This window comes from Mesorhizobium sp. WSM4814, from assembly GCF_055811595.1.
In genome coordinates, this window is sequence record NZ_JBVVQT010000018.1 from 59389 (window position 1) to 116670 (window position 57282).

52 protein-coding genes and 3 pseudogenes (1 of these 55 only partly in view) are annotated in these 57282 nt (G+C 63.3%); 30 read left to right on the top strand and 25 right to left on the bottom strand.

What is annotated here, in order from left to right; translation table 11 throughout:
• The 5 genes and pseudogenes from AC0L2V_RS23505 to AC0L2V_RS23525 all read left to right on the top strand — a co-directional run.
• Nucleotides 1–201 (top strand): annotated as a pseudogene (locus AC0L2V_RS23505) (hypothetical protein); the annotation flags it as partial.
• 77 nt (nt 202–278) lie between these two features.
• Nucleotides 279–1496: a urate hydroxylase PuuD gene (locus AC0L2V_RS23510; RefSeq protein ID WP_473507813.1), complete on the top strand. Its 1218-nt coding sequence runs from the start codon at nt 279–281 to the stop codon at nt 1494–1496.
• Between the two features lie 2 nt (nt 1497–1498).
• Complete coding sequence (gene guaD, locus AC0L2V_RS23515; RefSeq protein ID WP_473507812.1) at nt 1499–2812, top strand: guanine deaminase; 1314 nt, start codon at nt 1499–1501, stop codon at nt 2810–2812.
• 74 nt (nt 2813–2886) lie between these two features.
• Nucleotides 2887–3390: a heme-degrading domain-containing protein gene (locus AC0L2V_RS23520; RefSeq protein ID WP_473507811.1), complete on the top strand. Its 504-nt coding sequence runs from the start codon at nt 2887–2889 to the stop codon at nt 3388–3390.
• Entirely contained in the window at nt 3387–4652 is a 1266-nt protein-coding gene (locus AC0L2V_RS23525; protein ID WP_473507810.1) for a glycerate kinase type-2 family protein, read from the top strand. The genes AC0L2V_RS23520 and AC0L2V_RS23525 overlap by 4 nt, the downstream gene beginning before the upstream one ends.
• Before the next feature lie 3 nt (nt 4653–4655).
• Here AC0L2V_RS23525 and AC0L2V_RS23530 read toward each other — a convergent pair whose 3' ends face one another.
• The 7 genes from AC0L2V_RS23530 to AC0L2V_RS23560 form a co-directional block, all read right to left on the bottom strand.
• Complete coding sequence (locus AC0L2V_RS23530) at nt 4656–5378, bottom strand: UdgX family uracil-DNA binding protein (RefSeq protein ID WP_473508065.1); 723 nt, start codon at nt 5376–5378, stop codon at nt 4656–4658.
• Nucleotides 5379–5464: 86 nt separating this feature from the next.
• Nucleotides 5465–6886, bottom strand: coding sequence for a glutamine synthetase family protein (locus AC0L2V_RS23535; RefSeq protein WP_473507809.1), 1422 nt, complete (start codon nt 6884–6886; stop codon nt 5465–5467).
• A 13-nt stretch (nt 6887–6899) separates the two neighbouring features.
• Complete coding sequence (locus AC0L2V_RS23540) at nt 6900–8282, bottom strand: aspartate aminotransferase family protein (RefSeq protein ID WP_473507808.1); 1383 nt, start codon at nt 8280–8282, stop codon at nt 6900–6902.
• 150 nt (nt 8283–8432) lie between these two features.
• Complete coding sequence (locus AC0L2V_RS23545; RefSeq protein ID WP_473476429.1) at nt 8433–9407, bottom strand: WD40 repeat domain-containing protein; 975 nt, start codon at nt 9405–9407, stop codon at nt 8433–8435.
• A 122-nt stretch (nt 9408–9529) separates the two neighbouring features.
• The gene (locus AC0L2V_RS23550; protein ID WP_473521340.1) at nt 9530–10057 is read right to left on the bottom strand and encodes a GNAT family N-acetyltransferase; all 528 of its coding nucleotides are present in this window, start codon (nt 10055–10057) and stop codon (nt 9530–9532) included.
• On the bottom strand, nt 10054–10332 hold the full coding sequence (locus tag AC0L2V_RS23555; protein ID WP_473495376.1) for a type II toxin-antitoxin system TacA family antitoxin: 279 nt from the start codon (nt 10330–10332) through the stop codon (nt 10054–10056). Before AC0L2V_RS23555 ends, AC0L2V_RS23550 begins: the two co-directional genes overlap by 4 nt.
• A 76-nt stretch (nt 10333–10408) precedes the next feature.
• Nucleotides 10409–11479: a CobW family GTP-binding protein gene (locus tag AC0L2V_RS23560; protein ID WP_473521341.1), complete on the bottom strand. Its 1071-nt coding sequence runs from the start codon at nt 11477–11479 to the stop codon at nt 10409–10411.
• 196 nt (nt 11480–11675) lie between these two features.
• Between AC0L2V_RS23560 and AC0L2V_RS23565 the strand changes: the two genes are divergently transcribed.
• Both AC0L2V_RS23565 and AC0L2V_RS23570 read left to right on the top strand, forming a co-directional pair.
• A complete protein-coding gene (locus AC0L2V_RS23565; protein ID WP_473521342.1) occupies nt 11676–12407 on the top strand; it encodes an intradiol ring-cleavage dioxygenase in 732 nt (243 codons plus the stop codon).
• A 218-nt stretch (nt 12408–12625) separates the two neighbouring features.
• Nucleotides 12626–13096 (top strand): MarR family winged helix-turn-helix transcriptional regulator, encoded by a 471-nt coding sequence (locus AC0L2V_RS23570; RefSeq protein ID WP_023796815.1) that lies wholly within the window; start codon nt 12626–12628, stop codon nt 13094–13096.
• A 16-nt stretch (nt 13097–13112) separates the two neighbouring features.
• Here AC0L2V_RS23570 and AC0L2V_RS23575 read toward each other — a convergent pair whose 3' ends face one another.
• Entirely contained in the window at nt 13113–13991 is an 879-nt protein-coding gene (locus AC0L2V_RS23575; protein ID WP_473521343.1) for an AraC family transcriptional regulator, read from the bottom strand.
• Between the two features lie 35 nt (nt 13992–14026).
• Between AC0L2V_RS23575 and AC0L2V_RS23580 the strand changes: the two genes are divergently transcribed.
• The 5 genes and pseudogenes from AC0L2V_RS23580 (at nt 14027) to AC0L2V_RS23600 (ending at nt 17198) form a co-directional block, all read left to right on the top strand.
• Nucleotides 14027–14434: a DUF2000 family protein gene (locus tag AC0L2V_RS23580; RefSeq protein WP_473476418.1), complete on the top strand. Its 408-nt coding sequence runs from the start codon at nt 14027–14029 to the stop codon at nt 14432–14434.
• A 37-nt stretch (nt 14435–14471) separates the two neighbouring features.
• Nucleotides 14472–14594 (top strand): annotated as a pseudogene (locus tag AC0L2V_RS23585) (EamA/RhaT family transporter); the annotation flags it as partial.
• A 123-nt stretch (nt 14595–14717) separates the two neighbouring features.
• Nucleotides 14718–15740 (top strand): LacI family DNA-binding transcriptional regulator, encoded by a 1023-nt coding sequence (locus tag AC0L2V_RS23590; protein WP_287072773.1) that lies wholly within the window; start codon nt 14718–14720, stop codon nt 15738–15740.
• Complete coding sequence (locus AC0L2V_RS23595; protein WP_473521344.1) at nt 15737–16720, top strand: 2-hydroxyacid dehydrogenase; 984 nt, start codon at nt 15737–15739, stop codon at nt 16718–16720. Before AC0L2V_RS23590 ends, AC0L2V_RS23595 begins: the two co-directional genes overlap by 4 nt.
• An 82-nt stretch (nt 16721–16802) precedes the next feature.
• The gene (locus tag AC0L2V_RS23600; RefSeq protein WP_473476415.1) at nt 16803–17198 is read left to right on the top strand and encodes a hypothetical protein; all 396 of its coding nucleotides are present in this window, start codon (nt 16803–16805) and stop codon (nt 17196–17198) included.
• Between the two features lie 17 nt (nt 17199–17215).
• Here the strand turns inward: AC0L2V_RS23600 and AC0L2V_RS23605 are convergent, their stop codons facing one another.
• Nucleotides 17216–17989 carry a gamma-glutamyl-gamma-aminobutyrate hydrolase family protein gene (locus AC0L2V_RS23605; protein WP_473521345.1) on the bottom strand — a complete coding sequence of 258 codons (774 nt, stop codon included), beginning with the start codon at nt 17987–17989 and terminating at the stop codon, nt 17216–17218.
• Between the two features lie 292 nt (nt 17990–18281).
• Here AC0L2V_RS23605 and AC0L2V_RS23610 point away from each other — a divergent pair, with 292 nt between their 5' ends.
• Complete coding sequence (locus tag AC0L2V_RS23610) at nt 18282–19391, top strand: TRAP transporter substrate-binding protein (protein ID WP_023796809.1); 1110 nt, start codon at nt 18282–18284, stop codon at nt 19389–19391.
• A 61-nt stretch (nt 19392–19452) separates the two neighbouring features.
• Here AC0L2V_RS23610 and AC0L2V_RS23615 read toward each other — a convergent pair whose 3' ends face one another.
• The 4 genes from AC0L2V_RS23615 to AC0L2V_RS23630 form a co-directional block, all read right to left on the bottom strand.
• On the bottom strand, nt 19453–20475 hold the full coding sequence (locus AC0L2V_RS23615; protein WP_473476408.1) for a zinc-dependent alcohol dehydrogenase family protein: 1023 nt from the start codon (nt 20473–20475) through the stop codon (nt 19453–19455).
• A 19-nt stretch (nt 20476–20494) separates the two neighbouring features.
• Nucleotides 20495–22267, bottom strand: coding sequence for a TRAP transporter large permease (locus AC0L2V_RS23620; RefSeq protein ID WP_473521346.1), 1773 nt, complete (start codon nt 22265–22267; stop codon nt 20495–20497).
• Nucleotides 22264–22848: a TRAP transporter small permease subunit gene (locus tag AC0L2V_RS23625; RefSeq protein ID WP_287239047.1), complete on the bottom strand. Its 585-nt coding sequence runs from the start codon at nt 22846–22848 to the stop codon at nt 22264–22266. Before AC0L2V_RS23625 ends, AC0L2V_RS23620 begins: the two co-directional genes overlap by 4 nt.
• Nucleotides 22849–23118: 270 nt before the next feature.
• Nucleotides 23119–24024 (bottom strand): branched-chain amino acid ABC transporter permease, encoded by a 906-nt coding sequence (locus AC0L2V_RS23630; protein WP_473521347.1) that lies wholly within the window; start codon nt 24022–24024, stop codon nt 23119–23121.
• A 100-nt stretch (nt 24025–24124) separates the two neighbouring features.
• Here AC0L2V_RS23630 and AC0L2V_RS23635 point away from each other — a divergent pair, with 100 nt between their 5' ends.
• The 10 genes from AC0L2V_RS23635 (at nt 24125) to AC0L2V_RS23680 (ending at nt 36201) form a co-directional block, all read left to right on the top strand.
• A complete protein-coding gene (locus AC0L2V_RS23635; RefSeq protein WP_473521348.1) occupies nt 24125–24733 on the top strand; it encodes a CGNR zinc finger domain-containing protein in 609 nt (202 codons plus the stop codon).
• On the top strand, nt 24726–25265 hold the full coding sequence (locus AC0L2V_RS23640; RefSeq protein ID WP_473521349.1) for a hypothetical protein: 540 nt from the start codon (nt 24726–24728) through the stop codon (nt 25263–25265). Before AC0L2V_RS23635 ends, AC0L2V_RS23640 begins: the two co-directional genes overlap by 8 nt.
• Before the next feature lie 220 nt (nt 25266–25485).
• Nucleotides 25486–28965, top strand: a complete 3480-nt coding sequence (locus AC0L2V_RS23645) for an indolepyruvate ferredoxin oxidoreductase family protein (RefSeq protein WP_473521350.1) — start codon at nt 25486–25488, stop codon at nt 28963–28965.
• 112 nt (nt 28966–29077) lie between these two features.
• A complete protein-coding gene (locus tag AC0L2V_RS23650; RefSeq protein WP_473521351.1) occupies nt 29078–31387 on the top strand; it encodes a putative bifunctional diguanylate cyclase/phosphodiesterase in 2310 nt (769 codons plus the stop codon).
• Nucleotides 31388–31541: 154 nt separating this feature from the next.
• Nucleotides 31542–32312 (top strand): N-acyl amino acid synthase FeeM domain-containing protein, encoded by a 771-nt coding sequence (locus tag AC0L2V_RS23655; protein WP_236473769.1) that lies wholly within the window; start codon nt 31542–31544, stop codon nt 32310–32312.
• A 128-nt stretch (nt 32313–32440) separates the two neighbouring features.
• Nucleotides 32441–32590 (top strand): DUF3096 domain-containing protein, encoded by a 150-nt coding sequence (locus AC0L2V_RS23660; protein ID WP_023796799.1) that lies wholly within the window; start codon nt 32441–32443, stop codon nt 32588–32590.
• A 199-nt stretch (nt 32591–32789) separates the two neighbouring features.
• Nucleotides 32790–33014, top strand: a complete 225-nt coding sequence (locus AC0L2V_RS23665; RefSeq protein ID WP_023796798.1) for an aa3-type cytochrome c oxidase subunit IV — start codon at nt 32790–32792, stop codon at nt 33012–33014.
• 86 nt (nt 33015–33100) lie between these two features.
• Nucleotides 33101–34372, top strand: a complete 1272-nt coding sequence (locus tag AC0L2V_RS23670) for a Re/Si-specific NAD(P)(+) transhydrogenase subunit alpha (protein ID WP_287363622.1) — start codon at nt 33101–33103, stop codon at nt 34370–34372.
• Complete coding sequence (locus AC0L2V_RS23675) at nt 34372–34797, top strand: NAD(P) transhydrogenase subunit alpha part 2 (RefSeq protein WP_029347614.1); 426 nt, start codon at nt 34372–34374, stop codon at nt 34795–34797. The genes AC0L2V_RS23670 and AC0L2V_RS23675 overlap by 1 nt, the downstream gene beginning before the upstream one ends.
• Nucleotides 34798–34803: 6 nt before the next feature.
• Nucleotides 34804–36201 carry an NAD(P)(+) transhydrogenase (Re/Si-specific) subunit beta gene (locus AC0L2V_RS23680; RefSeq protein WP_473521352.1) on the top strand — a complete coding sequence of 466 codons (1398 nt, stop codon included), beginning with the start codon at nt 34804–34806 and terminating at the stop codon, nt 36199–36201.
• A gap of 45 nt (nt 36202–36246) precedes the next feature.
• On the opposite strand, the gene AC0L2V_RS23685 is transcribed toward AC0L2V_RS23680, so the two are convergent.
• Entirely contained in the window at nt 36247–36666 is a 420-nt protein-coding gene (locus AC0L2V_RS23685) for a DUF1284 domain-containing protein (RefSeq protein WP_473521353.1), read from the bottom strand.
• Nucleotides 36663–37241, bottom strand: coding sequence for a biotin transporter BioY (locus AC0L2V_RS23690; RefSeq protein WP_287239064.1), 579 nt, complete (start codon nt 37239–37241; stop codon nt 36663–36665). The genes AC0L2V_RS23685 and AC0L2V_RS23690 overlap by 4 nt, the downstream gene beginning before the upstream one ends.
• A 350-nt stretch (nt 37242–37591) precedes the next feature.
• On the opposite strand from AC0L2V_RS23690, the gene AC0L2V_RS23695 reads away from it, so the two are divergent.
• From AC0L2V_RS23695 to AC0L2V_RS23705, 3 genes and pseudogenes are all read left to right on the top strand, one after another.
• Nucleotides 37592–39151: a hypothetical protein gene (locus tag AC0L2V_RS23695; RefSeq protein WP_473521354.1), complete on the top strand. Its 1560-nt coding sequence runs from the start codon at nt 37592–37594 to the stop codon at nt 39149–39151.
• 20 nt (nt 39152–39171) lie between these two features.
• A complete protein-coding gene (locus AC0L2V_RS23700; protein ID WP_473521355.1) occupies nt 39172–40827 on the top strand; it encodes an SDR family oxidoreductase in 1656 nt (551 codons plus the stop codon).
• Nucleotides 40828–40982 (top strand): annotated as a pseudogene (locus tag AC0L2V_RS23705) (S9 family peptidase); the annotation flags it as partial.
• A gap of 317 nt (nt 40983–41299) precedes the next feature.
• On the opposite strand, the gene AC0L2V_RS23710 reads toward AC0L2V_RS23705, so the two are convergent.
• Both AC0L2V_RS23710 and gyrB read right to left on the bottom strand, forming a co-directional pair.
• A complete protein-coding gene (locus tag AC0L2V_RS23710; RefSeq protein WP_473521356.1) occupies nt 41300–42217 on the bottom strand; it encodes a hypothetical protein in 918 nt (305 codons plus the stop codon).
• Between the two features lie 245 nt (nt 42218–42462).
• On the bottom strand, nt 42463–44934 hold the full coding sequence (gene gyrB / locus AC0L2V_RS23715; RefSeq protein ID WP_236377887.1) for a DNA topoisomerase (ATP-hydrolyzing) subunit B: 2472 nt from the start codon (nt 44932–44934) through the stop codon (nt 42463–42465).
• 311 nt (nt 44935–45245) lie between these two features.
• Here gyrB and AC0L2V_RS23720 point away from each other — a divergent pair, with 311 nt between their 5' ends.
• Nucleotides 45246–46616, top strand: a complete 1371-nt coding sequence (locus tag AC0L2V_RS23720; RefSeq protein WP_473521357.1) for a cytochrome P450 — start codon at nt 45246–45248, stop codon at nt 46614–46616.
• Nucleotides 46617–46629: 13 nt separating this feature from the next.
• Here the strand turns inward: AC0L2V_RS23720 and AC0L2V_RS23725 are convergent, their stop codons facing one another.
• The 7 genes from AC0L2V_RS23725 to AC0L2V_RS23755 all read right to left on the bottom strand — a co-directional run bounded on the left by AC0L2V_RS23725 (nt 46630) and on the right by AC0L2V_RS23755 (nt 52846).
• Complete coding sequence (locus tag AC0L2V_RS23725; protein ID WP_473521358.1) at nt 46630–47604, bottom strand: complex I NDUFA9 subunit family protein; 975 nt, start codon at nt 47602–47604, stop codon at nt 46630–46632.
• A gap of 117 nt (nt 47605–47721) precedes the next feature.
• On the bottom strand, nt 47722–48174 hold the full coding sequence (locus AC0L2V_RS23730; protein ID WP_473521359.1) for a DoxX family protein: 453 nt from the start codon (nt 48172–48174) through the stop codon (nt 47722–47724).
• 230 nt (nt 48175–48404) lie between these two features.
• Nucleotides 48405–49406 carry an Ldh family oxidoreductase gene (locus tag AC0L2V_RS23735; RefSeq protein WP_473495400.1) on the bottom strand — a complete coding sequence of 334 codons (1002 nt, stop codon included), beginning with the start codon at nt 49404–49406 and terminating at the stop codon, nt 48405–48407.
• 92 nt (nt 49407–49498) lie between these two features.
• Nucleotides 49499–50308, bottom strand: a complete 810-nt coding sequence (locus AC0L2V_RS23740; RefSeq protein ID WP_473521360.1) for an ABC transporter permease — start codon at nt 50306–50308, stop codon at nt 49499–49501.
• Nucleotides 50308–51030, bottom strand: a complete 723-nt coding sequence (locus AC0L2V_RS23745) for an ABC transporter permease (protein ID WP_473521361.1) — start codon at nt 51028–51030, stop codon at nt 50308–50310. The genes AC0L2V_RS23740 and AC0L2V_RS23745 overlap by 1 nt, the downstream gene beginning before the upstream one ends.
• 159 nt (nt 51031–51189) lie before the next feature.
• On the bottom strand, nt 51190–51984 hold the full coding sequence (locus tag AC0L2V_RS23750; RefSeq protein ID WP_473521362.1) for a transporter substrate-binding domain-containing protein: 795 nt from the start codon (nt 51982–51984) through the stop codon (nt 51190–51192).
• A gap of 49 nt (nt 51985–52033) precedes the next feature.
• A complete protein-coding gene (locus AC0L2V_RS23755; protein WP_036261459.1) occupies nt 52034–52846 on the bottom strand; it encodes an ABC transporter ATP-binding protein in 813 nt (270 codons plus the stop codon).
• 218 nt (nt 52847–53064) lie between these two features.
• Here AC0L2V_RS23755 and AC0L2V_RS23760 point away from each other — a divergent pair, with 218 nt between their 5' ends.
• The 3 genes from AC0L2V_RS23760 to AC0L2V_RS23770 all read left to right on the top strand — a co-directional run bounded on the left by AC0L2V_RS23760 (nt 53065) and on the right by AC0L2V_RS23770 (nt 56362).
• Nucleotides 53065–53913 (top strand): dimethylarginine dimethylaminohydrolase family protein, encoded by an 849-nt coding sequence (locus AC0L2V_RS23760; RefSeq protein ID WP_473521368.1) that lies wholly within the window; start codon nt 53065–53067, stop codon nt 53911–53913.
• The gene (locus AC0L2V_RS23765; protein WP_473521363.1) at nt 53910–55490 is read left to right on the top strand and encodes a 5-guanidino-2-oxopentanoate decarboxylase; all 1581 of its coding nucleotides are present in this window, start codon (nt 53910–53912) and stop codon (nt 55488–55490) included. Before AC0L2V_RS23760 ends, AC0L2V_RS23765 begins: the two co-directional genes overlap by 4 nt.
• Before the next feature lie 164 nt (nt 55491–55654).
• Nucleotides 55655–56362 (top strand): SDR family NAD(P)-dependent oxidoreductase, encoded by a 708-nt coding sequence (locus AC0L2V_RS23770; protein ID WP_027151506.1) that lies wholly within the window; start codon nt 55655–55657, stop codon nt 56360–56362.
• Nucleotides 56363–56511: 149 nt separating this feature from the next.
• Here the strand turns inward: AC0L2V_RS23770 and rpsA are convergent, their stop codons facing one another.
• Nucleotides 56512–57282, bottom strand: the 3' portion of a protein-coding gene (gene rpsA, locus AC0L2V_RS23775; protein WP_027151507.1) for a 30S ribosomal protein S1. The gene runs 927 nt beyond the window's last position; the window shows 771 of its 1698 coding nt (coding positions 928–1698); its start codon lies beyond the right edge, outside the window — the gene reads right to left on this strand; it ends in the stop codon at nt 56512–56514.

Genomic DNA, 57282 nt, shown 5'->3' on the forward strand with positions numbered 1-57282 from the left:
AATCGATTTTCGGAAAGGATCATGCACCAGATAAAGTTCTACAGCGTCCTTTGCGCGTCCAAGGGACGCGCGGCGCTAGTGCATGACCCCGAAAAATCGGAATCGATTTTCGGAAAGGATCATGCACCAGATAAAGTTCTACAGCGTCCTTTGCGCGTCCAAGGGACGCGCGGCGCTGTAGTATTTTCCATTTTTTTTTGAAAGTCATCGTGCCGCTCGGCCCTTTCCGTTTGCGCTCCAGTCCGTAAAGTCACCCAATCGGCAGGGACGACTTTTCAATGATCGATTTTGCGATTTTCTGGGACTGGCTGAGTTTCGCCGTGCGCTGGCTGCATGTCGTCACCAGCATAGCCTGGATCGGCTCGTCTTTCTATTTCGTCGCGCTCGATCTCGGCTTGCGCCAGCGTCCGGGTATGCCTGTCGGCGCCTTCGGCGAAGAATGGCAGGTGCATGGCGGCGGCTTCTACCACATCCAGAAATATCTCGTGGCGCCGACCGAAATGCCTGAGCACCTGACCTGGTTCAAATGGGAATCCTACGCTACCTGGCTGTCGGGCTTTGCCATGCTGTGCGTCGTCTACTATGCCGGCGCGGACCTCTTCCTGATCGATCCCAACGTGCTTGCCATGTCGGTGCCTACAGGCATCTTGCTGTCGCTGGCGACGATCGGCGTCGGCTGGGTGGTCTACGATCTCTTATGCCGTTCGCCGCTTGGCAGGAGCGACACCGGCCTGATGCTGGTGCTCTATGGCGTGCTGGTGTTCATCGCCTGGGGTCTTACCCATCTGTTCACCGGCCGCGCCGCTTTCCTGCATCTTGGCGCCATCACCGCGACGATCATGTCGGCCAATGTCTTCATGGTCATCATTCCGAACCAGAAGATCGTCGTCGCCGACCTGATCGCCGGCAGGAAGCCAGATCCGAAATACGGCAAGATCGCCAAGCAGCGCTCGCTGCACAACAATTACCTGACGCTGCCCGTTCTCTTCCTGATGCTGTCGAACCACTACCCGCTGGCGTTTGCTACCCAGTTCAACTGGGTGATCGCCTCGTTGGTTTTCATCATCGGCGTGCTGATCCGGCACTATTTCAACACCATGCATGCGCGCAAGGGCAACCCGACCTGGATCTGGCTGGCGGCCGCCGTCCTGTTCGTCGTCATCATCTGGCTGTCGACCGCGCCGAAAGTGCTGACCGGCGAAGTCAAGGCGTCCTCGACGGCACAGGTCTATATCGCCTCGGCGCATTTTCCCGCAGTGCGCGATACGGTGCTTGGCCGTTGCTCGATGTGCCATGCGCAGGAGCCGTCCTACGAGGGCATCTATCACGCGCCGAAAGGTGTGATGCTCGACACGGACGCCGGTATCGCCGGGCAGGCCCGCGAGATCTACCTGCAGGCCGGCCGCAGCCACGCGATGCCGCCCGCCAACGTCACCCATATCACCGACAAGGAGCGGGCGCTGCTGGTGGCATGGTTCGAGGAGGCGGGGAAATAGGCATGACCAGCACGCTCCTGCGCGGCCGCACGCTGTCCTTCCTGCGCTGGCCTGAGACCGTCGAAGACCATTCCGCCTGGCGCTACGAGGACGACGGCGGCCTGCTGCTTCGCAACGGCAGGATCGTTGCCGCGGGCGCCTATGCCGACGTCGAGAAAAAGGCTGATGAAGGCGCAAAAAAGATCGACCACCGCCCGCATTTGCTGCTGCCTGGTTTCATCGACGCGCATGCGCATTTTCCGCAGATGCAGGTTATCGCCTCCTACGGCGCCGAGCTGCTCGACTGGCTGAACACTTACACCTTTCCCGCGGAAACCAAATTCCAGAACGCCCAGCACGGCCGCCGCATCGCCAGGCTGTTCCTCGACGAGATGGTGCGCCACGGCACGACGACAGTCGCCGCCTATTGCTCGGTCCACAGGGAATCGGCCGAAGCGTTCTTCGCCGACTCGCATGACCGCAACATGCTCAACATCGCCGGCAAGGTGATGATGGATCGCAACGCGCCGGAGGGCGTGCTCGACACGCCGCAATCGGCCTATGACGACAGCAAGGCGCTGATTAAGGAGTGGCATGGCAAGGGGCGCCAGCACTATGCCATCACGCCGCGCTTCGCCATCACCTCCTCGCCCGAACAGTTGGAAATGGCGGGCGCGCTCTGCCGCGAATATCCTGATCTGCACATGCAGACGCATCTGTCGGAAAACCACGCCGAGATCGCCTTTACGCTGCAACTCTATCCGCAGGCACGCGACTATACCGATGTTTACGAGCGCTATGGGCTGCTCGGGCGCAAAAGCCTGTTCGGCCACTGCATCCATCTTTCGGAACGCGAGGCGGATGCGCTTTCGGACACGGGCTCGGTCGCCGTGTTCTGTCCGACCTCGAACCTGTTCCTCGGCTCGGGCCTGTTCGATTATCAGCGTTACCGCCGCCGCGAAAAACCACTCCGCATTGCCACCGCCACCGATATCGGCGGCGGCACCAATTACTCGATGCTGCGCACCATGGATGAGGGCTACAAGGTGATCGCGCTGAACGGCGAGAAGCTCAATCCGTTCCAGTCGTTCTGGCAGCTCACCCGCGGCAATGCCGAGGCGCTGTCGATCGTGGAAAGGATCGGCACGCTCGACCAAGGCAGCGATGCCGACATCGTCGTCCTCGATGCCCGCGCCACGCCGGCCATGCGGCTGCGGATGGAGACGGCGGACACGTTGGCGGAGGAGCTGTTTCTGCTGCAGACGCTGGGCGACGACCGCGCCGTGCGCGAGGTCTACGTCGCCGGGCGGGCGATGAAGACCGATATGGCGGTTTAGCTATCCCACACGTCCCGCTTGACCCAGCGGCAGCCATCGGTCAAAGGGTGCCGCGACGTTGATAGGGGAACGACATGGCCGTTGCAGACGATATCGCTCTGATCCAGAAACAGGAAGCCGAGCTTGTCTTCTCGGTCTTCGATGAAGCTATCGCCTTCAAGATCGGCTCGACGATCCGCGACCGGGCACTGGCCCAGAGCTTGCCGATCATCGTCGACATCAGGACCTTCGACCGGCCGCTGTTTTACGCGGCAATGCCGGGCTCGAACGCCTCCAATCCGGATTGGGCGCGGCGCAAGATCAACGTGGTGCAGCGGTTCCTGAAAAGCACCTACCGCATGGTGCTGGAGCAGCAGCGTCCCGACCGCAGCTTCAAGCCGGGCGAGGGGCTCGACATATCGGACTATGTGCTGGCCGGTGGTGGCTTTCCCATAACGGTCAAAGGTGCCGGCGTCATCGGTGTGATCGCGGTCTCGGGCCTGCCGGAGCGTGAGGATCACGGCGTCGTCGTCGATGCGCTGTGCAGCCACCTCGGCGTCGACGGGCGCGAGCTGGCACTGCCGCCGGAAGCAAAATGACCGCGCTCGATCCCAAATCCTTCCTCGCCGCCATCTTCAATGCCGCCGTTGCCGCCGCTGATCCGCAGAGGACGATCAGGGATCATCTGCCGGCAATGCCGAAGGGGCGCACCATCGTCATTGGTGCAGGAAAAGGCTCGGCGCAGATGGCGGCGGCTTTCGAAAAAGTGTGGGACGGGCCGATCGAAGGGCTGGTCGTCACCCGCTACGGCTATGGCGCGGCATGCCAGTGCATCGAGATCATCGAGGCGGCGCATCCGGTGCCGGATGCCGCAGGGCTCGAAGCGTCGCGCCGGCTGCTCGAAAAGGTGCAGGGGCTGACCGCGGACGATCTGGTCGTGGCGCTCATCTCCGGCGGTGGCTCGGCGCTGCTGCCGGCGCCCGCCGAAGGTTTGACGCTGGCCGACGAGATCGCCGTCAACGAGGCGCTGCTCGCCTGCGGCGCGCCGATCGCCGCCATGAACACCATCCGCAAGCATGTTTCCACCATCAAGGGCGGCAGGCTGGCGGCAGCTGCCTATCCGGCAAAGCTGGTGTCGCTGGTCGTCTCCGACATTCCCGGCGACAATCCGGCGCTGGTCGCTTCCGGCCCGACCGTTCCCGATTCCGGCAACCGCCAAGAGGCGCTGGCATCGATCGCCGGCTATGGCATGGAACTGCCGGCTGCCGTGATGGCGCATATCAATTCGCCGGCCGCCGATGCGCCGCGCGTCGATGATCCGCGTTTTTCGCGCAACGAAGTGCATCTGATCGCCTCGGCCGGCGTCTCGCTGGAAGCGGCTGCGGCCGAAGCCAGGCGCCATGGCATCGAGGCGGCCATCCTCTCCGATTCCATCGAGGGCGAAGCGCGCGAAGTTGGGGGTGTCCATGCGGCAATCGCCCGTGAAGTCGCGACGCGCAACCGGCCTTTCCCGAAGCCCGTGCTGATTCTATCAGGCGGCGAGACGACGGTGACGGTGCGGGCGAAGGGCAAGGGCGGTCGTAACACCGAGTTTCTGCTTGCCTTCGCCATCGGCATCAGCGGCATGGAGGGCGCCCATGCACTGGCCGCTGACACCGATGGCATCGACGGTTCGCAGGACAATGCCGGCGCCTTTGCCGACGGCTCGACGGTGTCGCGGATGCGGGCGGCAGGCGTCGATGCCAAGGCGATGCTTGCCGGCAACAATGCCTGGACGGCATTCAACGCCGTCGGCGATCTCTTCGTGCCCGGCCCGACCGGAACGAACGTCAATGATTTGAGGGCAATCCTGATCAGATAGGGGTCAGGCGGCCATCAGCTTTTTCACTGCCTTCATGTCCTGCAGGAACCGCTCGCGTTCGGCCTGCTTGTCCGCCGGCTCGCGAATACGCAGGATGAAGGACGGGTGGATGGTGACGAACACAGGCAAGCCATCGTCCCGCTCCACGACCGCGCCGCGCATCTTCATGATTGGCACGACCTTGCCGAGCAGCGACTGCGCCGCCGTTGCGCCGAGCGCCACCGCCAGATTGGGCTTGATCAGATCGAGCTCCCTGTCGAGCCACCAGCGGCAGGCCTGCACCTCGCCGGCATTCGGCTTCGAGTGGATGCGCCGCTTGCCGCGCGGCTCGAACTTGAAATGCTTGACCGCATTGGTGACATAGACTTTCAGCCGGTCGACGCCGGCATCGTCCAGGATGGCGTCGAAGACTTTTCCCGCCGGACCGACGAAAGGTTTGCCGGCCAGATCCTCCTGGTCGCCTGGCTGTTCACCGACGAAAACCACCTTGGCCTTGTCAGGCCCTTCGCCGAACACGGTCTGCGTTGCGTTGCGCCACAGCGGGCAGCGGCGACAGGCCTTCGCCACTTCGCTGAGTTCGGGAATGGTGCTTGCGCCATCGTCTTCTGCCGTCTCAGGCAATTCAGGCTTGGGCCAGCGTCTTGCCTGCACCTTGGCGTGGTTTGGAGAATTTGTCTGCATCCTGGCGATCATGGCTGATGCGGCCTTGCCCGCTGCTGCGATCAGATGCGGAATGAGCGAAGCCCCAGAAAGGTTCCTTCAAATAGCCGGGACCCGGCTTTCGCTGGGCGAATGACCGGCGATGCGATGCCTCACACCTCGTGCAGATAGAGATGATAATCCAGTTCGCTGACCGTGCGCGCTACCCGCAGATATTCGGATTGCTTGATCGCCACGAATGTTCGGTGCAGGTCTTCCCCCAGCGCCGCTTTGAGGAATGTCGAGGCCCTTGCCGCCTCGATCGCGGCGCGCCAGTCCACCGGCATGGTGGTGCGCGTGATTGCTGATTCGTAGCCATTGCCGGTGGTTTCGGGGCCTGGATCGAGGCCCTCATCGAGACCCTTGACGATGCCGGCCAGCACGGTTGCCGCCACCAGATAGGGGTTGGCGTCGACGCCCGACGGCCGGTGCTCGATGCGCCGGTTTTTCGCGTCGCCAGCCGGCACGCGCAATGCCACCGAGCGGTTGTTGACGCCCCAGGTCGGCGCCACCGGCGCATAGGATTGCGAAACGAAACGCCGCCATGAATTGGCGTGCGGTGCAAACACCAGCATCGATTCGGCCATGGTCTGGATGAGGCCGCCCAGTCCGCGCAGCAGCGGCAAGGACCAGGTCTCGCCGCTGGCTTCGGCAAAGACGTTGTCGCCGGCCTTGTCCTGCAGCGAGACATGGAAATGCATGCCGGAGCCGGCGTATTTCTCGATCGGCTTGGCCATGAAGCAGGCAGTGACGCCGTGGCGGCGCGCCTGCGCCCGCACCAGCCGTTTCAGCATGACGAGGTCGTCGGCGGCCCGCATCACGTCCTTGCGATAGTTAAGCGTCAGTTCGTACTGGCCGGGCGCATATTCGGAAATGACCGTCTCGGCCGGGATGCCTTGCACCCTGGCCGCGGCATAGATATCGGAAAACAGCGGCTCCATGCCGTGCAGATGGTCGACGGAATAGACCTCTGTCTTGGCCGAGCGGCGGCCGTCGAGCACCGCGTGCGCCGGCTGCACCTTGCCGTCGGCGTCGCGCTCGTTGGCAAGCAGGAAGAATTCGAGCTCGAAGGCGCCGGCCGGATGCAGGCCCTTGGCCGCCAGTATCTCCACCTGCCGGCCCAGCGCCAGGCGCGGGTCGGAGGACATCGGCTGGCCATCGAGATGGTACATCGCCATCAGCACCTGGCCGCGCGGCGGCTGTGTGCCGAACAGCGGCACCAGCGTGCCGGGGATCGGCCATGCCCGCAGGTCGCCGTCGCCCGTCGTCCAGATCAGTCCGGTCTCGTGCACGTCCTCGCCGGTGATGTCGAGGCCGAGGATCGAGATCGGCATATGCCTGCCGCCCTCGAAGATGCTCATCAACTCGTGCCGGCGCACGATCTTGCCACGCCCGACGCCATTGGCATCGGTCAGCACGATGTCGAACGCTTCGATCTCGGGATGGGCGTCGAGAAAGGTTTGCGCCTCGGCGGGCGTCGAGCCCGAAGGGGAGGCGATGATGGCGTTCAAAGTTTGCTTCTGCGCTTCTCTCATGTGCAAGCTTGTCTCATGCCGCGAGCCTTGCCGCAACCGCGCCAAAGGCCGTGATCAGGCGGTTCACCTGGGCAGCGCTGGTCGCCGGCGAGATCAGCATCATGTTGTGGAACGGCGCGATCAGCACGCCGCGATTGACCAGCGCAACATGCACAGCCGCTTCGAGCGCCGGTGCGTGCGCTGCTTCCGCCTCGCCGCCATTCCTCAGCGGGCCGGGTGCGCAGATGAACTCGACGCGGGCGCCGACTCGGGCAACATGCCAAGGCAGGCGGTAACGGTCGATGACGGCGGTCAGCCCGGCGTCGAGCTGCCGCGCCAGATGGTCCATATGGCTATAGTTCTCGTCGGTCATCACCTCTTCGAGCGTGGCGCGCATCGCCGCGAACTGCAGCGGATTGGCCGAGAGCGTCGTGCCCATGCCGGAATAGCCTGGTTCCTTGGTTCTGACATAGTCGGCGTAGCGGGTGGCGACGTCTTCGCTCATCCCCCACACACTGGCCGGCACACCGCCGGCGATCGACTTGCCGAGCACGAACAAGTCCGGCTCCAGGCCGTGTTTCCTGGTGTAGCCGCCGGGACCGGTCGAGATCGTGTGCGTCTCGTCGATCAGCAGCAGGCTGCCGGCAGCGCGGGTGAGACGCCGCAGCGCCTCGTGGAAGCCGGGGTCGGGCAGCACCATGCAGGAATTGGTCAGCACCGGCTCGGTGACGACACAGGCGATTTGCTGGTCCCGGAGTGCTGTCTCAAGCGCCGACAAATCGTTGAACTCGACGACATCGGTCGCCCGGGTCAGGTCGCGGAATTCGCCGGCCAGTCCCGGTCGGTTGGCCGGTTTGCCGTCGACCAGCCGCACCATCGTCTCATCGACCGAGCCGTGATAGCAGCCGTTGAAGACCAGGATCTTTTCCCGGCCGGTGATGGCGCGGGCGACGCGCAGCGCGAAGCGGTTGGCATCGGTCGCCGTTGTCGCGATCTGCCAGAACGGCAGGCCGAAGCGCTGTTGCAGCAACGGGCCGATAGCGACCGCATCTTCTGAAGGCAGCATGTAGGTCAGGCCGCGCCCGGCCTGCCTACGGATGGCGAGGGCGACCGGCGGCGGCGAGTGGCCGAACATCGAGCCGGTGTCGCCGAGGCAGAAATCGTCGAGCCGATTGCCGTCGATGTCAGTGATAGTGGCGCCTCTGGCGCTGTCGACCAGTAGCGGGAACGGCGTCGGCCAGTCGTTCATCCAGTGCATCGGCACGCCGCCGAAGAAGCCCGGCAGGCCGTTGCCGACCTTGGCTGCCGATTTCGGCCTTGCCTTGCGGAAGGCTTCTGCTTCGGTCTCACGCAGATCGGCGATGCGGGCAGGGCCGATGCCACTGATGGCCGTCTTTGAATGGTCGATTGTATGCATGAATGCCCTCAAATAGGGGGAGTAGGGGAGTAGGGCAGTAGGGCAGTAGGGCAGTAGGGCAGTAGGGCAGTAGGGCAGTAGGGCAGTAGGGGAATAGCTGCCTTACTCCCTTACTCCCTTACTCCCCTACTGCCCTACTCCCCTACGGCCCTAGGCCGAAATATCGATGACGCCGCAGTCGCCGGCGGCGCTGCCGAAGGCGACGCGGCGTTCTTGCTTGTCCCACATCATCGAGGTAATGGCGCCCTTGCCCGGTCGGCGCAGAAGCACCTCCTTGGCGTCGGCGAAACGCACCGCCATCACCATGCCGTCGTCATAGCCGACGGCGACGACATCCTGGCTTGGATGGCATGCGACCGAGGTCACCATGGCGTTGCCGCGCGTGCCGAGTTCCAGCGGCGCCTTGCCCATCGGCCCGTCCTTGCCCGAAAACGGCCAGACGATCGCCGCCGGGGCTCCGGAACTGGCCAGCCATTTTCCCTTGGGCGCCCACGACAGGCTTTTGACTTTGCCGGGATAGCCGCTCATCCGCATGTGCTTGCCGTCGGCGAGCTTCCAGCCATGCAGCGCGTTCTCCTGCATGGTGGTGACGAGGAAGGCGCCATCCGGCGAGAAGGTGATGCCGGTATGGGCGCCGGCCCATTCCAGCTCGACCGGCTTGCCGTTCGCCGCCGGGAAATGCAGCGTCGCGCCATTGTAGCGGGCGACGCCGAAGCGCATGCCCTTGGGCGAGAACGCCAGCCCCTCGACCGAACGCGGATGCAAGAATTCCTTGGTCTTGCCGTCGGCGAAACGCACGATCGCGATCTTGCCCGAGGCATAGGCGACAGCGCCTTGTGGTCCGGCGGCGACGCTGGTGATCCATTTCTTCCCGGCGTTGGCCAATTCTGTCGCATTGCCGCCGGCGGTAACGGAAAAAATCTTGCCGTCCTCGCCGCCGGTGATCAGCCGGTCGTTGGCCGCATCGTGGAAGGCGGCGAGCAGCCCGTCATTGGCCTGCGCCGTCTTGTGGCCATGGTCCAGCCGATGGATCGTGCCGTCGGCCAGCGCGAAATGCGGCACGTCGCCAAGGAAAACGGCGGCGATGCAATGTCCCTGGAGATCAAGCGGGGCGACTGTGGGCATGGCTATCGTGGTTCACGGCTGGACAAGATTGCAGGGGCGGCTTAGGCGGCTTACTCGACGTTTGCGGTTCCGGCAACCATGAGGATCTGCATCGAAACCACAATTGTGGCGACAGGCGATCGTCAAAGCAGTCCCTTGGCCCGCAGACCAGTTGCGAACGTGGCCAATGGCATCACCAAGGTCAAATCCTGGCCTTGGAGGCTCTCGGCACCATACCTGGCATACCACCGTGCTGCCCGCTCGTTCTTGGCGTCGATGATGAGCAGGATGCCGCCGCCCTCACCTGCAAGCCGCAGGCAGCGCAACGCGGCGACGGCTAGCAACTGACCTCCGAGCCCTTGCCCGGCGACGGCCCGGTCGGTTGCAAGCCGGCCAAGCTTGAAGCCGGAAACCTCGTGTCGCGCCAAGCCTTTCGTCATGGCGTCGGGCACTGCTTCATGAGCTACAGCGGAAGGGGCAATTGTATAGAAACCGAGGACCCGGTCCGAAGCCACGTTGTCGATTGCACAGAAGGTCTTGGCCGCGTTCTGATCGTGGCTCTGCCGTGCGAACCGCCGCAGAAAATCGTTCATCTGCGCATCACCGCAATCGAAAGAAGCCCGATCGTGCCGTTTCGCAATCGGCTCCTCGTGCCAGAACGGAAGCGTCACAGAGTATCCGGCAAGGCGGCAATCGCCGCTCGCAGCCTGGCATTGGGTTTCGGCGGGTTCTCAAGTAGGTCAAGGATGCGTGTGAAGTCGCGGTTGGAAACCCTCATCACCTCGGCAGCTTCGATCACGGCCTGCGCTTCGGGTACGATCTTGTCCAGGATGAAATCGGCCATGTCCTTGTGCGACAGCGCCGCAGCGCGGGCGATGATCGCCTTCTGCGCCGGTGGAATGCGCATCTGAAAACGTTCGGTTTTATTGTCGGCGGATCTGGACATGACCTGTCCTCTTTTGTGCCACTCACGTACACATGATATGTGTACACAAGGCAATAATCAATCCTTATTCGGTCCGTTACGCCTGGCAGGCATCAAAACTCTTCTTCAGCCGCTCGGCGTCGAGTTCGCGGCCGATGAAGACCAGCCGGCTCTCGTGCTTCTCGCCGTCCTTCCAGGCGCGCTGGTGGTCGCCCTCGATGATCATGTGCACGCCCTGAATGACGTAGCGCTCGTCATCGCCTTTAAGCGCGATGATCCCTTTCAGACGCAGGATGTTAGGGCCTTCCATCTGGGTGATCTTCTCGATCCAGGGGAAGAATTTTTTCGGGTCCATCTCGCCGCCCCGCAGAGACACCGACTGCACCGTCACGTCATGGATATCGGACGGGTGCGCGTGATCATGGTGATGATGCCCGTCATGATCGTGATGATCATGGTCATGATGGTCATGGTCATGATGGTCGTGGTCATGATGGTCGTGGTCGTCACGCGCCTCGAGGAAATGCGGATCGTTCTCCAGCGCCCGGGAAAGGTCGAAGGCGCCGCGGTCGAGCACCTCGGACAGCGCCAGGCCGGCGCGCGTGGTGCGATGGATCCGGGCCGCCGGGTTGATCGCGCGGATCGTCGCCTCGACCTTGCTCAGTTCCTCCGGCGTGACGAGATCGGTCTTGTTGAGCACGACGACATCGGCAAAGGCGATCTGGTCCTCGGCTTCGCGGGAATCCTTCAGCCGCAACGGCAGGTGCTTGGCGTCGACCAGCGCCACCACCGCGTCGAGCCTGGTCTTGGAGCGCACGTCGTCGTCCATGAAGAAGGTCTGCGCCACCGGCACCGGATCGGCGAGGCCGGTCGTCTCGATCACGATGGCGTCGAAGCGGCCTGGCCGGCGCATCAAGCCCTCGACGACGCGGATCAGGTCGCCGCGCACCGTGCAGCAGACGCAACCATTGTTCATCTCGTAGATTTCCTCGTCGGATTCCACGATCAACTCGTTGTCGATGCCGATCTCACCGAACTCATTGACGATGACGGCGTAGCGCTTGCCGTGGCTTTCCGAAAGGATGCGGTTTAGCAGCGTCGTCTTGCCGGCGCCAAGATAGCCGGTGAGAACGGTTACGGGGATTTGTATCGTCTGTGCATCGCTCATGTTGGGCCTCGAAAAGGATTGTTGGCTCCATATAGGATGCACGCCATGCTTTTGCACGTGGCAACCGATGGGCCAAACAGGTCGCCAACATTGCCGGGTTTTCCCAACATGCCGGGTTTTCATTGGCGTTGGCTGGTCTCACTGACTAGATAGGACCAAGCCAGCTTGCTCGACAGAAACCAAAAAGAGGCGCCGGATGTCCGACAAACCGTCCTCCTTGCCATTGAGCCGGCGCCAGGCGCTTGGCCTCATTGCCGTTAGCGCGGGCGGCGGTGTCTTTCTGCCGGGCATCGCGCTGGCGCAGCAGGCCTCGCCCTATGCCGGGCTTGCCCTGTTCGATAGCGGCGCCGGCGTCTGCGCGATCACACCGGAAGCGACCGAGGGCCCGTTCTATTTCGACCCGAAGCTCGAACGCGCCGGTATCACCGAAGGCAAAGCGGGCATTGCCCTCAATCTGCGGCTGCAGGTCATCGACGCAGGCTGCCGGCCGCTTGCCGGCGCGCGGGTCGATATCTGGCATTGCGACGCGCAAGGCCATTATTCAGGCTATCCGGGACAAGGCGACGGCCAGGATGTCGATACGTCAGGCCAGAGTTTTCTGCGCGGTTGGCAAAAGACCGATGACAGCGGCATCGTCTCGTTCGCCACCATCTATCCCGGCTGGTATCGCGGCCGCACCACCCACATCCATTTCAAAGTCTTCCCCAACGACAATTCGGTGATGACCGGCCAGCTGTTTTTCCCCGACGGCCTGAGCGAACAGATATTCACTACTGTCGCGCCCTACACCGACCGGTCCGGCAAGCGGGATACGTCGAACGCCAGGGACGGTATCGCGCGGCGCGCCGGGCCGCTTTCGCAGGCGGCGCTGCGCGAGGTGGCGGACGCCTACCAGGCCTTGATGATCGTCGCGGTGAGGGCTGATTGAGACCCGCATCGGTGCGGCGTTCCTGCCGAACGCGACCACCTGCGCTGAAAAGTCGTTTGTCATCTAACTGAAATAAACATCTGGCATTAGCCTCGGCGGACACCGCATTGCTTGCCGGCAAAGCTGTTTTGCAAAGCCGGATCTTTTTTGATCGTCCATTGCCAACCGGGCGGCTGCCTCTATGCTGTCCACACCGGTTCGGCCGAAGAGGGATAGCCATGGCCAAGGCGGACAAGACTGCGACAATGAGCCGGCTGCATTCGGCGGCGCGGCTGGCGCGTACGGCACTCGCCGCGCGGCTTTTGGCGCACGGCTTCTATGCCGGCCAGGACCAGATCATGCTGGCGCTCGACCGTGAGGACGGGCAGACGCCCGGCAATCTTGCCGGTCGCCTCGGTGTTCGCCCGCCGACCATCACCAAGACCATCAACCGGCTGCAGGCGCAAGGCTTTCTGGAAAAACGCGCTTCTTCCGCCGATGCCCGCCAGGCCCATATCTTTCTGACCGACACTGGCCGCGAAATCATTCATGCCATCGAGAAATCGGTGAAGAAGACCGAGAAGCAGGCGTTGAAGGGGCTCGATAAAAAGGACCAGAAGGCGCTGTTCAAGCTGCTCGCCCGCGTTGAGGCGAACCTCTCGAATGGAGAGATGGTTCTCGTCGATGATGAGATCGACGCCGACGAATGATCCGCGGCCGACGCCGTCAGGCAGCGGCTGCTGACGATCCATGGACCAATGCCGACCAGCGGCCCGGCGTGATTCCGAACGCCTTCTTGAAGTGCCTGCTGAAATGACTTTGGTCGTTGAAACCGGCCGCTATTGCGATCTCAGCCAATGACTGGCTCGCCTCTATCATTCGGCGTGCTCGCTGAAGCCGGCGCATCAAGAGAAAGCGGTGCGGACTGGTAAAGAAAGCGGCACGGAAATGCCGCGACAGGGCGTAGCGATCGAGCCCGGTGATCGCCTCCAGTTCCTCGGAACGGACGGTACGGAAAACATTTTCTTCCAGATAGTCGCGTGCCAGGCTGACAGCCCGCCACGCTGTCCTTGCGATCGGTTTCGCCGGCAGGCCTGAATGCCGTGCCAGGCTTTGCATCAATTGCGCAACGAAGTCGGCGACAAACAGATCATCCAGCTTCTGGTCCAACGGCCCCAGCGCCGAAAGCAGCCGCGTGCGGAAAACAGGATCCGTCACCACGGCATTCCTGACGAAAGGCAGCGACGCGCCTGGCTGATCGAGGCAGTCCAGCACGATCGACGGCTCCAGATAAAGCATCCTGTAACGCAAACCGTCTTCAGTGCCGGCGCCGCCATCGTGCAATTCGTCGGGATGGAGCACGATGATCTGGCCGGGCAGGCTGTGATGCGTAGCGCCGCGATACCGGAAGGTCTGGACGCCATGCAGCGTCACGCCGATGGCGTAGGTATCGTGACGATGGAGATCGAAGGCGCTGCCGTGGAACCGGGCCTCGATACGCTCCATTCCGACGCAATCGGGTGCCGAGATGACGCAGTTCTCAGCCGCGTCAACGCACAAACGTCCAAGACCCTGAAAGGCCTCGCCATCTAGATCGTGCGACATCGCTTCATTCACAAACCTCGAATGGCAAATGTCTCATGTTCGACACGAAATTTGCAATCGTGCTGCAGGACGATCTTCCCGTCTGGCAAAAGCTCAACGTCACCGCGTTCCTGACCAGCGGCATCGTCGCGCAGTATAGCGATATCATCGGCGAACCCTATCGCGACCGCGCCGGCAATATCTACAATCCGCTCTCGATCCAGCCGATCATCGTGCTTTCGGCCGATCGCTCGACGCTCAGTGCGATCCACCGGCGGGCGCTGGAGCGCGGTGTGAAGACCTCGCTCTACGTCGAGGAAATGTTTTCGACCGGCCACGACGCGGCGAACCGCGCCGTCTTTGCCGAATTCGCACCCGACGACGCCAAGGTCGTCGGCATCGCGCTGCGCGCTGAAAAGAAGCTTGTCGACAAGATCACCAAGGGTGCCCGAATGCATCCCTGATGCATATCGACACTGGTTCAACCTGTTGATGCTTGGTGTCCTCGGCGCTGCCGTCATCGTCGCCAGCGGCTTTTGTATCGCTCATCGCGAGCACCGGCTTCGCGTGCGCAACCGCGCTGCCATCGACGTCGAGGTGGAGGCGCTGGCAAAAAAACTTTGATTTGTTTCGGAAGGGTGGCATAAGGCCGCGTTTAAACTGTTTAGATCATGATTCCGAAAACGGGCATCCGGCTTTCGCTGGAGATCATGGATCAGCTCTAGATCGTCGGGGGAGCGCAAGGCGCTGGCACAGAAGATCAAGCTTTCGACGATCGCGGATGCGCTCGGTGTGTCCACGGCCACGGTCTCGCTGGCCCTGCGCGACAGCCCGCTGGTTGCTGGACTCACCCGCGACCGCATCAAGGAACATGCCCGCGCCATCGGCTATATCTACAATCGCCGCGCCGCCAGTCTGCGCACCTCGCGTTCGGGCATCGTCGGCGTCGTCGTCCACGATATCATGAATCCCTTCTTCGCCGAGATCCTGCGCTCGATCGAAAGCGAGCTCGACCGCAGCCGGCAGACCTTCATCCTGTCGAACCATTACGACCAGCTCGAAAAGCAGCGCACCTTCATAGACACGCTTTTGCAGCTTGGCGCCGACGGCGTCATCATGTCGCCGGCCATCGGCACGCCGCCCGAAGACATCTTCATGGCCGAGGAAAACGGTCTGCCGGCGGTGCTGATCGCACGCACCGTCGAAGGCGCTGACGTGCCGGTGTTTCGTGGCGACGATGCCTATGGCACCGGGCTAGCGACCAACCATCTGATCTCGCTCGGCCATAAACGCATCGCCATGATCGGCGGCACCGACCAGACCTCGACCGGCCGCGACCGCTACCAGGGCTATCTCAACGCCATGGAGGCGGCAGGGCTGGAGGTCAGACCGTCCTGGCGCATCCCCGGGCCGCGCACCAAACAGGCTGGCTTCGAGGCCGCCGGGCAGTTCCTGGCGCTGAAGGACAAGCCAACCGCGGCCTGCTGCTGGAACGACCTCGTCGCCATCGGCCTGATGAACGGCATTGCACGCGCTGGGCTGGTGCCGGGCATTGACATATCCGTGACCGGCTATGACGATCTCGAGGAAGCGGCGATCGCGACGCCGGCGCTGACCACCGTGTGGAATGGCCAGCGTGAAGTCGGTCGCCGCGCCGCCAGCGCGCTGCTCGACAAGCTCAATGGGCAGATGGTGCGACCATCGCAGGAACTGATCAAGCCGGAGCTGCATGTGCGCCAGTCAACCGGCAAACCAGTGGAACGTGCATGACGAAAGCCGAACAGCAGCAAGCAGTCGCCATTCTGGTGCCGGGCCAATTCAACGACCACGCGGTCGGCCGCATCGACCGGACGTTCAGCCGCGCCTGGATCGAACGGCCTGATGCGTCGCTGGTCACCGGCGAGATGCGCCGGACGGTGCGCGGCATTGCCGCCTTTGGCGGGATCAACGCAGCCCTCATCGACGCGCTGCCGAACCTCGAGATCATCGCCAATTTCGGCGTTGGCTATGATTCGGTCGATGCCCGTCACGCAGCGCAGCGCGGCGTCATGGTCACCAACACGCCGGATGTGCTGACCGAGGAGGTCGCCGATACGGCGATCGGGCTTTTGATCAACGCCGTCCGCGAGCTGCCGCGCGCCGAGACCTGGCTGCGCGACGGCAGTTGGGCACGCAACGGCAACTATCCGCTAAGCCGGCTGACCTTGCGCGGCCGTCGTGTCGGTATTTTCGGCATGGGCCGCATCGGTCTCGCCATTGCGCGCCGGCTGGAGGCCTTTGGGCTGCCGATCGCCTATCACAACCGACGCCAGGTCGAAGGTTTGCCCTACGAATACCACGGCACGCTGAAAGGCCTTGCCGAGGCGGTCGATACGCTGATCTCGGTGGCGCCCGGCGGCGCCTCGACGGAAAAGGCGGTCAACGCCGAGATCCTGTCGGCGCTCGGCCCGAATGGCGTCTTCGTCAACATCGGTCGCGGCAGCACGGTCGACGAGGCAGCTCTTGCCGCGGCGCTTGCCGGCGGCACCATCGCCGCTGCCGGGCTCGACGTCTTCGCTGACGAGCCGAACGTGCCGCCGGCGCTGCTCGCCGCCCCCAACACTTCACTTTTGCCGCATGTCGGCTCGGCTTCGGAACATACCCGCCGCGCCATGGCCGATCTGTGCGTCGACAATCTGATTTCCTGGTTTTCGAAAGGGAGGGCGTTGACGCCGGTGCCGGAAACGGAAAAGCTCAAGGCGCGCAGCTGAGCGGCACGCGTTCCTATTTGTTAACCACGGTTTAACGCTTTGAAATCATCTTTATCTATCGCCAAACACCCGGAGAACGCAGATGAAAGCACTTGCTGCATTGATAGCGGTGGTCGCGCTGTTCGGCAGCGTTCAGCTCTTTCACAGCGGCCGAGGCGAAGGCCGCACAGCCGATGAGTCAGCGCAGTCGCCCGGCGACTACCGGCTGGTGGCCAATGGCGACGAAGCGTCCTGCGCGGTCAAGCGCGGCACTGAGGTTGCGCATGGCCTGTCGTTGTTGACGGTCACTGCGAATTGCCACCGTGTCTTGCCCGGCATCGAGCGCGCGAAATTCTGGCGTGAGCAGGATGACGGCACGGTCACCTTCAGCGCGAACGGCATCGACCCGATCGTCACTTTCGGCGTCGCCGACGGCGACGGGTATGAATCCTACGCACCAGCCCTGCCGCTGCTGTCGCTGGCGGCCGGCAGCGATTGACGTTGACGTCCGACGAACTATTCCGCGGCGGCCCACGCGCCGGATTTCGCCGCGGCGTGCAGGCGCACCGCGTCGCCGAAGGCGCGGAATATCCTTGCTGAGACGCTGTCCGACTTGACCCAGTATTCGGGATGCCACTGGACGCCGACGGCGAAAGCGCGGGCGTCGCGCACCGAAGCCGCCTCGACCGTGCCGTCGCTGGCGACCGCCTCTATCTGCAGCTTCGGGCCGAGCCGGTCGATGGCCTGGCGGTGCACCGAATTGACCATGATGTCGCCTGCCCCGAACACGTCGGCGAGGCAGCTTCCGGGCTTGATCGAAATGGTCTGGCGGATGGCGAAGCGTTCGTCTTGATTGTCGCTCGCCGGTGCCCGATGGTCCAGCGATCCCTCGCGCTCCTGGATTTCTGTGGTCAGCGTGCCGCCCAGCGCCACATTCATCTCCTGGATGCCGCGGCAGATGGCGAGCAGCGGCACGCCGCGCTCCACTGCCTTGCGGATCAGCGGCAGCGTCGTGGCGTCGCGGGCAGGATCGTAGGGGCCGTTGGCTTCGCTGGCATCGCCGCCATAGAGCGAGGGATGAACATTGGACTTCGAGCCGGTGATCATGACGCCGTCGACCGATGACAGGAGCTCATCGAAATCGAGCCGGTCGCCGAAGGACGGCACCAGCACCGGGAACACGCCGGCCGCCGAAAGCGCCGCCTCCAGATATTGCTGCGGAGCGGCATGCCAGGTGTAGTTGTCGAACTGGCGGACATCGGTTGATATGGCGACTAGCGGCTGCTGCATTTTTTTGATCCGGGTCCATTCAGTGCAAGGATATGTTCTGCCTTTTAAAATAGGCGATCCGACGGCGCTTTGCCATGACAAGTTCGGCATCTCGCATGAGCCACGGAAAGGGCGTTAGACTTAAGTTGCAGGAGGCGTGTTCGCGCCCGCGTATTTCGCGAAAACGCCGCCGGCAAAACCGGCTCCCATGGCTGGACTCGACTTCTTGCCCGTGTATTGTTTGCCGCGAAGCCGATCCGGGGCACAGAGCATCTCCCGAACGTCGGTCTGTTGATCCAATAGGGAGGACTTCATGGATCGTCGATCATTCATCCGCAAGGCCGGCGTCACCAGTGTCGGCGCTGCGGCGGCTACGGCGGCGCTTGCCGCGCCGGCTATCGCCCAAACCAACCCGAAAGTGACATGGCGCCTGGCGTCGTCCTTCCCGAAGTCTCTCGATACGATCTATGGCGGCGCCGAGGTCTTTTCCAGGATGCTCTCGGAGGCGACCGACGGCAACTTCCAGGTGCAGGTCTTCGCTGCCGGTGAACTGGTGCCCGGCCTGCAGGCCGCGGACGCCACCACCGCCGGCACCGTCGAGGCCTGCCATACGGTGGCATATTATTATTGGGGCAAGGACCCGACATGGGCACTAGGTGCCGCGGTTCCGTTCTCGCTCAACGCGCGCGGCATCAATGCCTGGCATTACCACGGCGGCGGCATCGACCTGTTCAACGAGTTTCTCGCCACGCAGGGCCTTTTTGGCCTGCCTGGCGGCAATACGGGCGTGCAGATGGGCGGCTGGTTCCGCAAGGAGATCAACACCGTCGCCGACCTTTCGGGCCTCAAGATGCGCATCGGTGGCTTTGCCGGCAAAGTGGTGGAAAGGCTCGGCGTCGTGCCGCAGCAGATCGCCGGCGGCGACATCTATCCGGCGCTGGAAAAAGGCACCATCGACGCTGCCGAATGGGTCGGCCCTTATGACGATGAGAAGCTCGGCTTCTACAAGGTCGCGCCCAATTACTATTATCCCGGCTGGTGGGAAGGCGGGCCGACCGTCCATCTGATGTTCAACAAGGCGAAATACGAGGAGCTTTCGCCGGCCTACAAGGCGCTGGTGCGCACCGCCGCGCAGGCCGCCGACGCCAACATGCTGCAGAAATACGACTTTCTGAATCCGGCGGCCGTGAGGCGACTGGTGTCCGCGGGCGCCAAATTGCGCCCGTTCAGCCCGGAAATCCTGGCAGCCTGCTCCGAAAAGGCAAACGAGGTCTATGCCGAGATGGAAGCCTCGAACGCGCCGTTCAAGAAGATATGGGACTCGATCAAGGCGTTCCGCAAGGAGCACTATCTCTGGGCGCAGGTGGCCGAGTACAACTACGACACCTTCATGATGGTCCAGCAGCGCAGCGGCAAACTCTGACAACAGTTTCGGCGCCACGCGTTCTTCGGACGCGTGACGCCGAAGCGATTCTATTTTCTGATCAGCCCGGTACCACCAGCACCTTGACCTCGCCTGGCGCAGGCGGATTGGCGATCACCGCAGCCGCATCCTCAAGCGTCACCTGCCGGGAGATGAGCTTGTCGATCTCGATCGCACCCGAGGCGATGAGATCGGCAGCCCGGCGATGCGTAAACGGATTGAGGAACGACCCCAGCACCCTCAATTCCCGGAACAACAGGTCGAAAGGCTCGAATTCGGCCTTCATGCCTTGAGGCATCACGCCGACGACGACAACCGTGCCACCGGCCCTGGCGAGCCGCATCGATTGCTCGACCGTGTCCCTTACGCCGGCACATTCGAACACCACATCGACACCACCCGGCAGGAGGCCCGACGGACCGACGACCGTGTCGATGATGTCGCAAGCGGTTGGATCGACCGTCGCTGTTGCGCCCAATTCTTCTGCAAGGGCACGCCGCGAGGCCTGGCGCGTCGACAGGATGATTGTCGTCGCGCCGGCAAGCCTCGCCAGTTGCACGGTGAGCAGGCCGATCACGCCGCCGCCAAGCACGGCGACCGAGGAGCCGGGTCTGATCTGCGCCAGGTCCACGCCATGCAGGCAGCAGCCAAGCGGCTCGCAGAACGCGCCATGCGTCGGCCTCAGGTCTTTCGGGAGGAGGAAGGCCTGCTTGTGAGGCAGCACGACATATTCGGCGAAGCCGCCGTCGCGGCGGATTCCGACGGCAACCAGATTATGGCACAGATTGATGCGACCGGCGTGGCAGTGCGGACAGTGCCCGCAGGCGATGTTGGGATCGCCGGTGACGCGATCGCCGACCGAAAAGCCGGACACGGCGGTTCCAATCGCCTCGACGATCCCGGAGAATTCATGTCCGAGCGTCACCGGCGGCGTACAGGGAAATTCGCCATGGAAAAGATGCCGGTCAGTGCCGCAGACGCCGCATGCCTCGATCCGCACCAGGAGATCGTCCGGCCCGGCCACGGGCTTGTCGACCTCCCGAAGGGCGATGCTGCCGACGCCCTCCAGCCGCACCGCTTTCATGTCTGTAGAGCCTCCGGCGTCAATTGAAACTCGGTGGTTTGGAAAGATCGGGCGCTGGCGCTGCCGGCTTGGCAGCCGGCGTTTCACCGAAATTCGGCGGCTGCGACAGATCCGGTGCAGGCGCAGTCGGCGCCGTGCCGCCATCCGCAGGCGGAACGCCGAGCGGCGACAGGCTCGGCGTTTCCGGCACCTGGTAGTCGATCGTGCCCGGGTCCGCTGCCGTGCCCTTGTAGTGCATCACCATTTGCGGGAAGGCGATGGTCAAGCCGATCATGATGACCTGGATGCACACGAAGGGCACCGCCCCCCAATAGATCTGGCCGGTGGTTACCGGCGCGATCTTTTTGCCGGTGAGGCGATCGAGATAGGGCACCCGGGCGGCGACCGAACGCAGGTAGAACAGCGCGAAGCCGAAGGGCGGGTGCATGAAGCTGGTCTGCATGTTGACGCCGAGCAACACGCCGAACCAGATCAGGTCGATGCCGAGCTTGTCGGCGGCCGGCGCCAAAAGCGGCACGATGATGAAGGCGAGCTCGAAGAAATCGAGGAAGAAGGCGAGCAGGAAGACGAGGATGTTGACGCCGATCAGGAAGCCGATCTCGCCGCCCGGCAGCGATGTCAGGAGGTGTTCGACCCAGATATGGCCGTTGACGCCGTAGAAAGTGAGCGAGAACACGCGCGCGCCGATCAGGATGAACAGCACGAAGGACGACAGCCGCGTCGTCGACGCCAGCGCCTGCTTGATCACATCCAGCGACAGCCGCCCCTTCATCGCCGCCATGATCAGCGCGCCGACAGCGCCCATGGCGCCGCCTTCGGTCGGCGTGGCGATGCCGAGGAAGATGGTGCCTAGCACCAGGAAGATCAGCGCCAGTGGCGGGATCAGCACGATGATCACCTGCTGCGCCAGCCGCGACATCATGTTGATCTTCAGGCGCTGGTCGGCGATTGCCACGACATAGATGAGGATCACACCGATGGTGGCGCCGAGGATGTCGGCGTTTTGGCCCTGCGAGGGCGCCAGATAGCGATACGCCGCGTAGGAAACCACGACTGTCGCCAGCAGCGCGAACAGCAGCGACAGGACACCGTGGCCGAGGGTGCGGGCCTCCAGCGGCAGCGCCGGCATCGAGTTCGGCCGAATGATCGACATGATCACGATATACATCGTATAAAGGCCGGTCAGAACCATCCCCGGGATCAGCGCACCCGCATACATGTCGCCGACCGAGCGGCCGAGCTGGTCGGCCAGAACGATCAGCACCAGCGACGGCGGAATGATCTGGGCGAGCGTGCCCGACGCGGCGATGACGCCGGATGCCACACGGCGGTCATAGCCGTAGCGCAGCATGATCGGCAGCGAGATCAGGCCCATGGCGATGACGGAGGCAGCCACCACGCCCGTGGTGGCGGCAAGCAGCGCGCCGACGAAGATCACGGCATAGGCGAGGCCGCCGCGGATCGGTCCGAACAATTGGCCGATCGTGTCGAGAAGGTCCTCGGCCATGCCCGATCGTTCGAGCACGATGCCCATGAAAGTGAAGAACGGGATGGCCAGCAGCGTATCGTTCGACATTACCCGGCTGCCGTAGAAATTATCCGGCAGCGCGTGCAGCAGCGGCCAGGCGAGATTGATCGATCCGCCCGAATAGGGTGACAGCACAACACCGATGAAGAAGAACAGCAGGCCGTTGGCGGCGAGTGAGAAGGCGACCGGGTAGCCGATCAGCAGGAAGATGACCAGCGAGGCGAACATGATCGGCGCCATGTTCTGGGCGATGAACTCGATCACGAGCGCACCTCTTCGGCAAGCGCCTTGGCTTCGAGCTCGGCCTGTTCATGCACCGATATGAACGGTGTGGGATCGTCCATGTCGCCGCGCATGATGGCGATCTTCTTGATGATCTCCGAGATGCCCTGCAGCGCGAGCAGGAAAAAGCCGGCCAGCAGAATCGCCTTCGCCGGCCAGATGATCAGCCCGCCGGAATTGTTCGACATTTCGCCGCTGTGAAACGACAGTGACACATAGGGGACGAAATAGATCACCATCAGCGTCACGAACGGCATCAGGAAGAAGAGATGGCCGAAAAGGTCGATCCAGTGCTGCACGCGGCGCGAGAACATGCCGTAGACGATGTCGATGCGGATATGGTCGTTCTGCTTAAGCGTGTAGGCAGCGGCCAGCATGAAGGCGGCGCCGAACAAATACCACTGCAATTCCAGCCACGCGTTCGACGACATGTCGAACGTCTTTCGGATGACTGCATTGGCGGCACTGACCAGGATTGCCAGCAGGATCAGCCACGACACCCATTTGCCGATGAACTCGTTCACACGGTCAATCGTTCTGGATAGAGTGAGAAGCCCTGCCATACATTCCTCCCTTTACGCTTCGGCGAAAATCGGTGTCGATTTTCGGAAAGCACGATGCGTGACTCAAAGTATTAGCGACGCGCCGATTCCCGCTTGTTTTCCGCCGCTTCGATGTGGCCCAACGGTATGCCGTGCGTGGACCGGCGGGTCAACACAGGGCAGACCGAGTAAAACAATCTTGTGGCATGGGAAGGGGCGAAACAGCCGCGGGAGGATCATGCGCAAAAATCAAAGTGGCGTCTGCGGCTAGCGCTACCCAGGTTGGCGCAGTCAGACGATCTTGCTCTGGTCTCGCCCGGCGCCGATCAGCACCAGCATGGCGACGAGCAACAGATACATCCAGGCGTCGCGCCACTCGACCGGGAAGTAGCCGGCCCACAGCGATTCGGCCATGCCGAAAGCGGCAGCGCCAAGTGCTGCCCGCAACGGCGAGAGATAGCCGCCCACCGCCGTCACGAACAGGATTTTCAGCCCGTAGACCAGGCCGGAGCCAAAGCTGATGTTGCCATAGTAGAGGCCGGCGAGGACACCGGCCAGCGCCGCGCAAAGGCCGCCGGCGAGCACCGCGTGCCGAAACACCGCGCGCACGTCGACGCCGCACATGGCGGCGGCGTTGGGGTCGTCGGACACGGCGCGCCAGCGCCGGCCGAAACTCGAGCGGGCGAACGCCCAGGAGGCGAGCACAATGGTTGCCACGACGATCCCGCAGTCGAGCAATTGGATAAGCGTCAGGGTGGCATTGAAGTTGGCCCCGTTCGCAAAAATGATGGGCTGGGCCAGCATTGGCGGCAGCCACAAATCATGCGTGTCAGCGGCGATGCGGCTTGCCTCCGACAGCAGCAGCAATATGCCCAGCGTCGTCACCACGATCGCCTTGGGCGTGCGATCGGCCAGCGGCTCGAAGATGCTGCGCGACAGGACATGGCTGATCAGCCCCGCATACAGGAACGCCGCGACAATACCGAGCGCGACGGCCGCGAACAGGGTCAGCCACAGGGCCTGATAGCCGAAGGCCGCGGTGAGGATCATCGTCTGTCCGCAAAAGGCGAACAGCGCCCCATAGGCGAGGTTCGTCCGGTGCAGGATGCCGTTGGTCAGCACATAGCCGAAGGCGAGCAGGGCATAGAGCGCGCCGGAATGCAGCCCGTTCAGCACCTGCTGGAAGAAATAGAGCATGCCAATGTCCTTGGATCGCGGAGAACCGCGTCCGTGCGGAGCAGATTTGCATCGGCAATCTAACTTGTCAAACGCAGCTTATCGGTTAGAAATGGCGCCCATGACGGTTTCCTGGATCCCGCACCGCTTCACTGGCGGCCTTCTTGCGCTCGACACGGCGAACACCGTCGTGCTGCGCGGCGATCCCCGGAGAACCTTCGACCGGTTCAAGGATCCGGCAGAGATCGCCCGTTTCGCCGACGCGGCGAGCGTCTTTCGCGCCGCCGAGCTTGGCGGCAGGCGGCTCGAAGCGCCGTTCCCGGACAAGATCGCGCCGGTCGTGCTGGCGATCCGCGAGACGACCGACCGGCTGTTTCGTCGTGCGGTGTCGAAGGGCGCGGTCACTACAGGCGATCTGCCTGGCTTCCTGAAGGCCTGCGCCGACGGTCTCGCGGACGGCCGCACCGAGATCGGTGCGCCGGGACGGCCGTTCGGCGAGCCGGCGACGCCCATCGCCTTCGAGGCGGCACTGGCGGTTTCCGCACTGTCGCTGCTGCAGGCTGACACCGTCGCAAGGCTGAGGATCTGCCCCAATTGCAGCTGGTTGTTTCTCGACCGAAGCCGCAATTCCAGCCGTCGTTGGTGCGACATGGCGGTGTGCGGCAACCGCCAGAAGGCAAGTCGCCACTATCGCCGCCGAACGGCAGCCGAAGGGACCGCCAATGTCTAGGAAAATCCTGCGCCTGGCCGTTGTCGGCGCCATGCTCGTGGCAGCGGCAACGCTCGGCGCCTGCCGCGATACCGGCAAGGACGGCGAAGGCAGATTGTTCGAGATTTCCGGCAGGCTGGTCGTCTTCAATTATCGCCTCGCAAGGGCAACCTTTGTCGTCACGTTGAGGCCGCTGCAGCCTATGGACGAAGGACAGGTTGCCGTTGCCAGCTTCCAGAACCCAGCAGGCGGCGAGCCGCTGATCGTCGAACAGAAAATCTGGCCGAAGCTCGGCAAGGTGTCGCTGGAGAGCCCGGCGCTTTCCTGCATCGCTAAGGACAGGCCCTATGCGATATCGATCAGCATCAAGGATACCCAAGGTGCAGTCCTCCAGAAGATCGACACCACGCTGATGTCGACTCAGGACCAATCGGTCCTGCCCGACCGGCCGCTTGTCATCGATCAGCTCTATACGCCCAATCCAGAGCTTGCCGGTCATCCGGACGGCAAGCTGCCGGGCGCGCCCAAGCCCGACTGCTCGAAGGCCGGCTGACGCAACATCGCCGGTATCGGTCGCGGCCGGAATTTTCTTGGCGCTGACGGACCAATTGGTGAGCGTTTCTTACAGCATCGGGCGTGGACCGGATCGTTTGTTGCGCTTCGCCTGGCATCTTCGATTTTGTTTGACCTGCCCGGCAAGGGGAGAAACACTGCAGCCTCCAACTCCGACGTTGGCTGCGCTCGAACTGCGGCCTCCGCAGAGGAAATGCCTGATGACGCTGCATGATGTCGCGCTCGACGACAAGTTCGACCTGAGAAAGGAGCGCATCTTCCTTTCCGGCGCGCAGGCGGTCATCCGCATGCTTTTGATGCAGCGCGAGCGCGACCGCCAGGCTGGCCTGAACACCGCTGGCTTCGTCTCCGGCTATCGCGGCTCGCCGCTCGGCGGCCTCGACATGCAGCTTTGGAAGGCCAGGAAGCAGCTCGCCCAGTCGGACATCGTCTTCCAGCCCGGCCTCAACGAGGAACTCGCGGCCACCGCCTGCTGGGGATCGCAGCAGGCCGAATTGCTGGGCGAGGGGACGCATGACGGCGTCTTTTCGGTCTGGTACGGCAAGGGACCGGGCGTCGACCGCTCCGGCGACGTCTTCCGCCATGCCAATCTTGCCGGCTCGTCAAGACATGGCGGCGTGCTCGCCCTGATGGGCGACGACCACATGGCCGAATCCTCGACCAACGCGCACGCGACCGAGTTCCTGTTTGTCGACACCATGGTGCCGATCCTCAATCCGGCCGGGGTCCAGGAGATCATCGACTATGGGCTCTATGGCATTGCCATGTCGCGCTTCGCCGGCACCTGGGCGGCGATCAAATGCGTCAAGGACAACATCGAATCGACGGCTTCGGTCGATGCCGCGCTCGAACGGCTTGATATCGTCGTCCCGGACTTCGAGATGCCGCCCGGCGGCCTCAACATCCGCAACGAGATCGACATGCTCGGCCAGGAGGAGCGACTGCATGAATACAAGCGCGCCGCTGCTTCAGCCTTTATCCACGCCAACAGGCTGAACCGGATTGTCTATTCCGGCGGCAGTGGCCCGAAGCTTGGCATCGTCACCGTCGGTAAGAGCTATCTCGACGTACGCCAGGCGCTGGAAGACATCGGTGTCGATGAGGCCGCCGCCAACCGCATCGGCATCAGACTGTTCAAGGTTGGCTGCCCGTGGCCGCTCGACCTGCAGCACATCGCCGACTTCGCTCGCGGACTCGACACCATCGTCGTCGTCGAGGAGAAACGCTCGCTGATCGAGGTGCAACTGCGCGAGAACCTTTACGGCACGGCCATGCTGCCGATCATCGTCGGCAAGAAGGACGAGCGCGGCGACGGGCTGTTCCCTGCCAAGGGCGCGCTCGATCCCAACGACATCGCCATCGCGCTCGGCGAGAGAATCTTGCGGACGATCGGTCCGTCGGACGAGATCGCCGCGCGGGTGGCGAGACTTCGCCAGTTCCAGGCGATGCTCGCCGAGACAACAGACATCGCCTCGCGCACGCCCTTCTTCTGCTCCGGCTGCCCGCACAATTCCTCGACCAAGGTGCCCGACGGCTCGCTCGCCGCCGCTGGCATCGGCTGCCATTTCATGGCGCTGTGGATGGATCGCGACACCGTAGGTTTCACCGCCATGGGCGGTGAGGGTGCGCAATGGGTCGGCCAGGCGCCGTTCTCGAAGCGCGACCACATCTTCCAGAATCTCGGCGACGGCACCTACAACCACTCCGGCGCGCTGGCGATCCGCTTCGCGCTGTCGACCGACGCCAACATCACCTACAAGATCCTCTACAACGACGCCGTCGCCATGACCGGCGGCCAGCCGCACGAGGGTGGCCTGACCGTGGACATGATTGCCAGGCAGGTGCGGGCCGAGGGCGTCGGGCGGATCGCCATCGTCACCGACGAGCCGGCCAAATATACCGGCAAGGTCGAATTCCCCGCCGGCGCCACCATCCATCACCGCGACGACCTCGACCTCGTGCAGCGCGAATTGCGCGCGGTCAGAGGCACATCCGTGCTGATCTACGACCAGACCTGCGCCGCCGAAAAGCGCCGCCGCCGCAAGCGCGGCACCTTCCCCGATCCCGACAAGCGCGTCTTCATCAACGAACTGGTCTGCGAAGGCTGCGGCGATTGTGGGGTGCAGTCGAATTGTGTGTCGATCCAGCCGGTCGAGACCGAATTCGGCCGCAAGCGCAAGATCGATCAGTCGAGCTGCAACAAGGATTTCTCCTGCATCAACGGCTTCTGTCCGTCCTTCGTCACCGTGCATGGCGCCAAGATCAGGAAGGCCGAGGGTATGGCCGGCACCACCGATCCGCTCGACGGCGTTCCCACACCCGCGGAATTCCCTCTCGGTGACCAAGGCTGGGCGGCGATCATCGACGGCGTCGGCGGCACCGGCGTCGTCACCATCGGCGCGGTGCTTGGCATGGCGGCTCATCTCGAAGACAAAGGCTGCGGCATGATCGACATGGCCGGCCTTGCCCAGAAGGGCGGCTCGGTGTTCACCCATGTCCGCATCGCGCGCAGCCCAGGCGATATCCATGCCATCCGCGTTTCGGCCGGCAAGGCAGACCTTGTGCTTGGCTGCGACCTCGTCGTGTCGGGCGCCCAAAAGGTGCTCGCCGCGGTGCGCGAAGGCCACACGATCTTCCTCGCCAACACCGCGGAGATCATGCCCGGCGAGTTTACCCGGTCGGCCGATTTCTCGCTGCCGGTTGAGCGGCTGAAAAAGGCGATCCGCACTGCCGCCGGCGACGACAAGGCGCATTTTTTTGATGCCACCCGCACCGCCACCGCGCTGTTCGGCAGCTCGCTCGGCGCCAACATGTTCATGCTCGGCTTCGCCTTTCAGCACGGCGGCTTGCCGCTGTCTGCCGAGGCAGTCGAAAAGGCGATCGAGCTCAACGGCCAGTCGGTGGCGATGAACGTCTCAGCCTTCCGCTGGGGCCGCCGCGCTGCCCACCAGCCGGATTTCGTGCGCACCCTCGTCGTCCAGCCGGGCGCGGCTGCACAGAACACTGCTGTCGCCGAAACGCTCGATGACGTCATCACCCGCCGCGTCGCCTTCCTCACCGCCTATCAGAACGTCGCCTATGGCAAGCGCTATGCCGACAGAGTGGCCGTGCTGCGCAAGGCCGAAGCCAGCGTGGCGCCCGGTTCGACTGATGTGACCGAGGCCGCCGCGAGGAACCTGTTCAAGCTGATGGCGATCAAGGACGAATACGAGGTGGCAAGGCTCTACACCGATGGCTCCTTTGCCGCTGAACTGGGCAAGCAGTTCCAGAGCTACGACAAACTCGAATTCCATCTCGCCCCGCCGATCGGGGCCAGGCGCGGCAAGGACGGCAAGCCGAGGAAGTCGAGCTTCGGTCCCTGGATGATGAAGGGGTTCCGCCTGCTGGCAGCGATGAAAGGCTTGCGCGGCACGGTCTTTGATGTGTTCGGCTACAGCTTCGAAAGGCGTATGGAACGGCAGCTTCTTGCGCAGTACGAGGCCGACCTGGAGCTTGTCGCCGGCGCGCTGGCGCCAGGCAAGGTCGAGGCCGCGGCAGCGCTTGCCTCGGTGCCGGCACTCATTCGCGGCTATGGTCACGTCAGGCGGGCCAGCGCCGAAAAGGCCGCTGGCGAGCGCCTGAGGCTGCTCGATCGCCTGGCGAAGACAGCGGCTCGGCCGGAACTCCAGGCCGCCGAGTGAATGCCTTATCTGAAGAAACTCAACAGGCTTGACGCGGGCCCCGAGATGGCCCCTCTAAACCTTTCTTAATGCGGTTATGACATGACTGCGGTTCGCGCGACACCGCAAGGTCATGAACATAGATCGACCCGACGACATATCCGAGGACGTATACGTTGGCTTCGTTCGCTCGCTGTTTCGCGACGCGGGCATCTTGCTCGTTGGCGCCTTCACGCAAGGCGCTATGGCCCTGCTCGTGTATTGGAAAACGTCTGCGGCAATCTATCTCGCTCTCGCCATCCTGATGGTTGCCGCCAGTATCGGCCGTTATCTTGCGATCCGGAGGGTCAGTCCCGACACCATCGTCACCTACGAATCCGCGCTTGCCTGGGAACGCTACTACATTGTTGCCGGGACGATTCATGGGTCCGCGGTCGGACTTTTCGCGTTCGTATGCCTCTACGTGGTTCCGGACCTGTTTGGCGAGATTGCAGCGGTGTCGCTGGTGTTGGCAAGCACCATCACCATCGCCGGCCGCAATTTCGGCTCCCGAAAGATGGTCGCCATCCTGTCCGTGTCCGTGGTCGCGCCGATTGCGGTCGGCCTGATGCTGAAGGGCGACGTGTACAATGTAATTTTGGGCCTCTTCGTCATCCCCTTCATGTTCACCATCAACAAGATGGCGCATCTTGTGCGAAAGGTGCTGTTTACAGCAATCAGCGAAGAGAAGAAGGCGAACCGCCTCGCCCAGCGCTTCAATCGGGCGCTGAACACCATGTCGCACGGGCTTGTCATGCTCGGCCCTGATGGCCGGGTGGTGGTGGCCAATGCCGAAGCCGCGCATTTGATGTCGCTCAAGTCGCCAGACGCGCTGCTCGGGCGATCGATCCACGGCCTGCTGATGCGCGGCGTTGCCGGCGGCATGCTGGCGCCGAAGGACTGCCGCTACATCGAGGCCCAGCTCACGCGCGCCCTGCGCGAGGGCCGCGACCGCAAGGTTCTCGTCTCGCTCGCGAATGGGCAGCACTATGAGTTCTCGGCGCGTGAGGGCAGCCAGGAACTGGGCGTCATCACCTTCGAGGATGTGACGGCCCGCGTCGAGGCAGAAAGCAAGATCCGCTTCATGGCGCGCTACGACAGCCTCACCGGCCTGCCCAACCGCGCCTATTTCCACGAGTTGATCGGAGAGGCGATGGCATCCGGCGATCTCGAGCGTCTCTGCGGGCTCGCCGTGCTCGACCTCGACGACTTCAAGAACGTCAACGACACGCTTGGCCACCCGGTCGGCGACGGATTGATCTACGCCGTCGCGGAGCGGCTGGCAGCGATCGCAGGACCAGGCGTCACCGTCAGCCGTTTCGGCGGCGACGAGTTCATGATCTTTTTCGATCGCGTTGAGGATGAGAGCCACCTGACCAGCCAAATCGACGGGATTTTCGATGAACTGCAGGGCGAGGTCGACGTCGCCGGCCATGGGCTGCGCATCCAGGCCAGCGGTGGCGCGGTGCTTTCGCGGGTCAGGGACACCGATGTCGACGCCATGATCGTCAAGGCGGACCTCGCGCTCTACAAGGCCAAGGAACTCGGCAAGAACACTTGGCGGTTGTTCCAGGCCTCGATGGATGCGGCATTTCGCGATCGTCAGCTGATGAAGGCGGATCTGCGCACCGCAGTGGAAAGCAAGGCGCTGCGGGTGGTCTATCAGCCGATCGTCGCGATGAGCACGATGCGGATCGCCAGTTGCGAGGCGCTGTGTCGTTGGGATCACCCCGATCTCGGACCGATCTCGCCCAGCATCTTCATTCCGCTGGCCGAAGAAATGGGCATCATTTCCGAGATCAGCACATTTGTCCTGCAGGCGGCATGTGCCGAATGCGTCAAATGGCCCGACCCGACCAGCGTCTCGGTCAACCTTTCGGCCAAGGATTTCCGCAGCAGTGGCATCGTCCAGAAAGTCCGTGATGCGCTCGCCAACTCCGGCCTCGCCGCTGGCCGCTTGGAAATCGAGGTCACCGAGACCGCGCTTCTCGACGACAAATCGCTGACGCGTCAGTATATCGAGGAGTTGAAACGGCTTGGCGTGCGCATTGCGCTAGACGACTTCGGCACGGGCTATTCGAGCTTGAGCTATCTCCACAAGCTGCCGCTCGACAAGGTCAAGATTGACCGCTCGTTCCTGATGGACGTCACCCACAACCCGAGTTCGCTCGCGCTGTTGAAGGGCGTGGTCGAACTCATCAGAGTTCTCGGTCTCAACGTGACTATCGAGGGCGTTGAGACATACGAGCAGCTCAACATTCTGACGCATTCTATCAAACCGGATATGGTCCAGGGCTTTTTGTTTGGTTCAGCGCTGACAGCGTCCGGCATCGGAACGATGGCTACCACGGTCTGGCCATTCGCCATCGATAAAAAGCCGGCGGGCAAACGTGCGCTTAGCTGATTTCCGCGCTTCATTTTCGACCAACTTGACCAGACGTGCCGCGGCGGCAAGTTAAGGTTAATATTAGGTAAACGACTTCGATTGGATTTCCATCTTTTATGCCACGACCGCACACGATAGGTTTTCAGGGAAGATGGCAGAAGGGAATTGTATTGTGGCGGTATCCGATGGGGTTGTTCATGTGGATGACCGACCGACCGACCTCAGCGGGATGTCTTCCTTCTCGCGCAATGTTTCGACCCTTCTTGAGCGCGTGGAATACAGGCGCTGCGAAAGCGGTGAAGACATGGAGGCGATTTACCGGCTTCGCTACAAGGCTTACCGGCTGAACGGCTTTCTGCCTGAATCCAGCGACCAGATGATGATGGATGTGCTCGACGACACGCCGAACTGTTATCGCTTTGGTGTCTTCGTCGACAATTCCCTCGTGTGTACGCTCCGTCTTCATCATCTGACACCGAGCGAACCTTACGCGCCCGCAATGACCAGATTTGGCGATCTGCTTCATCCGCGGCTGCTTCGCGGCGAATCCTTCGTCAATCCGACGCTCTTGGCAGCCGACCCGGACTTCATATCGATGCATCGTGCCCTGCCTTACGTTACGTTGCGGCTAGCACTAATTGCCAGCGTCCACTTCCAGGTGACGGCCTGTCTCGGCGTGATCCGCAAGGAACACACGGCTTTCTACCAGCGGACTTTCGGTGCCGTGCAAGTGGGGCAACCGAGAGACTATCCTCCATTCACCGTTCCCGTGGTGCTCTATGACGCGAACTACGAGATCAATTTGGAGCGGGTACTCCAGCGTTTCCCATTCTTTCGGTCGACGCCGATGGAGCAGCGCATGCTGTTTGAGACACCCAGTGCCGGTGAACTCGCGCCGCTGACCATTCTGCCGACCGCCAAATACTACCGCGAAGCCGCCTGACAATTGGCAAATTGAGAGCGCGGCTGGAGCTTTCAGGCCGCTTCGGCGTTCTGGGAGGCGCGCCGGTGGTGCGCGGACGATGTCAATCTGCATCGCTTCGGCGGAAATTCTACCGAAAGGAACCCGACATGACCATTCCCACGCTCGCGCTCACTCCGTTGATCTCGCTGATTGCCGGCGTGCTGATCCTGGTGATGCCGCGACTCCTCAACTACATCGTCGCGCTCTACCTGATCGTCGTCGGCCTGCTTGGGCTGTTTCCGCAACTCGCCGGCTGAAAATGTCGGCAGGCGCGGCGCGTTAGCTGGAAAGCAAGCGCGAGGGCGGCAGCCGCGAGCGCCTCCGAAACGACATCCTGCATCTGGCGGCTCCAATTTTCTTTGAGGCTGTTGTCTCCGGCGATGCGGCAATAGCGCCATTGCCCTCGGCCTGGCTTTTCGCTATGTGCCTGAAAGATGTCTTCGAAGGGGTATTCCTATGGCTGATCACTCGCCGACCGGTCCTGTCGAACTAGGCGCGAAGATGGACTATGCCGAGCACGACCGCACCTATGCCGGCTTTATCATGCTCGCCAAATACGGGTCGCTGTTTTGCGCCGCCGTGCTTCTGGCAATGGCTTTCGGCTTCTTTGCGGGCGGCTTCTTCTCGGGCTTTGTCCTGTTCGTTCTGATCCTCGCCGTCGGCGCTTTCATTCTCCGGTAAATTCTTCAAAACCCCCTTGCCCGCGACATCGCCGGAAGTTCGGTCGGCGTCCTGCGCAGACAGGTTCCAGCCGAAAGGATCATGCGGTGGGACAGACGGTTTTCATCCCTCGTGAGCTCGATGCGAACGAGCCGCGCGTTGCTGCCTCGCCCGACACGGTGAAGCGGCTGGCGGGGCTGGGGTTTGACGTCATCGTCGAAAGCGGCGCCGGCACGGCATCGCGCATTCCCGACGAGGAGTTCGCCAAGGCCGGCGCTGCGATCGGTAAGGCCGGCGATGTCGCCAAGGCCGATGTGGTGCTGAAGGTGCGCCGGCCTGATGAGGCGGAGCTGAAGGCCTATCGCCCGGGCAGTGCCGTCATCGCCATCATCGATCCCTATGGCAACGATGCTGCCGTCGATGCTCTGGCAAGGGCCGGCGTCACCGCCTTCTCGATGGAGTTCATGCCGCGCATCACGCGCGCCCAATCGATGGATGTCCTGTCCAGCCAGGCCAACCTCGCCGGCTATCAGGCGGTGATCGACGCGGCTGCCGAATATGACCGGGCGCTGCCGATGATGATGACGGCGGCGGGCACGGTGCCGGCGGCGAAAGCTTTCGTCATGGGCGTCGGCGTCGCCGGCCTGCAGGCGATCGCTACTGCGCGTCGTCTCGGTGCCGTTGTCACCGCCACCGACGTGCGTCCCGCCGCCAAGGAACAGGTCGCCTCTCTGGGGGCAAAGTTCCTGGCGGTCGAGGATGAGGAGTTCAAGGCGGCCGAGACGGCTGGCGGCTACGCCAAGGAAATGTCCAGGGAATACCAGGCCAAGCAGGCCGCGCTGACTGCCGAGCACATCGCCAAGCAAGACATCGTCATCACCACGGCGCTGATCCCGGGCCGTCCGGCGCCGAAGCTGGTTTCGGCCGCGATGGTCGCCTCGATGAAGCCGGGCTCGGTGATCGTCGACCTGGCGGTCGAGCGCGGCGGCAATGTCGAGGGCGCCGTGCCCGGGCAGGTGGTGACCACGGCCAACGGCGTGAAAATCGTCGGCCATCTCAACGTGCCGGGCCGCGTCGCTGCCTCCGCCTCGCTGCTCTATGCCAGGAACCTCTTTGCGTTCCTCGAGACGCTGGTCGACAAGACCACCAAGACGCTTGCCATCAACCGCGACGACGAATTGGCCAAGGCGACGATGCTGACCGATGGCGGCCAGGTCGTGCATCCGGCCTTCGCCGGCAAGCCGGCGGTGATGATCGCCTCGGCCGAGCCTGCGAAGCCCGCCGCTGCAAAAAATCCAGCCCTGCCAAAGAAAGCTGCCGCATCCAGGAAAGCTGCCGCACCCAAATCGCCCGCTAATAAGTCGAAAGGGATCGCGTGATGGACCAGACCTTGCAGAAAGCCCTCGACCAGCTCGACCAGGCTACCGCCGCCGTCCGGCTCGCTGTGCAGGATCTGGCCACAGCTCCAGGCGGCACCGATGCGGCGGGCGACGCCGCGCACGCGCTGTCCGGCGGGGCGATCGATCCGTTCGTCTTCCGCTTCGCCATTTTCGTGCTGGCGATCTTTGTCGGCTATTACGTCGTCTGGTCGGTCACGCCGGCGCTGCACACGCCGCTGATGGCCGTCACCAACGCCATTTCCTCGGTCATCGTCGTCGGCGCGCTGCTTGCCGTCGGCATCTCGGCGTCCGGCATCGCCACCGGCTTCGGTTTCGTTGCGCTGATGCTGGTCTCGGTCAATATCTTCGGCGGCTTTCTCGTCACCCAGCGCATGCTGGCGATGTACAAGAAGAAGGACAAGTAGAGCGCCATGAACGCCAACTTCGCCTCCTTCCTCTATCTGGTCTCCGGCATCCTGTTCATCCTGGCATTGCGCGGCCTGTCGCACCCGACCACCAGCCGCCAGGGCAACATGTACGGCATGATCGGCATGGGCATCGCCATTGTCACCACGCTGGCGCTGGCGACCCCTTCGGCCGGAGGCTTCGGCCTCATCGTGCTCGGTCTTTTGATCGGCGGCTCGGTCGGCGCGGTCACTGCACGGCGCATCGCCATGACCTCGATGCCGCAGCTGGTCGCCGCCTTCCATTCGCTGGTTGGGCTTGCCGCCGTCATGGTGGCGGCTGCCGCCGTCTATGCGCCGGAAAGTTTTGACATCGGCACGGTCGCCGACATCCACGCCCAGGCGCTGATCGAGATGAGCATCGGCGTCGCCATCGGCGCCATCACCTTCACCGGCTCGGTCATCGCTTTCCTCAAGCTCGACGGCCGCATGTCGGGCAAGCCGATCATGATCGGCGGCCGCCACTTCATCAACGCCGCCCTCGGCATCGGGCTGGTCGTGCTGATCGTGCTGCTCGTCACCACCGAGTCCAAGCTGGTGTTCTGGCTGATCGTGGCGGCATCGCTTGTCCTTGGCGTCCTGCTCATCATCCCGATCGGCGGCGCCGACATGCCGGTGGTCGTCTCGATGCTGAATTCCTATTCAGGCTGGGCGGCTGCGGCACTCGGCTTCACGCTCGGCAATCTGGCGCTGATCATCACCGGCGCGCTGGTCGGCTCGTCCGGCGCGATCCTGTCCTACATCATGTGCAAGGGCATGAACCGGTCGTTCATCTCGGTCATCCTCGGCGGCTTCGGCGGCGAGACGTCCGCCACTGCCGACGACGGCATCGAGCGCACGGTCAAGCAGGGTTCGGCCGACGATGCCGCCTATCTGATGATGAACGCGCAGAAGGTCGTCATCGTGCCTGGTTACGGCATGGCGGTCGCCCAAGCGCAGCACGCGCTGCGTGAGATGGCCGACAAGCTCAAGGCCAATGGCGTCGACGTGAAGTACGCCATTCATCCGGTCGCCGGCCGCATGCCCGGCCACATGAACGTGCTCCTGGCCGAAGCCAACGTGCCTTACGACGAAGTGTTCGAGCTCGAGGACATCAACTCCGAATTCGCGCAGGCCGACGTCGCCTATGTCATCGGCGCCAACGACGTCACCAACCCGTCCGCCCGCGACGACAAATCGTCGCCGATCTACGGCATGCCGATCCTCGATGTCGACAAGGCTCGCACCTGTCTGTTCGTCAAGCGCTCGCTCGGCTCCGGCTATGCCGGCATCGACAACACGCTGTTCTACAAGGACGGCACCATGATGCTGCTCGGCGACGCCAAGAAGATGACCGAAGAAATCGTCAAGGCGATGGATCACTGATCCGGGTTGGCGACCCCGACAATCGTCCCACTGCGAGCGTTGCCTTCACCGGAGTGCCACCGTTCCATAGTCTGAAGCGGCGATTGAACTGCAAAGGTCAAACCACTCGCACCCGCCGCAAGCACCCCGGGTGCGGCCCGAAGAGAACGCATCGCGCATAGTTCGCAGAAGCGAGGGATGGAGCTGAAGTTCCATGTCCTCGGCAATCGAGTACCCCAGAAGCGTACCAACACTGGCCGCCGCCTGACGGTCGCGCTCCGTCACGCTGTCGCGAAGGCAGTGCGGCTCCGCCTCACCGAGCAGGGGCGCGCAAATATCGTCAGGCCCGAAGACGATCAGCATGTGTTCGCCTGCGGAGAGCCGAGCCGCGATCGCGTCGAAATTGGCGACGAACGCAGCGCTGTAACCCCTGCCTGCGTAAGTCAGCAGGCAAAGGAGATGGTGCGGCCGCAGCCGAACGGTCATTTTTGCGCGCGTGTCATGAGCTTGAGCGTCATCGCGGCCAATGCCGACTTGAGCGCCCCGCCGATCAGGAAAGGCGTGACGCCGTGGACAATTGCCTGTTCGATGCCAATGGCGATGGAAAGCCATGCTGCGCCCAGCACGAGGCAAAGCGCGTTTCCCAGGAGCATGGAGACGAACGCCAGCCAGGGGCGGTTGCCGTTCCAGCCGCGCTCCGCCAGCCATCCGGTGAGCGCGCCGACCACGGGGAAGGCAAAGAGGTATCCGGCGGTCGGGCCGACAAAGTGATGCGCACCGGCAGCGCCCCCAGATAAAACCGGCAACCCGATCGCGCCTTCGACCAACCATGCAACGATCGTGGCCGCGCCGAGTCTCCAGCCGTAGACCGCACCGATCAGGGTGACCGCAAAGGTCTGCATGGTCACGGGCACCGGAACCATAGGCACGTCGATGTAAGACGCCAGCGCCAGAAATACGGTTCCCAGGACAATCGCCCCGATCTGCCAGGACAGCGACCAGTCGCGGATGCGCGGCGCGCTTGAAGCCGCGTGGCTGGCGGAGGTGGGGTTATGAGGCATATGTGTTCTCTTTCGTACTGGCTGTGAAGCAGGCGCTATGCCTGACTTGCGGGACTGAACGACGTGCTGCCCGGGAGGACGCAGTAGCGGATCAGGCGGCTGTCGGCAACGTCGGCTTGCCGATGCTTCATGGCGGCGCGACAAACGGCGCCGGAAGTCACAGTCCTAAGTTTCGCGACAAAATCGCCAGCGTTGAACTCTTCAACAAATTCCTGTCGCAAAACCCACGCGCAAAAAGTCGGCGATTTGCGACAGATATTTGCGACGCTTTTTGCACTTGCTTTGGATTCGGCACTACGATGGGCAAGTTCTGTTCCGATGGACGGGATTTGTCACCAACGGAGGCACCGGTGTCTGGCCCCCAGCCTGTCGCTTCGCCGACCAAGACCGGCTCGCCCGCGAAGGCCAACCCGCCGGCTCCCGGAAAGGCGCCGCGCAAGCTCAGCCAGGCCGTGGTCATCGTGCATGGCATGGGCGAACAGCGACCGATGGGCACGCTGAGGGAATTTGTTCAGGCTGTTTGGAGCCATGATCCCGCCCGCGCGCCGTTTTATGCCCAAGTCGCGGATCCGGCCAACCCAGGCGGCGAGAAGATCAACCAGAGCTGGATCACGCCTGACAGCCGGACGAACTCGCACGAACTTCGCCGGATCACCACCCCTTATGATGTCGATGGCCGCCGCACTGATTTCTACGAGCTTTACTGGGCCGACATCACGCAAGGCACGACGCGGGGCCGGCTTGCCGCCTGGGTGACGAATTTGCTCTGGCGCAAGCCCGCCGACATTCCGCGCGACGCCCGCGGGCTCTATGTCGTCACCCTTCTGGCCGTCATAGCAGTCCTGGGCGCGGCGTTCGTGCTCGCGACCTCGACCTTGCGAGGGCATATTTACTGGACCACGGGCATGCTCGTCACGATCCTGGCCTCGTTCGTCGTCTGGTCGGTGGACCGGTTCGGTCTTCCCTATTTCGGTGATGTGGCCGCCTATGTGCGGGCTGAAGCGGCAACGGTCGAGAAGCGCGCGCTTGTCCGCGACCGTGGCCTGACACTGTTGAGGCGCCTCATGCTGGACGACGGCTACGACCGCATCGTGCTGGTCTCGCACAGCCTGGGGTCAATCATTGCCTATGATCTGCTGCAGATATTGTGGGCCGATTTCAGGCCACGAAAGCTGGAAGCCCTCCGCGACAAGGCGAGACTGAAAGCGATCCGCGCCGTCGACAAAGCTACGCTCAAGTCAGATGGTTCTGCGTGGCCAGACAAATTGGATGATTTTGCCGGATTCCGGCGCGCCCAATGGGAGCTCTACCGCCACCTCCGCGCCGGCGACGCCGATCATCCATTGCCTTGGAAGATCAGCGATTTCGTCACGCTCGGCAGTCCGCTGACCCACAGCGAATTTCTGGTGACCTACAATCTCGCCGAATTCAGGCGCGGCATCGCTGAGCGGCTGTTCTCGGCATGTCCGCCGATCGCCGAGACGGCGGCCGGTGGAACCGTCCTCTATCAGGAAGGGCGCAGCCGTTCGGGCAAGCCGCAGCGGGCGGTGCATCACGGTGCGGTGTTTGCCGCGACGCGCTGGACCAACATCTTCGACAGGGGCAATGGCTGGCTGACAGGGGACCCGATCTCCGGCCCGATGGCGGAGAATTTCGGCCCCGGCGTGGAGAACATTCAGATCGAGCTGCGCAGTTCGCTTGGCCGCATCTTCACGCACAGGCTCTACTGGTCGCTAAAGGCGACCGGCGTCGAGGTCGCGGCAGCCGCCGGCACCCCGCCGCGCTCGCATATCGGCGTGATGCGTGACGCCGTCGATCTCGGCCGCAAACTGGAGCGACCCGAAGCACAAAGCGGATTGGCGCGCCGGAGCATGCCAATACCGCCGGAACATGGAGACAGACTTCTGTGAGCCAAGAGAGCGCAGCACGCATGAGAATCCTGATCCTGGGCGGATACGGCGTTTTCGGCGGGCGCCTGGCGGAGCTTCTATCCGACATAGCGGAGATTGAACTCATCATCTGCGGCCGCGACTTCTCTCGCGCCGAGGCGTTCTGCGCGCGCTACAGAGGGCAGGCCCGGGTTCGGCCGCTTGCGCTTGATCGCGCAGAAATTGTGGCCGGCCTGCGCGCGCAACGGCCCAATCTCGTCGTCGACGCCTCCGGGCCGTTCCAAGATTATGGGACCAATCGCTATCGTGTGATTTCGGCCTGCATCGACGCTGGCAGCGACTATCTCGACTTTGCCGACGCCGCCGACTTTGTGTTCGGCGTGCCTCAGTTCGACGCGCAAGCAAAGGACGCAGCCATATTCATTCTATCGGGAATCAGCAGCTTTCCTGTACTGACCGCCGCCGTCCTGCGCGAGATGGCGAAGACGATGGACATCGTCTCTGTGAAAGGCGGCATCGCCCCGTCGCCCTATGCCGGAATCGGCCTCAACGTCATGCGTGCGGTGGTGGGCTATGCCGGCGCCCCGGTGAAGCTGCGACGACATGGGGTGCAATCGCATGGCGTCGGTCTGGCTGAAAGCATGCGCTTCACCATCGCGGTGCCGGGCCGGCTGCCGCTCCGGAACATCCGTTTCTCGCTGGTGGACGTGCCGGACTTGCAGGTCATCCCGCCCGAGCATCCCTCAATGACCGATATCTGGATGGGAGCCGGGCCAGTCCCGGAAATCTTGCACCGGACACTCAATCTCCTGGCGAAGGCGCGCGCGAGGCTCAGGTTCTCGTCGCTGGAACCTTTCTCGCATCTCTTCTACGCGGTGCTCAACCGAATGCGTTTTGGCGAGCATCGCGGCGGTATGTTCGTCAGCGCGTACGGCACCACGGATGGGCAGGACGCCGAACGGAGCTGGCATCTTTTGGCCGAAGGGGATGACGGGCCATACATCCCATCGATGGCCATCGAAGCGATCATCCGTAAATTGCTGACGGGCACTCGTCCGGAGGCCGGAGCACGGTCCGGGGTCCGCGCCCTTGAGCTTGCCGACTATGAGGCGCTGTTCCAAAGCCGGAAGATATTCACCGGGTTTCGGGGACACGAGATCGTTGCGCCCCTGTACTGCGGGATTCTCGGATCCGCCTTCTCCTCACTTGCTCCGCGCTTTCAGGATTTGCATGGCAGCACCGCCACCCGCCAATGGACGGGCTTCGCGGAGGTACGACGCGGTCGCGGCCCGGCGGCCGCGTTCGTGGCGGCGCTTGTCGGCTTCCCGAAAGCTGCGCCACGGGTGCCGGTCACGGTGACATTTTCGCCCGAGAACCGCTCTGAACACTGGATCCGTAGTTTCGACGGCAAGTGTTTTTCTTCGTTTCAGTCGGCCGGCACTGGGAGGGACCAGCATCTTCTGGTGGAACGGTTTGGGATCGCGTCCTTCGCGTTGGCTCTGGTGGTGGACGGCGATCGTCTGACCCTGGTTCCGAGACGATGGTCGCTGCTGGGTATTCCAATGCCCGGCTTCCTCCTTCCCAAAGGCTCGAGCTTCGAAACGGAACGGGACGGGCAATTCTGCTTCGATGTGGAAATTTCGATGCCGTTGATCGGCCTGATCGTGGCGTATCGGGGGACGCTCAGCCCAACCTGAACGGCGGCTGCAGTCTCGCAGCCTGGTTTCGTGCATCGCACGGTCCCGCCGATTTCAGCGGCCTGACTACTCAGCAAGCGATTGTAGCTGCTTTGGAGTTTCTGAAGCAGCAGCCATCAGTCGATCCCGCACGCATAGTTCTTTACGGAAACAGCGGCGTGGAGAACATTCCGCTGCGCAGTTCGTTTTGGCCGCATCTTCACGCACAGGCTCTACTGATCGCTGAAGGCGACCGGCGTCGAGGCAACAGCAGCCGCCGGCACGCCGCCGCTCGCATATCGGCGTGCTTTCGTGACGCCGTCGATCTCGGCCGCAAACTGGAGCCAAGCCAGCCGGCACCGACGACTTCTGCCGGAAGATAGGGCACGCTCGTTTGGGCGAATCAGCGCGCAGTTCATGGCCATGACGTCGTCAAAACAACCGGTCGATGCCGGGGAAAGTCTCGGCGTCGATAGAACCCCTCAAGCACCGATCAACGGTCGGTCAGGAAGACCGCCTCCTCGTCGTCGCGCTGCCTGCCCCCAAGTGCTGCCGCGGCGCTTGCGATGAAAGCGCCGACGACCAGGGACAGAGCGCCAAGCAGCGCGAAGGTGGCACCGGCTTTCCTGGCGGTATCGGCAGCCTGCTGGGCCTGGACCTTCGCCTCTTCGACCCTGGCAAGCACGGCATCGACACGGGCCCTGGCATCGGGTTCCGACAGCCCGGTGCGGGCGGCTACCAACTGCGACAGATAGGTCTTGTCGTCGGCTGACACTTCGCCTGCTGCTGCGCTCGCGATCAAAATGCGCGAGGCCTGCGCCGTCGCCGCCGCATCGCTCTCCGGGTTGGCGGCAGCAAGCCTGGCCGCATCGGCCGGGCGGAACAACGCATCGACGAAGTACGACGTTGCGTTGTCGGTCGCGGCGTCTCCGGCGTTTGCAGTAGCACCTGCCGAAGCGCCCATTGCCGCGCCCGACGCGACTGTCGAAGCGGCGTGGACGCCGGTTCCGACAGCTGCGGAGAGCGCCGAGCCGAGCACGCCGGCGACGAGCAACGTTGCAAGCGCCCAGGCGAGGAAGCCGTGTGCGGTATCGCGGAAAAAGACCTCATCGGTGTGGACGCCGACCCATTTGGTGCGTAGGCGCCCGGCAAGATAACCGCCTACGGCCGACGACAGCCACTGCACGATGATCAGCCACGCAGCCGTGGAGGCCGCGAAAGTTGTGACTGAGGTGCTCAAGCCGGACCACGGCGAAACCATCGTCAGCCCGAGCCCGGAGCCGAGCAGCATCAGGATCAATGTTAGCGTCGAGGCAGCAAAGGCGCCGGCCACGATTGGCCCCCAGCTGACAGCGCTAGAAGAGGATTCCGTCGGTGCGGAAACGTCGACAGCCGTTAGGGTTGACTGCATGTCAGCCCCCTAACGTGCGAAAAGCATGATGAGAATAATAATCGGAATCGGGACTCCGAGAAGCCAGAGCAAAATGCCACGTCCCATGAGTGCCTCCTGCGGCGATTGTGATCGATTACAATGCCTTGGATGCTCTTCCGTTCCGACCGGCCCTCATGATCCTTTGTTGCGACGCAGCAGGGATCGTTGGTGGGCCTGGGCCTACCAATACCTTAAGTGTCCGAAGCTGAGCAGCTGCTTGGGCTTTAAATATCCAGGTTGGCGACCGACAGCGCGTTTTCCTGGATGAACTCGCGCCTGGGCTCGACTTCGTCGCCCATCAGCCGCGAGAACAGACTGTCCGCATCGGTGGCGTCATTGACCTTGACTTGTAAAAGCGAGCGCACATTCGGGTCGAGCGTGGTCTCCCAGAGCTGCTCGGCGTTCATTTCGCCGAGGCCCTTGTACCGCTGCATGGTCAGGCCCTTGCGGCCGGTGGCAAACACGGCATTGAGCAGCGCCAGCGGTCCCGAGATGGTTTCGGATACATCCTTGCGGCGCAGCACCGGCGGCTCGCCATAGACTTCTGCGAGGCGCGGCGCATAGCGGTCGAGTTGGCGGGCGTCGGCCGAATTGATCAGCGCCAGATCGAGATGCGCGAACTCCTTGACGCTGCGCACCGTGCGTTCGAACACATAGCCGCCGACCCCTTCGTTTGAGGTCGACATGCGGCCGGTCCAGCCGCGTTCGGTGTCCTCGGCAATGATGTCGAGGCGCCGGGCGACACGCTCGGCCATAGCGTTGGCCCGGCCGAGATCGACGAAGACGTCCGGATTGAGCGCGCCGGCGATCGCCGCCTGCTCGACCACGCCCCTGTTATAGCGGGTGTGCAGTCCGTTGATGAGCTGACGCACCGCCAGCGCATCGTCGATGGCGCTGCGCAGGTCCTGCCCGGCCCGCACCTCGCCGGTGCTGAGCGCAAGCGACGCCTCTTCCAGCCCTGAGCCGATCAGGAATTCCTCGAAAGCGCTTTCGTCCTTGATGTATTGCGAGCTCTTGCCGCGGGTCACCTTGTAGAGCGGCGGCTGGGCGATGTAGAGATGCCCGCGCTCGATCAGCTCCGGCATCTGCCGGAAGAAGAAGGTCAGCAGCAAGGTGCGGATGTGGGCGCCGTCGACGTCGGCGTCGGTCATCAGGATGATCTTGTGGTAGCGCAATTTGTCTGCGTTGAACTCGTCCTTGCCGATCGAGGTGCCGAGCGCGGTGATCAGCGTGCCGATCATGTCGGAGCCGAGCATACGGTCGAACCGGGCCCGCTCGACGTTGAGGATCTTGCCGCGCAGCGGAAGAATGGCCTGGTTCTGGCGCGAACGGCCGCCCTTGGCCGAGCCGCCGGCGCTGTCGCCCTCGACGATGAAGATTTCGGACTTCGCCGGGTCGCGTTCCTGGCAGTCGGCCAGCTTGCCGGGCAGCGAAGTGACGCCGAGCGAGCTCTTGCGGGTGATGTCGCGCGCCTTGCGCGCGGCTTCGCGCGCCGCTGCCGCCTGGATGACCTTCTCGATGACCACCTTGCCCTCGGTCGGGTGCTCTTCGAGCCAGGTGCCGAGCGCCTCGTTGACGAGCCCTTCCACCACCGGACGGACTTCGGACGAGACCAGCTTGTCCTTGGTCTGCGAGGAGAATTTCGGGTCGGGAACCTTGACCGACAGCACGGCCGTCAGTCCTTCGCGGCAATCGTCGCCGATCAGCGCCACCTTCTCCTTTTTGGTGAGGCCCGTGGATTCGCCATAGCCGGTAATCTGGCGCGTCAGCGCGCCGCGGAAACCGGCAAGATGCGTTCCGCCGTCGCGCTGCGGAATGTTGTTGGTGAAGGCCAGCACGTTCTCGTGGTAGCTGTCGTTCCACCACATGGCGACTTCGACGGTGATACCGTCGCGCTCGGCCTTGATAGCAATCGGCTTGTCGATCAGCGGCTTCTTGACGCGGTCGAGATATCTGACGAACTCCTCGAGCCCGCCATCATAGTGCAGCTCATGGCGCACGACGTCGGCATGGCGGGCATCGGTCAAAATGATGCGCACGCCGGAATTCAGGAAGGCGAGTTCGCGCAGCCGGTGCTCCAGCGTGCCGAAGTCGAACTCGACCATGGTGAAGGTCTCGGTCGACGGAAAGAAGGTGATCTCGCTGCCGCTGCGCCCCTCATAGGTGCCGGCAACCTTGCGCTGCTCATAGCTGCCGGTGATCCTCAGCGGTCCGTCGGCATTGCCATGCGAGAAGCTCATCTCGTAGATTTGGCCGTTGCGGCGGATTTTCAGCTTCAGCCAGGCCGACAGTGCGTTGACAACCGAGACGCCGACGCCGTGGAGGCCACCGGACACCTTGTAGGAGTTCTGGTCGAACTTGCCGCCGGCATGCAGCTGCGTCATGATCACTTCGGCCGCCGAAATGCCTTCGCCGGTGTGGATATCGGTCGGAATGCCGCGGCCATTGTCGATGACCGTCACCGAACCGTCGGGATTGAGCGTCACCGTGACGAGGTCGGCATGGCCGGCCAGCGCCTCGTCGATGGCGTTGTCGACGACCTCATAGACCATGTGGTGCAGGCCCGAGCCGTCGTCGGTATCGCCGATATACATGCCGGGCCGCTTGCGGACGGCATCCAAGCCCTTCAAAACCTTGATGGAATCGGCGCCGTACTCGGCCTCAGCGCCGTTGGCGTTGTCGATCTGATCGCTCATGAAAACCTGTCTGATTGATGCCGCACATCCAGCGCAAAAAATCGGCTCCGAATCGCGCGTCCTTGATGTTCAAGATATAGGTGCAAAAGGCGGTTTTTCCAAGGTTTGCAAGCATTTCCGAATGGAAGAAGAGCACGCCTGGCCGGCACGGCATCGGACCCAAAAGTCGAACCGGTTTTGGAACAGAGCGGCCGCACAAATGCGGGCCGACCTGTTCCGACGCTCAGGCACTTTCTAATGCCCCGTTACAGCCGGCGACATGGACGCTTGCCCTGCCAGCCACTACATTGAGGTCACCAGCGGAGCACGCCATGGACAGTCAGCCCGCCCCCTTTGTCCCGCCGGCGCCGAAGCCGCGCACGTCGCCCCCTTCGACGCTGGAGATGATCCGCATCGTCTATCGCAATCCGCTCGAACTGTGGGGCGAGCCGACCTACAACCAGCCTTGGATTTCGGTGACCGGCATCGGCGGGCCGCTGGTCATCGCCAACGATCCCGGCCTCATTCGCCACGTGCTGGTCGACAATGCCAAAAACTACAAGATGGCGACGGTTCGCCAGATGATCCTGCGGCCGATCCTGCGCGACGGCCTGCTGACCGCCGAGGGTGAGGTCTGGCGGCGTTCACGCAAGGCGATGGCGCCGGTGTTCACGCCGCGCCACATCTTCGGTTTTGCCGAGCCGATGCTGAGGCGTACGCGGGAGTTCGTCACCCGCTACGAGGGCGGCGGCACGTCGGACATCGCCCACGACATGACGCTGCTTACCTTTGACATCCTGGCCGAGACGCTGTTTTCCGGTGAGATATCGGGTGAGCCGGGCAGCTTCGCCAAGGAGATCGACCGGCTGTTCGAAACCATGGGCCGCGTCGATCCGCTCGACCTGTTGCGGGCGCCAGACTGGCTGCCGCGCCTGACCCGCATCCGCGGCCGCAAAACCATGGCCTACTTCCGCAAGATCGTCACCGACACCGTCAAGATGCGCGAAGAGCGGGTCAAGCACGATCCGGACAAGGTGCCGCAGGATTTCCTCACGCTTTTGCTCAAGGCGGAGGGACCGGACGGGCTGACGCGCGCCGAGGTCGAGGACAACATCATCACCTTCATCGGCGCCGGTCACGAGACCACGGCGCGTGCGCTCGGCTGGACGCTCTATTGCCTGGCCGAAGCGCCTTGGGAGCGCGAAAAGGTCGAGCGCGAGATCGACGCCGTGCTGGCGCGCGAGCCCGACCCGACAAAGTGGCTCGACGCCATGCCGTTCACCCGCGCCGCCTTCGACGAGGCGCTCAGGCTCTATCCGCCGGCGCCGTCGATCAACCGCGAGCCGATCGAGCCCGAAACCTGGAACGGCCTCTACATACCGAGGCGTGCCGCGGTGCTGGTCATGCCCTGGGTCGTCCACCGCCATCGCAAGTTGTGGGACAGGCCCGAAGCCTTCATGCCCGAACGTTTCCATCCGGGAAATCGCGAGAAGATCGACCGTTTTCAGTATTTGCCGTTCGGCGCCGGTCCTCGCGTCTGCATCGGCGCCAGCTTTGCCATGCAGGAGGCGATCATCGCTCTGGCGATCATGCTGTCGCGCTTCCGCTTCGATACCACTGCCGAAACCAAACCGTGGCCGGTGCAGAAACTGACGACGCAACCGCAGGGCGGCCTGCCGATGCAGGTCACGCGCCGCCTTTGAGCGGCCTGATCGGCTATTCCGCCGTCTTGCGTTGGAACTGGCCGGCGGGCCGGTAGCGCCAGAGATAGCTCGGCAGGATGCTGCCGATCGACTGTGGCTGGATATCGAGACCGGCGAGCGTCCGGTTTTCCCTGATGGCCGCTTCCGAGACGATGTTGTCCCCGCGCAACTGCAGGACCTGATCCTTGGTCAGCAGCGGATTGGGCAAAAGCCCGAGGAGCGATGCCTGCATGTTCGCCACCCACCACGGCACCGACACCAGCAACCGCTTGCGGTCGATCATGGCAAGCATTTCCTGCATGCATTGCTTGAAGGTGAGCACCTGAGGTCCGCCTAGCTCGAAGATCCGGCCACCCTGGACTTTGCCGTCGACCGAGCGCGCCACCGCTTCGGCGACATCGCCGACATAGACCGGCTGGAATTTGGTCCGCCCGCCGCCGATCAGAGGCAGGACCGGCGAATAGCGCGCCATGCTGGCGAAGCGGTTGAAGAAGCTGTCCTCGGGGCCGAAATTGATCGAGGGCCGCAAGATGACCGCATCCTCGATCGTCTCCAGGACCGCTTTTTCACCGAGCGCCTTGGTGCGCGCATACTCGGATCGCGCGTTCAGATCGGCGCCCAGCGCCGAGATATGGGTGAGCCCGGCGCCGACGGCGCGCGCCGCTTCGGCGATCGCGCGTGCGCCGAACTCGTGGACGGGCGTGAACTTCTGCCGGCCGCTCTCATGCAGGATGGCTACCAAATTGACGACATGGTCGGCGCCCTGCACGGCGCGGTCGACCGACCAGCGCACGCGAATATTGGCCTGCACCGGCTGGATCTGGCCGACATTGCCGAGCGGTTGCAGATGGCCGGCGAGATCGGGCCGGCGGCAGGCGACCCTGATGCGATAGCCACGCCGGGCCAGCGCCCGCACCACATGGCGGCCGACAAAGCCGGAGCCGCCGAACACGACGACGAGCTTTGGGGTCTGCAGGATTTCGGTCATGGCTGGCTCCGGCGCGCTTTCCAGATCTGCTGGGCTTGGCTGAAGCCGTTCATAATCCGTTTCGCGCCGAAGGCAAAGGGCGATCCTTTGTCGCCGTTTGCCGCGGTGTCGGCTGGTTCAGAACGCCCTGCCGATGCGCGCGTCGACCGATTGGCGGTTGCCGCCGCGGATGACGAAGAAGAACAGTATCGCCGCCCACAGCAGCGATTTTTCGGCACCCGAAAAGCCCTCGCCCAAGGTGACCCAGTGGAACCAGACGGTGACCAGGAGCACGAACATTCCGGCGAAGGCGGCCGGGCGGGTCAAGAGACCGATGGCGATGAAAATGCCGCCGAAGAACTCGGTGCAGGCCAGCAGCACCGACCAGAACGCGCCAGGATAGAAGCCGAGGCCTTCGACCATCTCGGCGGCGCCGAGCGGGTCGATGATCTTGCTAGAGCCATGGATGGTGAGGAAGATGCCGGCCACGGCGCGCAGGATGGTTTCAGAGGTGGTGTTCAGCGCCGCATAGAGGCTGCCAAGGGCCGGAACGACAAGATTGGTGCTGGGATTGTGGGTGCTTGCGGCCATTAGGGTTCCTCTTTTGCTGCTCCGCGCAAACAGCCGCCACCCCAGTCAAAGTCAAATGAACAAAAGTTGACCGGGAATGCATGTTACGAGTCAGTTGCGGAGAGCCCGGAAAACCCAGCCGACGCGAGGGTTTCCGGCTGTTTCCGAAACGTGGTTCGACGAGGCAGCCCGGGCGTAACGGCAAGTACGCCCGCTGTCGCGCGATCAACTATCCGAAGGAGGGGACGTCTTCAGGAAGAATACCGGGCGGCGAATTCGGAGATGCGCTGCACCACGGCTTTCGGAGCCGTTATGCCCCGTGCCGCTGCCTTCTCCGCCGCTTCGGCCCGGGCACGGCCGGGGACATGCACGCCGTAGCGGCGGCGCAACCGGTCGAGTTGATCTTTCATGCGCTTCTCGAAATTTGGATCGAGCAGCTTGGGCTCGACGGCCAGCACGAAGAGGCCGGTTCCGGGACTGTCCGGTCCGTCGGTGAACCACGGCGCATCGAGCGACCAATTGGCGCCCGACAGGCCCGCCGCCAGCACTTCGACCATCAGCGCGATGTTGGCGCCACGCTGGCCGCCGAATGCAAGCATCGCGCCTTTCATGGCGGCGGCCGGATCGGTGGTCGGGTTGCCGCTCGCGTCCAGTGCCCAGCCTTCTGGAATTCTCTTGCCGTCGTCAGCCGCCTTGCGGATGTTGACAAAGGCGGTGGCGCTCGACGACTGGTCGATCACCAGCGGCGCACCGTCGGCGGCGGGCGCAGCGAAGGACATCGGGTTGGTGCAATAGACCGGCTTGACCGAGCCGGAGCCGGCAAGCACGGCCGGTCCATTGGTCGCGGCGAAGGACACCAGCCCCTGCGCGGCCAGCCGTCCTGTGAAATAGCCGAGCGCGCCGCATGTATAGGCGTTCTTCTGCGAAAAGATGGCAACGCCGAACAGGCGCGCCGCCTTGGCGAGATCGTCGATGGTGCGGTCGAAGCCGGTATGCGCCAGACCGCCGCGCGCGTCGGAGAGATAGATCGCCAAAGCCGGCCTGGTGATGACCGGCTCGGCCTTGCCATCGATGCGGCCGGCCTCCAGCGCCTCGAGATAGTCGATGAAATGCGACAGTCCGACCGTCGACAGACCTTCTGCCTCGGCCGCCACCACGGAGGCTGCAAGCGACTGCGCCGCTTCCTCATTGGCGCCGGCGCCGAGCGCCGCCATCCGGCACAGCCCTGTCGCCTGGTCGAGACTGAGTTGCATCTTTAGCTGCCCTGAAGCTCTAGCGAGTAGCGAATAGGGAGTAGAGGAAATCAGCGAACTATTCGCCATTCGCTACTCCTATTCGCTTCTCACTAACCAATTTTGTTCGGGATCCGCGCCTCGATCTTGCCGAGGGCGAAGACCAGGATGCCGGTGATCGCCATATAGATCAACGCCAGGAGCAACAAGGGTTCATAGGTGAGGAAAGTGCTCTGCCGAACCTTTGACGAGACGGCGAATATGTCGATCACGCTGATGGTCGCCACCAGCGGCGTCGATTTCAGTTGCAGCACGGTTTCGCCGGTCAGCGTCGGCAGCGCCCGGTAGAAGGCTTGTGGCAGCCAGATCCGCCGCAGGATCTTCCAGCGGCTCATGCCGAAGGCGCGCGCCGCTTCCAACTGTCCTTTCGGCACGCCGGCGAAGGCACCCCGCATGACTTCCCCCTCGTAACCGGCGAAGGAGAAGGTCAGCGCCAGGACGCCGTAGGGCCATGCTTGCCTGAGATACGGCCACATCCAGGACTCGCGTACCCATGGGTACTGTGGAAACAGCGAGCCGAGCCCATAGTAGAGCAGCCAGAGCTGCAGTAGCAGTGGCGTTCCCCTGATGACGGTGCAGAAGGCCTTTGCAGGCGCCGCGAGCCAGAACGGGCCGGCAGCCTGCGCCAATCCGAGCGGCACGGCGAGCAGGAAGCCCAGTGTGCAGGTGACGGCGAGAATCCAGAGCGTGCGCCAGAGGCCGACAAGCGCCATTTCGTAATATTGCGGCAGCCAGTCCCAGCGCATGAAAAAAGCGGCCGCGAAGACCAGCGCCAGTCCAGTCACAATCAGCACGATGCGGTGCGGCTGCAACCACAGCGACGCGCGGGCGGCTACGTTGACGATGGTCGTTTCGACAGCCATCAACGCGCCTCCTTGAGCGAGGGCATGCCGCGCCGAGCCCAGACCTCGATGCGGCCGATGATCAGATTGGAGACCAGCGTCAACAGAAGATAGATCACGCCCGCGGCGAGGAAGAAGGTAAGATAGGCTTTGGTTACGCCCGCCGCTTGCCGCGTCGCCAATGTCAGTTCGAAGAAGCCGACGACCGCCAGCAGGGCGGTGTCCTTGGTGGCGATCAGCCAGAGATTGGCAAGGCCCGGTATGGCGAAAGGCAGCATCGCCGGCAGCGTGATGCGTCGCAGCAGCAGGCCGGGAGACATGCCATAGGCGCGCGCGGCTTCGATCTGTCCCTGCGGGATGGCAAGGATCGCGCCGCGCATCACCTCTGTCGAATAAGCGCCCTGGACGAAGCCGAGCACGGCAATGCCGGCCACCAGCCCGCTGATATCGATGCGCTGATATCCCATTGCCGTCAGCAACTGGTTGATCAAATCGGTGCCGGCATAATAGAGCAGCAGGATCAGCACTAGCTCCGGCACGGCGCGGACGATCGTCGTATAGACTGCCAGCAGATCGCGCACCACAGGCCCGCCATAGAGCTTGCCATACGCACCGCAAATGCCGATGACGAGGCCGAGACCGAACGCACCGGCAGCGATCTCGACCGAGTGGAGCAGTCCGACCAGAAGCGTTGCGCCCCAACCGGGTGGCGTCGGCGAAAGCAGTTCGATGATGCGGGCCACAGAGGCCGGAAGAAATGCGTCGATCAGCGTCGCCCCCGAATTGCTGGCGCCAAAACCACCGGCGATGCCGTCAGCGGAAAGCTTGCGTAGGTAGAGTTCGACGAAGCCACACGGCGCGCTGTCTGCGCCGCGTGGTTGTTCGCTCGGGGATGCACGCCGTCAATTCGACTGTGGGTCGGCGCCATAGATGTCGAAATCGAAGTATTTCTTCGAAATCTCGTCATATTTGCCGTTGGCGCGGATCGCCTTGATGCCGGCGTTGATCTTCTCCTTCAACTCCGTGTCCTCCTTGCGGACACCGGCGCCGACGCCGGGCCCGAGGATCGCCAGATCCGGCGCGACCGTGCCCTTCAGATCGCAGCATTGCTTGCCCTGATCCGATTTCAGGAAGGCATCGAGCGCGATGGAATCGGCCTGCACGGCATCGACACGGCCGGCGGCAAGATCCTGATTGGCTTCGTCCTGGGTCTGATATTCCTTGATTTCCGCGGCTTCGGTGAAGTGCTTCTTGACGTAGTCGGCATGCACGGTCGAAACTTGCACGCCGATGATCTTGCCCTTGAGATCTTCCGGGGTAGCGCCGAACTTCTGGTCCTTCGGTCCGATGATAGCTGTCGGGGTGTTGTAATATTTGTCGGAGAAGTCGATCGTCTTCTTGCGCTCGTCGGTGATCGACATGGAACTGGCGATGACGTCGATCTTGTTGGTCGTCAGCGCCGGGATGATTCCGTCCCAGGCGACGGGGGTGATGACGCAATCGAGTTTCTGCTCGGCGCAGACCGCGTCGATGAATTCGATCTCCCAGCCAACCCATTTGCCGGAAGCATCCGGCGAGGTGAACGGCGGATAGGGTTCGGCAGCGACGCCGATCTTGACCGGCTCGGCCTTTGCCATGCTCATCGCGGCGACACCGAGCAGAAGTGCTGCGGCAAATGTTTTCAGAACGGTCTTCATGCCAAAAACTCCCAGTTTGTTGTTGTTCCCGTTGTTCGTCCGCCTCGGCTTAACCGATGTTGCGGATGAATTGCTTCAGCCTTTCGGATTTCGGTGCGCCGAAGATCTGCTCCGGCGGCCCTTCTTCCTCGACCAGTCCGTTGTAGAGGTAGACGACATGCGTCGCGACCTCGCGGGCGAACTTCATCTCATGGGTGACCAGCACCATGGTGCGGCCTTCGCGTGCCAGGTCGCCGATCACCTTCAGCACCTCGCCGATCAGTTCCGGGTCGAGCGCCGAGGTCGGCTCGTCGAACAGCATGACGCGCGGATTGATGGCCAGCGCCCGGGCGATGGCCGCACGCTGCTGCTGGCCGCCTGACAGATAGGCCGGATAGACATCGCGCTTCTCGGCCAGGCCGACGCGGGCAAGCAGCTTTTCCGCCTCGGCGATGGCCACATCGCGCTTGACGCCCAGAACATGCACCGGAACCTCGATGACGTTCTCGATCAGCGTCATGTGGCTCCACAGATTGAAATTCTGGAAAACCATGCCGAGCTTGGAGCGGATGCGCTCGATCTGCTTGCGGTCGGCGGGAACGGTGTGGCCGTGACTGTCGGCCTTCATCCGGATCTCCTCGCCATTGACGCGAACGATCCCGCTGGTCGGGTTCTCCAAGCAATTGATGCAGCGCAGCAGGGTCGATTTTCCCGAGCCGCTGCCGCCAATGATGGCGATGACCTCGCCGTCGCGCGCCGACAGCGAAACGCCTTTCAGCACATGCAGTTCGCCGAATCGTTTATGCAGGTTCTCGACATGGATGGCTTCGGCGGCGTCGTTCTGCGCCGTGTACTTCAGGGCGGGGGCGGTGCCTTGCGCTATCACCTTTGCGGTGCCTCACGAAATGGCCAGACCCGTCGCTGCTGGAATTTTTTACCCATTACCATCACTGGACAGACTTCTCATTCTCAAGATGTACCGTTCCGCTTGCCTCCGTCAACCATGCTTTTTGGACCATTGATCACTGCTCGCTGAGTGGCTATTGGCTGGATGGGATGGTTCAGGAGCACTTGGTGGGTAAAGCATACGGGTCGCAGTCCATGGCCGGGCCCCTGCAGCGCGTGCTGATGCGGTCCGCCGCAAGCGCCATGGCCCGCGCCAAAACATCGGAATGGCACTATGGTGCGGGCTTCGATCCTCAAAAGGCCGCCGCCCAGCATGAGGCGCTGACGACGCTGGTTCTTGCGTCCGGCGCCGCGATCGAATGGCTGACCGACGCCGATGACGGGCTTGCCGATTCGGTCTTCACGCATGATCCATCGTTGATGACCGACCACGGCGCCATCATCCTCGCCATGGGCAAGGCGCTGCGCCGTGCCGAGCCCGGCCTGCACGAGGCGGCCTACAAGCGCATGGGCGTACCAATCCTCGGCCGCATCGAGCCTCCCGGACAGGTCGAGGGCGGTGATTGCGTCTGGGTGGATTCAGGGACCCTGGCCGTCGGCCGCGGTGTGCGCACCAACCAGGACGGCATCCAGCAACTCGCCAACCTGCTCACCCCCAAGGGTAACCAGGTCTATGGCTACGACCTGCCGCTCTGGCATGGCGAGGACGCCTGCCTGCATCTGATGTCGGTGATCAGTCCGCTCGCCGACGATCTGGCGCTGGTCTATGCACCGCTTTTGCCGGCTGCCTTCTACCAGATGCTGCGGGCGCGAGGCATTCGCCTGGTCGAAGGCGACGCCGGGGAATTCTTCGCCTCCAACGGCCTCAGCCTGAATGTGCTGCCGACCGCGCCGCGCGAGGTGATCGCCGTTGCCGGCTTCCCGAAGACGGCGGCGGCCATGGCGGCCGCCGGCTGCAGGGTTTCAACCTTCGAGGCGGACGCGCTGTGCATCGCCTGCGAGGGCGGACCGACCTGCCTCACACGTCCGGTGCTCAGGCAATGACGACAGTCGGCGAAGCGCTCATCACTTTGCTCGAAGCCCATGATGTCGACACGGTTTTCGGCATTCCGGGTGTGCATACGGTCGAACTCTATCGCGGCTTGGCGCGCTCGAAGATTCGCCACGTCACGCCGCGTCATGAACAGGGCGCCGGCTTCATGGCCGACGGCTATGCGCGCGCCGGCGGCAAGCCCGGCATCGCCCTCGTCATCACCGGACCGGGGCTGTCCAACACCATCACCGCCATGGGCCAGGCCCGTGCCGATTCGGTTCCGATGCTGGTGATCTCGGGCGTCAACGCCACGCCGACACTGGGCAAGGGCCTTGGCCATCTGCACGAACTGCCCGACCAGCGCGGCATGATGGAAAAGGTCGCGCTGTTTTCGCACCGTGTCACCGACGCCGACGAACTGCCGGGCGTTCTTGCCCGCGCCTTCGCCCTGTTTTCGTCGTCGCGTCCGGGCCCGGTGCACATCGAGATCCCGACCGATATCATGGTCAAGCCGGCCGGCGGCATCGCCGCTTTGCTGACGAATGTCGCGCCGCCCGAGCCGAATCCGGCTGATATAGCAGAGGCGGCAAAACTTTGCGCGGCTGCCCGCCGCCCGCTGGTCCTTGCCGGCGGCGGCGCCAAGAGAGCCGAAGCGCCGTTACAGCGCCTTGCCGAAAGGCTGGGAGCGCCGGTTGTCCAGACGGCCAATGCCCGCGGCCTGCTGCACCGCCATCCGCTCGGCGTGCCGGCCAGCCCCAGTCTGAAGGCGGTGCGTGCATTGATGGCCGAGGCCGATCTGGTCATTGCCGCCGGCACCGAATTCGGCCCGACCGACTACGACGGATATAGCGACGGTGGCTTTGTCCTGCCGTCCAATCTGATCCGCATCGACATCGGCGCCGACCAGCTTGCCCGCCGGCCCGCCCGGATTTCGATCCATGCCGATTGCGGCGCAGCCCTCGAGGCGCTGCTTGTCGAGATTGGTACGGACCAGCCGCCATCGGGCGACGGCCAGTCTCGCGCCGCTGCGACAAGGCAAGCAGCCTTTGCCGAAATGGCTCCGGCCCTCCAGGCGCAAACCCGCGCCGTCGAGATGATCCGCGATGCATTGCCGGGCTCGATCATCGTCGGCGATTCGACCCAGCCGGTCTATGCCGCCAACCTCTATTACGATCACGATCGTCCGGGCGGCTGGTTCAACGCCGCCACCGGCTTCGGCGCGCTGGGCTATGGCCCGCCGGCGGCGATCGGCGCAGCCCTTGCCGTGCCTGATGCGCCGGTCGTTTGTCTCACCGGCGACGGCGGTTTCCAGTTCACGCTGCCGGAACTGGGCGCCGCGCTCGACGCTGCGGCGCCGGTGATCTTCGTCGTCTGGAACAATCGCGGCTATCGCGAAATCGAAACCTCGATGCTCGATGTCGGCGTCGAGCCGGTCGGCGTCTCGCCGGCGCCGCCTGATTTCTGCAAGCTGGCCGAGGCCTACGGCATTGCCGCCGAGCGGCTCGCGGGCATCGGTCCTCTGGCGGACGCACTCAAGCGCGCGCGGGCGACCGGACTGCCGTATGTCATCGAGATCACCATCGATTGAGTGCTGCTGTGGCAGCGTCTGCCTGGGGATGCGATCCGCGTCGGATGGCCGACGTTCTGACGCGCACAAGCGGCGCTGCGTCATCAAGATTTCGGTTGAGTGATTGCGCGAAAGGCGCGACCTTCGGCGGCGGTGCGGCATAAGAGTGACAGGAGCGGTCGTAGATGACGGATACACTGGACGGCAGGCATGTTGTGGTGACCGGCGGCACCGGAGCGCTCGGTGGCGCGGTTGTCGGCAAACTGCTGGAGCAGGGCGCGATCTGCCATGTGCCGAACGCCCATGCCGCCGCGCCCGCGCATTTTCCCTTCCCGGCACATGAGCGCGTCAGGCTGGCGCACAATGTCGATCTCGCCGACCCCGCCAAGGTCGATGCGTTCTACGCCAGTGTTACCGACTTGTGGGCCTCCATCCACCTGGCCGGCGGCTTCACCGCCGCGCCGGTCGAGAAGATCGAGCCCGCGTCCTTTGCCGAAATGATGGACACCAACGCCCGCACCACCTTCCTGTGCTGCCGCGCGGCGATCCGCTCGATGCTGGAATCTTCCGTATCGGGCCGCATCGTCAATGTCACGGCCCGCGCCGGGCTCGACCTGCGGCGCGGTTCCGGCATGGTCGCCTACGCCGCCAGCAAGGCGGCCGTTGCGGCAATGACGGTGGCGATGGCGGAAGAACTCAAGGGCAAGGGCATCCTGGTCAACGCGGTCGCGCCCTCGACCCTCGACACGCCGGCCACCCGGGCTGACATGCCGGCCGCCGATTTCGGCAAATGGGTCAGCCTCGAAGCGGCGGCGGAAGCGATCGCCTACCTTGCTTCGCCGGCCAATCTGGCGATGAGCGGCACACTGGTGCCGCTTTACGGCAGGGCCTGATCTATCTCTTTGTTTGAGCGCGGATTTCCCAAAACCGGTTTGCCAGGTTTGAGGTTACGATGCTCTGACCATGGTCAAACAAAAACCCCGCCGGATCGCTCCGGCGGGGTTTTGTTTTACAGGCCGCGCGAGGCGCGGCGTTAGTGGACCTAGCTACCCTGCTTCTTCAGCGCGGCGCCCAGGATGTCGCCCAGCGAAGCGCCGGAGTCGGTCGAGCCGTACTGGGCAACCGCTTCCTTCTCTTCGGCGATTTCCAGCGCCTTGATCGAGACCTGCAGCTTGCGGGTCTTCTTGTCGAAGGCGATGACGCGGGCATCGACCTTCTGGCCGACCGTGAAGCGCTCGGGGCGCTGCTCGTCGCGGTCACGGCTGAGGTCGGAGCGCTTGATGAAGGTCTCGATGCCGCTGTCGACCAGCCGCACCTCCAGGCCGCCATCCTTGACGCCGGTAACCTCGCAGGTGACGACCGCGTTCTTGCGCAGTTCGCCTGAAGTCGCCGCCTCACCGGCCGTATCCTTGGCCAGCTGCTTGATGCCGAGCGAGATGCGCTCCTTGTCGATGTCGACGTCGAGCACCTGCGCCTTGACGATGTCGCCGCGATTGTACTCCTCGATCACCTGCTCGCCCGGACGGGTCCAGTCGAGGTCGGAAAGATGGACCATGCCGTCGACATCGCCTTCGAGGCCGATGAACAGGCCGAACTCGGTCTTGTTCTTGACCTCGCCCTCGACCTGGCTGCCGACCGGATGGCTGCTGGCGAAAGCCTGCCACGGGTTCTCGAGCGTCTGCTTGAGGCCGAGGGAGATGCGGCGCTTGGCCGGATCGACCTCGAGCACCACCACGTCGACTTCCTGCGTAGTCGACAGGATCTTGCCGGGATGCACGTTCTTCTTTGTCCACGACATTTCCGAAACGTGGAT

Coding starts and splice junctions, on each gene's coding strand:
- AC0L2V_RS23660 (WP_023796799.1), top strand. CDS start 32,441: ATGACCATTCCCACGCTCGCGCTCACTCCGTTGATCTCGCTGATTGCC.
- AC0L2V_RS23560 (WP_473521341.1), bottom strand. CDS start 11,479: ATGAGCGATGCACAGACGATACAAATCCCCGTAACCGTTCTCACCGGC.
- AC0L2V_RS23540 (WP_473507808.1), bottom strand. CDS start 8,282: ATGCATACAATCGACCATTCAAAGACGGCCATCAGTGGCATCGGCCCT.
- AC0L2V_RS23710 (WP_473521356.1), bottom strand. CDS start 42,217: ATGCAGTCAACCCTAACGGCTGTCGACGTTTCCGCACCGACGGAATCC.
- AC0L2V_RS23525 (WP_473507810.1), top strand. CDS start 3,387: ATGACCGCGCTCGATCCCAAATCCTTCCTCGCCGCCATCTTCAATGCC.
- AC0L2V_RS23725 (WP_473521358.1), bottom strand. CDS start 47,604: ATGACCGAAATCCTGCAGACCCCAAAGCTCGTCGTCGTGTTCGGCGGC.
- AC0L2V_RS23630 (WP_473521347.1), bottom strand. CDS start 24,024: ATGCTCTATTTCTTCCAGCAGGTGCTGAACGGGCTGCATTCCGGCGCG.
- AC0L2V_RS23545 (WP_473476429.1), bottom strand. CDS start 9,407: ATGCCCACAGTCGCCCCGCTTGATCTCCAGGGACATTGCATCGCCGCC.
- AC0L2V_RS23680 (WP_473521352.1), top strand. CDS start 34,804: ATGAACGCCAACTTCGCCTCCTTCCTCTATCTGGTCTCCGGCATCCTG.
- AC0L2V_RS23610 (WP_023796809.1), top strand. CDS start 18,282: ATGGATCGTCGATCATTCATCCGCAAGGCCGGCGTCACCAGTGTCGGC.
- AC0L2V_RS23565 (WP_473521342.1), top strand. CDS start 11,676: ATGTCCGACAAACCGTCCTCCTTGCCATTGAGCCGGCGCCAGGCGCTT.
- guaD (WP_473507812.1), top strand. CDS start 1,499: ATGACCAGCACGCTCCTGCGCGGCCGCACGCTGTCCTTCCTGCGCTGG.
- AC0L2V_RS23510 (WP_473507813.1), top strand. CDS start 279: ATGATCGATTTTGCGATTTTCTGGGACTGGCTGAGTTTCGCCGTGCGC.
- AC0L2V_RS23570 (WP_023796815.1), top strand. CDS start 12,626: ATGGCCAAGGCGGACAAGACTGCGACAATGAGCCGGCTGCATTCGGCG.
- AC0L2V_RS23640 (WP_473521349.1), top strand. CDS start 24,726: ATGTCTAGGAAAATCCTGCGCCTGGCCGTTGTCGGCGCCATGCTCGTG.
- AC0L2V_RS23645 (WP_473521350.1), top strand. CDS start 25,486: ATGACGCTGCATGATGTCGCGCTCGACGACAAGTTCGACCTGAGAAAG.
- AC0L2V_RS23770 (WP_027151506.1), top strand. CDS start 55,655: ATGACGGATACACTGGACGGCAGGCATGTTGTGGTGACCGGCGGCACC.
- AC0L2V_RS23750 (WP_473521362.1), bottom strand. CDS start 51,984: ATGAAGACCGTTCTGAAAACATTTGCCGCAGCACTTCTGCTCGGTGTC.
- AC0L2V_RS23555 (WP_473495376.1), bottom strand. CDS start 10,332: ATGTCCAGATCCGCCGACAATAAAACCGAACGTTTTCAGATGCGCATT.
- AC0L2V_RS23690 (WP_287239064.1), bottom strand. CDS start 37,241: ATGCCTCATAACCCCACCTCCGCCAGCCACGCGGCTTCAAGCGCGCCG.
- gyrB (WP_236377887.1), bottom strand. CDS start 44,934: ATGAGCGATCAGATCGACAACGCCAACGGCGCTGAGGCCGAGTACGGC.
- AC0L2V_RS23615 (WP_473476408.1), bottom strand. CDS start 20,475: ATGAAAGCGGTGCGGCTGGAGGGCGTCGGCAGCATCGCCCTTCGGGAG.
- AC0L2V_RS23625 (WP_287239047.1), bottom strand. CDS start 22,848: ATGGCAGGGCTTCTCACTCTATCCAGAACGATTGACCGTGTGAACGAG.
- AC0L2V_RS23520 (WP_473507811.1), top strand. CDS start 2,887: ATGGCCGTTGCAGACGATATCGCTCTGATCCAGAAACAGGAAGCCGAG.
- AC0L2V_RS23605 (WP_473521345.1), bottom strand. CDS start 17,989: ATGCAGCAGCCGCTAGTCGCCATATCAACCGATGTCCGCCAGTTCGAC.
- AC0L2V_RS23730 (WP_473521359.1), bottom strand. CDS start 48,174: ATGGCCGCAAGCACCCACAATCCCAGCACCAATCTTGTCGTTCCGGCC.
- AC0L2V_RS23675 (WP_029347614.1), top strand. CDS start 34,372: ATGGACCAGACCTTGCAGAAAGCCCTCGACCAGCTCGACCAGGCTACC.
- AC0L2V_RS23665 (WP_023796798.1), top strand. CDS start 32,790: ATGGCTGATCACTCGCCGACCGGTCCTGTCGAACTAGGCGCGAAGATG.
- AC0L2V_RS23600 (WP_473476415.1), top strand. CDS start 16,803: ATGAAAGCACTTGCTGCATTGATAGCGGTGGTCGCGCTGTTCGGCAGC.
- AC0L2V_RS23700 (WP_473521355.1), top strand. CDS start 39,172: ATGAGAATCCTGATCCTGGGCGGATACGGCGTTTTCGGCGGGCGCCTG.
- AC0L2V_RS23765 (WP_473521363.1), top strand. CDS start 53,910: ATGACGACAGTCGGCGAAGCGCTCATCACTTTGCTCGAAGCCCATGAT.
- AC0L2V_RS23735 (WP_473495400.1), bottom strand. CDS start 49,406: ATGCAACTCAGTCTCGACCAGGCGACAGGGCTGTGCCGGATGGCGGCG.
- AC0L2V_RS23720 (WP_473521357.1), top strand. CDS start 45,246: ATGGACAGTCAGCCCGCCCCCTTTGTCCCGCCGGCGCCGAAGCCGCGC.
- AC0L2V_RS23635 (WP_473521348.1), top strand. CDS start 24,125: ATGACGGTTTCCTGGATCCCGCACCGCTTCACTGGCGGCCTTCTTGCG.
- AC0L2V_RS23575 (WP_473521343.1), bottom strand. CDS start 13,991: ATGTCGCACGATCTAGATGGCGAGGCCTTTCAGGGTCTTGGACGTTTG.
- AC0L2V_RS23685 (WP_473521353.1), bottom strand. CDS start 36,666: ATGACCGTTCGGCTGCGGCCGCACCATCTCCTTTGCCTGCTGACTTAC.
- AC0L2V_RS23535 (WP_473507809.1), bottom strand. CDS start 6,886: ATGAGAGAAGCGCAGAAGCAAACTTTGAACGCCATCATCGCCTCCCCT.
- AC0L2V_RS23740 (WP_473521360.1), bottom strand. CDS start 50,308: ATGGCTGTCGAAACGACCATCGTCAACGTAGCCGCCCGCGCGTCGCTG.
- AC0L2V_RS23760 (WP_473521368.1), top strand. CDS start 53,065: ATGGCCGGGCCCCTGCAGCGCGTGCTGATGCGGTCCGCCGCAAGCGCC.
- AC0L2V_RS23595 (WP_473521344.1), top strand. CDS start 15,737: ATGACGAAAGCCGAACAGCAGCAAGCAGTCGCCATTCTGGTGCCGGGC.
- AC0L2V_RS23650 (WP_473521351.1), top strand. CDS start 29,078: ATGAACATAGATCGACCCGACGACATATCCGAGGACGTATACGTTGGC.
- AC0L2V_RS23580 (WP_473476418.1), top strand. CDS start 14,027: ATGTTCGACACGAAATTTGCAATCGTGCTGCAGGACGATCTTCCCGTC.